Genomic DNA, 44102 nt, shown 5'->3' on the forward strand with positions numbered 1-44102 from the left:
CCCCCCCCCCGGGCGGGGGCCCCCCGCCCCCCCCCCCCCGCCCCCCCGGCGGCGGCGTGGCGGTTTTGCTTTTGGCCGTTGAAACCGGGCGCGGCGGGCACGCCGTGCCCGGTTTTTGCCACCACGGCAAAAGGCCCCGGCGCGGCCTGCGCCGGGGCCATGTTTCGCATGGCTACCTCATGCCGCCAGCGTTTCCGCTTCTACCACTTCCTCCGTTTCGGCGTCGGCCTCTGCGTCAGCTTCCTGCGCTTCTTCCTGCGCACCTGCCTGCACCGCCTCGTCCTCGGCCTTGAACACGGCGGGCATCCAGCCGGTGCCATCGGCCAGCCGTTCGGCCTCGCTGGCAATGTCGGCCTTCTTGAGCTTCGCCAGCCGGGTGACGTGCAACGGTGCGAACTGCTGCACGGCATCCAGAATCGCGGCCTTGGGGATGTGGTTGAAGTAGCCTTCGGCGCTCGGCTGCCACCATGCGGCCATGTCCAGCCCGACCGCTCGCGCCAGTTCCGCGCCGGGCTGGTGCGACGTGGCGCGGGGCGTTACCACGTCCACGCTGGCGGCCACGCACACGGCCAGCAATCGCACCAGCTCGCCTTGCTCCATCGCCAGCAGCGCGGCGAACAGTTCGGCGCTGTCCTGCGGCAGCCGTTCGCCCCATGCCTGTTGCAGTTCGCGCAGGGCGACGGCGGCGGACGACTCCGGCCAGTCGGGGGCCATGCCTTCCAGCCGGTCTTGCACTTTCAGGCTCACGCCCAGCGGCAGGTCGTGGCCGTAGTGGCTGTCCTGCAAGACGGTTTGCACCATGCCATGCACCAGCGCGGCCAGCGCCATCTGCGGATGCCGGGCGACTTCGATTTGCAGCGCGGCGGTACGGTGCGCGCTCAGGCGCTGCGCCAGCCGGTCGGACAGGTTGGCGGCCTTGGGTGGCTCGGCATCCTCGCCTTCGTCGTCGTGTTCGCCTTCCGCGCCGGTGAAGCCTTGGCGCAGCTTTTCCAGCGTGCGCAGCGCCTTGGCCTCGGCCTCGCGCAGCAGGCCGCGATGAATCACGGCCGCGCCGTCGCGGTCGATGGTGACGATGGCACCGGCTACCGCGAGCACGTCCGGGGCGTAGCGCAGCAAACCGGCCTGCACGGTGTCCAGTTCGTCCGCCAACCGTTCGCGCTGTTCGTGCAGGGCTTCGGCCTTGTCCTCGGCCTCGGCCTCGTAGGCGTCTTCCAGCGCGGCGTCGGCCTTGTCGATGCGCGCTTGCAGCGAGGCGATGCGCTTGGCCTCGCGGGCGTTCGGCTCGCGCCGCTGGCGCGGGGCGTTCTGGAATGCCTGCCGGTCGGCGTGGCTCAGGTGCGGCACGGCCTCCACCCATGCCCAACCCTCGGCGCGCACGTCCCCGGCCTGCGCGTCCAGCTTGTCGCGCACCAGCCGTTCCAGCAGCGCGGCGTCGTTCAGGTAGATGCCGCTGTCGTCCTCGGCAAACAGATCGCGGCGGGTGCTGCCGCCCGCCGCCGTGTAGGCGTCCAGCCCGACGAAGCGGGCCAGCGGGTGCTGTGCGTCGATTTCGCGTTCGGTCAAGTGCTCGCGCAGCGCGGACGGGCTGCGCTGCCACTGCGGCGCGCCGTAGAACGCGGCTTCCTGCGCGGCGTGGTCGTCGGTGATGGCAAGGGCCATCAACTGTTCCAGCGTGACGGCACCGGCGCGGTAGTCGGTCATCAGGCGCGGCGAGACGTTGGCGAGTTTCAGGCGGCGCTGCACCACCAGCGGGGTGACGCTGAAATCGGCGGCAATGTCCTCAATGGGGCGGCCTTCGGCGACCAGCGCTGCGAACGCCTCGAACTGGTCGGCGGGATGCATGGCCTCGCGCTGCACGTTCTCGGTGAGGCTCGCGGTGCGGGCGCTGCCGTCCGCCACCAGCAGGCACGGCACGTTCCAGTCCTTGGCGATGCGCTTCTTCTTCGCCAGCAGCTTCAAGGCGGCCAGCCTGCGACCTCCGGCGACGACTTCGTAATGCTCGCCATCGGCGGCGAGGATGACGACAAGGTTTTGCAGCAAGCCGACGCGCGCGACGCTGGCGGCCAGTTCGGGGATGGACATGCGCGGGGTCTTGCGCACGTTGCGCTTGGACTGGCGCGGCAGCAACTGCGACAGCGGGACAAGAATCAGATTCTTGGCCGGGTCGGCCACTTCCAGCGCGCTGGCGGTGTGGATGGCGAGGGTTTCGGTTTGGGTAATCGCGTTCATGGTGTTACTCCTGACATAAGGGTTTGCTGTTGAAACCGCACACCGGATTCCTAGATTCGGAGCCCGCCTTTCGGCTTTCCGGTGGGGTCGGCGCGGAGACCTGGGCCGGCCTCGTTGCCACCGTCTTTCCTGAGTTCATCGCCCGCGACGAAAGGGAGTCCGTGGCCGGGGGCAGTCAAGGAAGCGAGCGCCGGGTTGGTGCGGCCCGCAGCGCAGCGAGGACACGGCCCGGCGCGCCTTGACGGCACACGGGCGCGGGCTACAGTCGCGGATGAGGTGATGAGCGAGGGAAGACGGCGCTTGTGGCAACGGCCGCAGATGGCGCCGCCCCTACGCAAGCGAAGCGCGCAGCGCCGCAGGCGCGAAGGCCGATCAGGTGCAACCTGTTCGGCGGCTGTCAGGGGCGCCAAGCAACGCGCGGCGGGGATCGGCTGCAAGCCGTTCCCCTGGAGTGCAAGCGCAGCGCGCAGGCCCGCAGGGCCGAAGGATTCGACACCAGGCGCAGCAGAAAAAAAGGTGCGCCGCCCAGCAGCGCGACGCACCGGATGTTGGCCGTGCGATCAGCTCGCCGCCGGCGACACCATCGCCTGCAACTGTTCGATCACGCCGGGTTCGACGAATACGCACGGCTGCTCAGCCGTGATCGGCACGTTGAACAGCTCGGTGAACACCTTGCGCTTCAGGTGCGCCAGCCGGCCCGTCCGGTAAGCCTGCTCCGGCTTCACGCAACCGCCGCCCGCCGGCGAACCGCTGCGCTCGGGATCGCATTCGACCAGGGCGACAAAGCCGTCATCGGACAGCTTCTGGTGTTCGGCGCACAGGTCCCAGCCTGTCGTCGTGTAGCGCTCCATGCTCGCGCGCAAGCGCTTGTCGAGCAGGATGCTGCCGGTGTCGTAAGCGGTGCCGCAGACCAGGCAGACGCGGCGTTCCATGGAAACATGCGATTTGTCGTTCATGATGACGATCTCCGGTTACTCGGGCGGAATTGCCCGGAACCGTCGCCAGCACGGCGCAGCGCAAGCAGTCAGGGGTCGCAGACGGCCGCCAGGACGCCAGCGCGCAAGGCGCGCGCCGCCCTTGACGGCGAGAACGCCGTGATACGGTGAAGGGAACAGCAAGACCGCCTTCCCACCTCCAACGAAGGCACGGACAGGCAAGCGCAGCGCGCAGGCCCGCAAGGGCCGGAGGGTTCGTCACAAGGCGCAGCAAAAAGGGGCCGAAGCCCCTCGATCACAGCAGACCCTGTTCGGCGAAGGACACCGTGCCCTCGCTGCCGACGACGATGTGATCCAGCGTGCGAATCTCCACGATGGCCAGCGCCTCCCTGAGCCGCTGGGTCAGTACCTTGTCGGCATGGCTCGGCTCGGGGTTACCGCTGGGGTGGTTGTGCGAGAAGACCGCCGCCGCCGCATTGACCCGCAGCGCCGCCTTAACAACTTCGCGCGGGTACACCGACGCACTGTCGATGGTGCCGCGAAACAGCTCGATGTACTCGATCAGCCGATGCTTGGTGTCGAGGAACAGCGCCGCGAAGACTTCATGCTCGAAGCCGGCCAGCTTGGTGCGCAGGTAGTCCTTGACCAGCTCCGGCGACGTGAACAGCGCACCGCGCGGGATCTTCTGGTCGATGACCTGGCGGGCCGCCTCCAGAATCTGGTCAGCGGTGGCCTGCATGTAGCGCCCCTGGTCGTCACGCACCAGCAGCGAGGAATCGAAAGCGATAGAGAGTTGCGACATGATCGTGCTCCGGTTGCTCGGGCGGAATTGCCCGGAACCGGCGCCAGCACGGCGCAGCGCAAGCTGTCACAGGGTCGAAGACGGCCACGTCCGCCAGCGTGCAAAGCACGCGCAGCCCTTGACGGCGAGAACGCCGTGATACGGTGAAGGGAACAGCAAGACCGCCCACCCCCGCCCACTGCACACACCCGGCTTTCGGCAAGCGGAGCGCGCAGGCCCTCAAGGGCCGAAGGCGTCAGGGATCAAAGCCGGATGGCCGCGATTCGGCACGAAGCGCGGGGCGCAGCCCGCGAGCCCGACGGCGGTACGCCGGGACGCACGGATTCATCCCCTGAATATCCTTGTGGAGTGAACCCCATGCGGCATTTATAGTTGTCTGTCGGCCGACTGTCGTGTTGCTGTCGTGTTGTCCTTGTCCCTGGCTCCCCATACTTCGTCACGTCTGCTGAAAACGATGGAGCCACCCATGAACGCTACAGAACATGCCCAACAACCCCGCCTGCTGACGCCCGCTGAACTGGCCGCTTTCATCAAGCTGTTCCGCGAAATGCGCCAGTGGTCGCAGGAGCAGTTGTCCGCGATTTCCGGCCTCAACGTGCGAACGATCCAGCGAGTCGAACAAGGTTTGTCCGCGAGCCTCGATACCCGCCGTGCTCTTGCCCGAGCCTTCGATTTCGAAGACATAGACGCGCTCAACAAGCCGTTCGCCATTCCGTCCGAGGAAGAAGCCAAGGCGGCAAAGGAAAAGTTCGACCGGGAGCACGTCACCCTGACAGCAATTCCGCTGACCACGGGCAAGCAGTTGGCCAAGCTGGCGGAAACCTGCTCGATGGACTTGTCGGAACCGGCTTTCGAGCTGACCCGCGAGGCAGACGAAACATTCGCCATGCTGGTGGACTACCTCCGGGACTACCGGGATTGCGCCGATGCCTACAGCGAAACGCAGAAGTTCGATGTGTACGACGAAATGCAGTCCCACATCGACGCACTCAAAGCGCTTGGGGTCTCGCTGCGCTACGCCACGCGCAAGGTGCAGGTGACGTGGGGCTCAGATGCAGCGGGCACCAAGCCGATGCCCGTCACGGTGCTGTACGTAGTCGGCTTCCCGCTCGGCGAAGAACCTGAGCAATTCGCAACGCCGAAGTCCGGCGGTATCCGTCTGTAAGAACGCTCACGCTCAAGGACGAGTCGTGCCGCGAAGCTCCAGTATGAGCCGCGTGCGCTCAAGCTCTTGTTGCAGCAACTCGGCATTCGGCAGCACGGTTCGGTAGTTGGCCGCCATGACCTTGGTGGGCAACCCCTCCAGGGCGTACCGCGCCAGCGCGTGGCCCTTGTCGGCGCAGAGGATCAGGCCCACGGGCGGATTCTCGTCGGGGTACGCCCAGTGCTCCTTGGCATAGTTGCAGTACATGTGCATCTGGCCCACGTCCGCGTGGGTCAGGCTGCCCAGCTTCAAGTCGATGATGACCAGGCAGCGCAGCTTGCGATGGAAGAACAGCAGGTCCACCCGATACCAGGTCTGGTCGATGCGCAGCCGGCGCTGCCGCCCCACGAAGGTGAACCCTTCGCCCAGCTCCAGCAGAAAATCCTCCAGCCGCCGGATCAAGGCTTGTTCAAGATCGGATTCCGAATACTCGTCCTTGAGGTCCAGAAACTCCAGCACATAGGGGTCTTTGATCGCGTCGTCGGGCGTGACCGCATCCGCTGGCTTGGGCACCGCGCCCTTGGCCAGCATCGCCGCCTTGTCCTTGGACAGCGCGGTGCGCTCGTAGAACTGGCTGCCGATCTGCCGGTCGAGCTGGCGCACGCTCCACCCGCCGCGCAGGGCCTCGGCTTCGTAGAAGCGGCGGGCGTGATCGTCCTTGACCGACAGCAGCCGGACGTAGGCCGACCACGGCAGCGTGAACACCTGCGCCAGTTCGGAGAGGGCTAATTTCCGAGACACTGCCTCGGATTTCGCCGCAGCCAGCTCGTTGCCAGATTTCCGAGACAGTGTCTCGGAAATTGCAGACCAGGGGTACGCGAGGAAGAACCGGCGCATGTTCTCCAGATTGTCCGCGCTGAACCCACGCCCGAAGCGCGTGGTCAGGTCGGCGGACAGCCGGGCAATCAACCGCTCGCCGTAGCCCGCGCGCCGCTTGCCCTGTTGCTCGGCCTCCACGATGCGGCGGCCGATTTCCCAGTAGCTGGCCGTCATCAGCGCATTGACACTGCGGGCCGCCGCCTGGCGTGCAGCGTCGAGCAATTCGACGATACCGCCGTGGATGCCGGCATAGCCGGCCGGCAAGGCGGCGGGGCTTTTCCCCGCCGCCGGAAGCGTCTTCTTGCTCATGCCGCTGCCTCCTCGGCACGTCGCGCCCCGGTGATGGTCTTGCGCCGGTTCGCCACCAGTTCGGCCGCCTGGCGCACCGGGTCATCCTCGGTGTGGACGTAGCGCATGAACATCGCCACGGTCTTGTGCGCGGTGAGCGCCATGCCGACCTTGACCGGGATACCGGAGTTGGCGATGTCGGTGGCCGAGCGGTGGCGAATGCCATGCGTCCCCACATGCGTCGCACCCGCCGCCTTGAGGACGCGGCTCCAGCCGTTGTAATACTCGCCCGTGGTCAGGTGCTGCCCTGGATGGCTCGGTGACGGCAGGACGTGGGAGCAGCCTTCCTGTCGCGGTGCTGTCGAAAGCAGCCGGTGGGCTTCCTCGCTCAAGGGCTTCGACATGCCGCCGGTCTTACTGTCAGGCCAGACCACCCGCCGGTTCTCCAGATCGACCCAATCCCATTGCAGGCCGACGATTTCGGAGCGGCGGCCGGCGAACTCGAACTGCAAGCGGATCGCCAGGGGAATGACGTAGTTCTCCAGTCCCTCCGCCTCCAGCTTGTCGAGTTGGCGGAAGATTCGCCCCATGTCCTCGTCGCTGATGAGGTGAGTGGCTTTGCCGTTGGGATACATCGGGACATGGCGGCATGGGTTCGTGCCGTCGGAACGGTAGCCCCACACTTCGGCCAGGTTGAACATCCGGCGCATGACGCCGAACGTGCGGTTCGCGTCGGCTGGCTTGTGGGCCATCTTCTTCATCATCCCGGCGATGTCCGGGCGCTTCACGTCACGGACTTTCAGTCGGCCGATCATCGGGATGATGTTGCGGTCGATGACGCTCTGGTAGCCTTTCTGCGTGCTGGGCTTGTTGCGCTGTTTGGAGTAGTCCTCCATGAACTTCACGCACAGCTCCTTGACCGTCGGCGCCTTGCGCGCTTCGGCCTTGTCCGCTGCCGGATCGCCGCCCCGGCGTACCTGAGCCAGCCATTCCTGCGCCAGCGAGCGAGCCTGCTCGACGGTCAGTTCGCCGTACTGGCCCAGCGCGGGCTTGCGGCGCTCACCGGCGTTCGTCCGATACTGGAGCATGAAGACCTTGCGACCGGCTGGTGTAATCTTGCACAGGAAGCCGGGAACGAGGGTGTCGCGCAGCTCAATGGGCTGCGCCTGGGGTTGTGCCGCATCGACTGCGGACTTGGTGAGTTTGATCTTGGCCATAGCTGACTCCTTTGGAAGACCCGTTTCCAGGAGCCTCTTGGGAGCCAAGCGGACGGAAGCCGGGTCAAGTTTCGGAAAGCACCGGCATAGGATGAACTCACGTAAGTTCTTGATAAACCTGCCACAAGGGGCTGTGGCGTAGTCCAGCGAAGTTCGGTGCTGGAGTCATGCTGAAATAAAAAAAGCCGCCTGCATCGCTGCAGGCGGCCTCTGGAACCGAGCGCGGGATCATATCACCTGGTTGAGATCGACACCGAGCCCGGCCGCCACGCCTGCCCCGTAAGCGGGATCGGCCCGCAGGAAGTGCGCGATCTGGCGTAGCTGCACCTCGCGGCTGACCGAGCCCATGGCGCCTACGATGTTGCCGATCAACAGCGCTTTCTGCTCGGCATCCATCAGACGGAACAGATCGCCAGCCTGACTGAAGTAATCGTCATCAGTGCGGTGATCGTAACGGTCGGCCGCGCCGGAGAGCGCCAGCGCCGGCTCGCGATACTCGGGAGCCTGCTTGGGCGCCTGGCTGTAGCTGTTGGGCTCGTAGTTGGGCCGCGCGCCGCCATTGCCATCGAAACGCATGGCGCCATCGCGCTGGTAGTTGCTGTAGCCGCTCAAAGGCGCGTTCACTGGCAACTGCTGATAGTTGGTGCCCACCCGGTGACGCTGCGCATCGGCATAGGCGAACACGCGCCCTTGTAACATCCGATCGGGCGACAATCCGACGCCAGGCACCACATTGCTCGGAGCGAGGGCGACCTGCTCGACCTCGGCAAAGTAGTTCGCCGGGTTGCGGTTGAGCTCCAACTCGCCCACCTCGATCAGTGGAAACTCCTTTTGCGACCACACCTTGGTCACGTCGAACGGATTCACCGCCCGAGTAGCCGCCTGCTCCTCGCTCATGACCTGCATGCATACCCGCCATTTTGGGAATTCGCCACGCTCGATGGCCTCGAACAGATCGCGCTGGGCGTAATCGGGATCACTACCCGCCAGGCGCGTGGCCTCGCTCGGATGGAGGTTCTTGATGCCCTGCCGGGACTTGTAGTGCCACTTCACCCAGTGACGCTGCCCCTCGGCGTTGATCAGGCTGAAGGTATGGCTGCCGAAACCGTGCATGAAGCGATAGCCGTCCGGAATCCCCCGATCGGAGAACAGGATGGTGACCTGATGCAGCGACTCCGGCGACAGCGACCAGAAATCCCACATCGCCTGGGGGCTCTTAAGGTTGCTCTGCGCCAGACGTTTCTGGGTATGGATGAAGTCGGGAAATTTCAGTGGGTCGCGAATGAAGAACACCGGGGTATTGTTGCCGACCACGTCCCAGTTACCCTCTTCGGTATAGAAGCGCAGCGCGAAACCGCGCGGATCTCGCTCGGTGTCGGCAGAGCCGCGCTCACCACCGACGGTGGAGAAGCGAAGGAACACTGGAGTCTGCTTACCGACGGAATCGAACAGCCTGGCGCTGCTGTAGCGGCTGATATCCTGCGTCACCTTGAAGGTGCCGTAGGCCGCCGAGCCCTTGGCGTGAACGCGGCGCTCGGGGATCACCTCGCGATTGAAGTGGGCGAGCTTTTCGACCAGATGGAAGTCGTCCAGCAGCAGCGGGCCACGCGGACCTGCAGAGCGCGAATTCTGGTTGTCGGCGACCGGCACGCCACCGGCGGTGGTCAGAATGGTCTTCTGGGTCATGCTCATCTCCATGTCTAAAGCGTCTTAGAGGCCGCAACTCGGCTTGGAGAGAAGTATGAAACGAGGCGCTGCCGGGCTCAAATTCATTGACTGACTGAAGCCAATAGACTCAGACAATGATGACGGCAGCGGCCTAGAAGCGTTTCTGCGCACAAAAGAAAACGCCCCGACAAGTCGGGGCGTTTTCCTGAACTCCGCGAACCGCTACTGCGGCTCGCCGAGTCGATCCTGCTACTGCTTACTCGGCAGCTACGGCTTCACCGGCGGACTGACGATCCACCAGCTCGACATAGGCCATCGGAGCGTTGTCCCCGGCGCGGAAGCCGCACTTGAGGATGCGCAGGTAGCCACCTTGACGGTTGGCGTAGCGCTTGCCCAGATCGTTGAACAGTTTACCGACGATGGCTTTCGAACGAGTACGGTCGAAGGCCAGGCGGCGGTTTGCCACGCTGTCTTCCTTGGCCAGGGTGATCAGCGGCTCGGCAACGCGACGCAGCTCCTTGGCTTTCGGCAGGGTGGTTTTGATCAGTTCGTGCTCGAACAGCGACACCGCCATGTTCTGGAACATGGCCTTGCGGTGGGCGCTGGTGCGGCTCAGGTGACGGCCACTTTTACGATGACGCATGATTGAAATTCCTTACCAAACTTTCGGTTCGGTGATTACGGACGATCAGGCAGTAGCCTTGTCGTCCTTCTTCAGACTTGCCGGCGGCCAGTTATCGAGGCGCATACCGAGGGACAGACCGCGGGAAGCCAGAACGTCCTTGATCTCGGTCAGGGACTTCTTGCCAAGGTTCGGAGTTTTCAACAGCTCGACTTCGGTGCGCTGGATCAGATCACCGATGTAGTAGATGTTCTCCGCCTTGAGGCAGTTGGCCGAACGCACGGTCAGCTCCAGGTCGTCGACCGGGCGCAGCAGGATCGGATCGATCTCGTCTTCCTGCTCCACAACAACAGGCTCGCTGTCACCCTTGAGGTCCACGAACGCGGCCAGCTGCTGCTGCAGGATGGTCGCGGCACGACGGATGGCCTCTTCAGGGTCCAGGGTACCGTTGGTTTCCAGATCGATGACGAGCTTGTCCAGGTTGGTACGCTGCTCGACGCGAGCGTTTTCGACAACGTAGGCAACACGGCGAACCGGGCTGAACGAAGAGTCGAGCTGCAAGCGACCAATGCTGCGGCTTTCATCTTCATCGCTCTGGCGCGAGTCGGCGGGCTCATAGCCGCGACCACGAGCGATTTTCAGCTTCATGTTCAGTGCGCCATTGGACGCCAGGTTGGCGATCACATGGTCGCCATTGACGATCTCGACATCGTGATCCAGCTGAATATCGGAAGCAGTGACCGCGCCCGAACCCTTCTTGCTCAGGTTCAGCGTGACTTCGTCACGGCCGTGCAGCTTGATCGCGAGGCCTTTCAGGTTGAGCAGGATCTCAATTACGTCTTCCTGCACACCTTCGATGGCACTGTACTCATGGAGTACGCCATCGATCTCGGCCTCGACGACTGCACAGCCGGGCATGGAGGACAACAGGATGCGACGCAGCGCGTTGCCCAGGGTATGGCCGAAACCGCGCTCGAGAGGCTCGAGCGTGATCTTGGCGCGGGTCGAACTGACCACCTGCACATCGATATGGCGGGGGGTCAGGAACTCATTTACCGAACTCTGCATGGATACACCTATTTTCTAGCCCTTACTTGGAGTAGAGCTCGACAATCAGGTTTTCGTTGATGTCGGCGGACAGATCACTACGAGCCGGCACATTCTTGAATACGCCAGTCTTTTTCTCGGTGTCCACTTCGACCCACTCGACGCGACCGCGCTGAGCGCACAGATCGAGCGCTTGAACGATACGCAGCTGATTCTTCGACTTCTCGCGAACGGCTACCACGTCACCCGGGCGAACCTGGAAGGACGGGATGTTTACCGTTTTACCGTTGATGCTGATCGCTTTGTGCGAAACCAACTGGCGGGATTCGGAACGGGTGGAACCGAAGCCCATGCGATAGACGACGTTGTCCAGACGGCACTCGAGCAGTTGCAGGAGGTTCTCACCGGTAGCGCCTTTACGACCGGCAGCTTCCTTGTAGTAACCGCTGAACTGACGCTCAAGTACACCGTAGATACGACGAACTTTCTGCTTCTCGCGCAGCTGGGTACCGTAGTCGGACAGACGACCACGGCGCTGGCCGTGAACGCCCGGCGGTTGCTCGATATTGCATTTCGATTCAAGCGCGCGCGCACCACTCTTCAGGAAGAGATCAGTGCCTTCGCGACGGGACAGTTTGCATTTGGGACCAATGTAACGAGCCATTTCTCACTGTCTCCTATTACACGCGACGCTTCTTCGGCGGACGGCATCCGTTATGCGGGATGGGCGTCACGTCGGTGATGCTGGCGATTTTGTAACCGCAGCCATTGAGTGCGCGCACAGCGGACTCACGACCAGGGCCAGGGCCTTTGACGTTGACGTCAAGGTTTTTCAGACCGTATTCCAGAGCAGCTTGACCTGCGCGTTCTGCTGCCACCTGGGCGGCGAACGGAGTGCTCTTACGCGAGCCACGGAAACCCGAGCCCCCGGAAGTAGCCCAGGACAACGCGTTGCCCTGACGGTCAGTGATGGTAACGATGGTGTTGTTGAAAGACGCGTGGATGTGGGCGATCCCATCAACCACTGTCTTTTTGACTTTTTTACGAGGACGAGCAGCTGGCTTAGCCATGACTTAATTCCTGTCGATTCGCGGGCGCAATTACTTGCGGATCGGCTTACGCGGACCCTTGCGGGTACGGGCGTTGGTCTTGGTACGCTGACCACGAACCGGCAAGCCGCGACGGTGACGCAGGCCGCGATAGCAACCCAGGTCCATCAGACGCTTGATGTTCATGTTGATTTCGCGGCGCAGGTCACCTTCAGTGGTGAGCTTTGCAACTTCGCCACGCAGCTGTTCGATCTGCTCGTCGGACAGATCCTTGATCTTTGCCGCCGGGTTGACCCCGGTGGTGGCGCAAATGGTTTGCGCCGTGGTGCGACCAACACCGTAGATGTAGGTCAGCGAGATAACAGTATGCTTGTTATCTGGAATGTTGACGCCTGCAATACGGGCCATTCAGTGGAACTCCAATTGACAGCTACCTACGCCCCGGAAGCCAAGAAAAGGGCGCGAGATATTAGCGCTGTAATAACAAATAAGCAACCCGGCAGCGCACTAGCTGCCGGGTTATCGACGCTCAGGTCACTCAGCCTTGGCGCTGCTTGTGACGCGGCTCCGCGCTGCAGATCACGCGCACGACACCGTCGCGACGAATGATTTTGCAGTTGCGGCACAGCTTTTTCACCGATGCACGAACTTTCATCACCAACTCCTCGAACCTTACGGACGTATCAGCGGAGCATTCCGCCGCCATAGCCCTTCAGGTTGGCTTTCTTCATCAGGGATTCGTACTGGTGCGAAACGAGGTGGGATTGCACTTGGGCCATAAAGTCCATGACAACCACAACAACGATCAGCAACGAAGTCCCGCCAAGGTAGAACGGTACGTTGGCAGCCACCACCAGGAACTGGGGCAGCAGGCACACGGCCGTCATGTACAGAGCACCGAACATGGTCAAGCGGGTCAGAACGCCATCGATATAGCGCGCCGACTGCTCACCCGGACGGATACCCGGAATAAAGGCACCGGACTTCTTCAGGTTTTCCGCTACGTCTTTCGGGTTGAACATCAATGCCGTGTAGAAGAAGCAGAAGAAGATAATCCCTGCACTAAACAGCAGAATGTTCAACGGCTGACCAGGAGCGATCGCCTGCGAGATATCCTGCAACCAGCTCATGTTGCTGGACTGGCCGAACCACTGCCCCAGCGAGGCCGGGAACAGCAGGATACTGCTGGCGAAAATGGCCGGAATAACGCCCGCCATGTTTACTTTCAACGGTAAGTGGCTGGTCTGCGCAGCGAAGACCTTGCGGCCCTGCTGACGCTTCGCGTAGTGCACTGCAATACGACGCTGACCACGCTCGATGAACACCACGAAACCGATGATCGCCACCGCTAGCAAACCGACAGCCAGCAACGCGATGATATTGATATCGCCCTGCCTGGCCGACTCGAAGGACTGCCCGATCGCACGCGGCAGGCCGGCGACGATGCCAGAGAAAATCAGCATCGAGATACCGTTACCCACGCCGCGCTCGGTGATCTGCTCACCCAGCCACATCATGAACATCGCCCCCGCCACGAAGGTTGAGACAGCCACGAAGTAGAAGCCGAAATCGATCGAGAACGCCACGCCCTGACTGGCAAGACCAACGGACATGCCGATGGCCTGAACAATCGCCAGCACCAGAGCGCCATAACGGGTGTATTGGCTGATCTTGCGTCGACCAGCCTCACCTTCCTTCTTCAACTGCTCCAGCTGCGGGCTTACGGCGGTCATCAGCTGCATGATGATCGATGCCGAGATGTACGGCATGATCCCCAACGCAAAGATGCTCATCCGCTCCAGCGCGCCGCCGGAAAACATGTTGAACAAGCTAAGAATGGTCCCCTCATTCTGCCGAAACAGATCCGCCAGCCGGTCCGGATTGATACCCGGCACTGGGATGTGCGCCCCTATCCGATAGACGATGATCGCCAGGAACAGGAAGCGCAGCCGAGCCCAGAGTTCGGACAACCCGCCATTGCTGAGCGCAGAGAGAGCACCTTGCTTAGCCATTTAGTCCTCGAATTTGCCGCCAGCTGCTTCGATGGCCGCACGCGCACCTTTGGTGGCGGCGATGCCTTTCAGGGTGACAGCGCGAGTAACGTCACCGGACAGCATGATTTTCACACGCTGAACGCTTTGGTTGATCACGTTGGCATCCTTGAGCGACTGCAGAGTCACGATATCGCCTTCTACTTTGGCCAGCTCGGAGGTACGCACCTCTGCGCGATCCATGGCTTTCAGCGAAACGAAACCGAACTTCGGCAGACGGCGATGCAGCGGCTGTTGACCACCTTCAAAGCCAGGAGCGATGGTGCCACCGGAGCGGGAGGTCTGACCTTTGTGGCCACGGCCACCGGTCTTGCCCAAGCCACTACCGATACCACGGCCCGGACGATGCTTTTCGCGACGGGAACCCGGCGCCGGACTCAGATCATTGAGTTTCATCGATTAACCCTCGACGCGCAGCATGTAGTAAGCCTTGTTGATCATCCCGCGATTTTCGGGAGTATCCAGGACTTCTACAGTGTGACCGATGCGACGCAGACCCAGACCCTTAACGCACAGTTTGTGGTTGGGGATACGGCCGGTCATGCTTTTGATTAGCGTAACTTTTACGGTAGCCATGATCAGAAGATCTCCTCAACGCTCTTGCCGCGCTTGGCAGCAATGGACGAAGGGGACTGCATGGTCTTCAGACCCTTGAAAGTGGCATGAACCACGTTCACCGGGTTTGTCGAGCCATAGCACTTGGCCAAAACGTTCTGCACACCAGCCACTTCCAGCACGGCACGCATGGCGCCGCCGGCGATGATCCCGGTACCTTCAGAAGCCGGCTGCATGAACACCTTGGAGGCGCCATGTGCGGACTTGATCGCGTACTGCAGGGTGGTGCCGTTCAGATCGACTTGGATCATGTTACGACGCGCAGCTTCCATCGCTTTCTGGATAGCAGCAGGCACTTCACGGGACTTGCCACGACCGAAGCCGACACGACCCTTGCCATCACCAACGACGGTCAGAGCGGTGAAGGTGAAGATACGACCACCCTTCACGGTCTTGGCGACGCGGTTAACCTGCACCAGTTTTTCGACGTAGCCTTCGTCGCGACTGTCGTCGCGATTATCGCGATCGCGTCTTTGCTCGTTATTTGCCATAACTTAGAACTCCAGCCCGCCTTCACGAGCAGCATCAGCCAGCGCCTTGACGCGGCCGTGGTACTTGAAGCCAGAACGATCGAACGCTACCTGGGTGACGCCAGCTGCTTTCGCACGCTCGGCAACCAACAGACCGACCTTCTTGGCCGCGTCGACATTGCCGGTGGCAGCGTCACGCAGTTCTTTGTCCAAGGTCGAAGCGCTGGCCAGGACCTTGCCGCCGTCGGCCGAAAGGACCTGGGCGTAGATGTGCTGGGAAGAGCGGTACACACAAAGGCGTACGGTTTCCAGCTCGCGCATCTTCAGGCGTGCCTTGCGAGCGCGACGCAGACGAGTTTCTTTCTTTACGCTCATTTGCTATGCCCTACTTCTTCTTAGCTTCTTTACGACGGACGACTTCGTCCGAGTAACGCACGCCTTTGCCTTTGTAAGGCTCTGGCGGACGGAAGTCGCGGATCTCGGCAGCCACCTGACCGACCAGTTGCTTGTCGATACCCTTGATCAGGATATCGGTCTGGCTGGGGGTTTCTGCGGTGATGCCTTGCGGCAGCTCATAATCCACCGGGTGCGAGAAGCCGAGAGCCAGGGACAGCACTTGACCTTTGGCTTGCGCCTTGTAACCAACACCAACCAGCTGGAGCTTGCGCTCGAAGCCTTGGCTAACGCCAATTACCATGTTGTTGACCAACGCACGGGTGGTACCGGCCATGGCTTTGTTCTGCAGGTCGCCATTGCGAGCAGCGAAGCGCAGCTCACCGGATTCCTGTAGCACTTCCACGGACGGATGCACATTCAGTTCGAGAGCGCCCTTGGCACCCTTCACCGAAAGCTGCTGACCGGCGAGATTGATCTCAACTCCAGCGGGCAGCTTGACGGGGTTCTTAGCAACGCGAGACATGCTTATCCCCCCCTTAAAACACAGTGCAAAGCACTTCGCCGCCAACGCCAGCGGCGCGAGCAGCGCGATCAGTCATCACACCTTTGTTGGTGGAGACGATCGAAACGCCCAGGCCGCCACGAACTTTCGGCAGCTGGTCGACGGATTTGTACTGGCGCAGGCCAGGACGGCTGACGCGCTTCAGCTCCTCGATGACCGGACGGCCTTCGAAGTACTTCAGCTCGATAGACAGCTGCGGCTTGATATCGCTGCTGATCTGGAAACCCGTGATGTAACCCTCGCTCTTCAGAACGTTGGCTACCGCCACCTTCAGCGTGGAAGACGGCATGCTTACGACGGTCTTCTCAGCCATCTGGGCATTACGGATACGAGTTAGCATGTCCGCTAACGGGTCCTGCATACTCATGGGCTAGTTGCTCCTAATACAAGAAAAACGGCCTTACGGCTCACTAGTCACCAAGAACCGAGGGGCAATTCAAAAGCCCTGGCTCTGGCGAGCCGGCAATTCTAGAGACTGTTCATAAACGAATCAAGCCCCAAAGGGGCTTGATTCAATAAGCGATCAAATAAGCGCGGATCTGGTTAACTCCGCCTGCTCATCCGGCGCTCGATTACCAGCTGGCCTTGACCAGACCTGGTACGTCACCGCGCATGGCGGCCTGGCGCAGCATGTTACGACCGAGGCCGAACTTGCGATACACGCCATGCGGACGACCGGTCAGGCGGCAGCGGTTACGCAGGCGCGAGGCGCTGGCGTCACGGGGCTGCTTCTGCAAGGCGACCTGGGCTTCCCAGCGCGCTTCCGGACTGGTGTTCGGATTGGCGATGGTAGCTTTCAGCTCGGCACGCTTCTTGGCGTACTTGGCTACCGTTTGCTGACGCTTCAGCTCACGGTTTTTCATGCTCTGTTTGGCCATTTCCTACTCCAATCAGTTGCGGAACGGGAAGTTGAAGGCGCGCAGCAGCGCACGACCTTCATCATCGGTACGGGCAGTGGTAGTCAGGGTGATGTCCAGACCGCGCAGTGCATCGATTTTGTCGTAATCGATTTCCGGGAAGATGATCTGCTCTTTCACGCCCATGCTGTAGTTGCCACGACCATCGAAGGACTTGGCATTCAGGCCGCGGAAGTCACGCACGCGCGGCAGGGAGATGGCGAGCAGACGATCGAGGAATTCGTACATCCGATCGCGACGCAGGGTAACCTTGATACCGATCGGCCAGCCTTCGCGCACCTTGAAACCGGCGATCGACTTGCGAGCGTAGGTAACAATGGCTTTCTGGCCAGTGATCTTCTCCAGGTCGGCAACAGCGTGCTCGATGACTTTCTTGTCGCCGATCGCTTCGCCAAGACCCATGTTCAGGGTGATTTTAGTAACGCGCGGAACTTCCATCACGTTCGCCAGCTGAAGCTGTTCTTTCAGCTTGGGCGCGATTTCCTTCCGATAAATCTCTTTCAGTCGTGCCATGGTGATTTACCTAGCGATGCTCAAGCATCGACCGCTTTTTGGGTCGACTTGAAGACACGAATTTTCTTGCCTTCTTCTACCTTGAAACCAACGCGGTCAGCCTTGTTGGTTTCGGCATTGAAGATGGCGACGTTGGAGACGTGCAGAGGCGCCTCCTTCTCGACGATACCGCCTTGTACGCCCGACATCGGGTTCGGCTTGGTATGGCGCTTCACCAGGTTGATCCCACCAACGACCAGACGGTCGTCAGCGAGAACCTTGAGCACCTTGCCACGCTTGCCCTTGTCTTTGCCGGCGATGACGATGATCTCGTCGTCACGACGAATCTTTTGCATGACGGCTTCTCCTTACAGCACTTCGGGGGCGAGCGAGACGATCTTCATGAACTTCTCAGAGCGAAGTTCACGAGTCACCGGCCCGAAGATACGGGTGCCGATCGGCTCCTGCTTGTTGTTCAGCAGAACAGCCGCGTTGCCGTCGAAGCGGATGATGGAACCATCCGGACGACGAACGCCGTGACGAGTGCGGACCACGACAGCGGTCATCACTTGGCCTTTCTTCACCTTGCCGCGAGGAATTGCTTCCTTCACGGTTACTTTGATGATGTCACCGATGCCGGCATAGCGACGATGCGAGCCGCCGAGCACCTTGATGCACATTACGCGACGTGCGCCGCTGTTATCGGCGACATCGAGCATGGATTGAGTCTGAATCATACCTTTCTCCGACCCTTAGTCTCTTAGACTTCCACCGCGCGCTCGACGACTTCCACCAGCATCCAAGACTTAGTCTTGGCCAGCGGACGGGTCTCGCGAATGGTGACCTTGTCGCCGATACGGCACTGGTTGGTTTCATCGTGAGCGTGCAACTTGGTCGAACGCTTGACGTACTTACCGTAGATCGGGTGCTTTACGCGGCGCTCGATCAGGACGGTGATGGTTTTGTCCATCTTGTCGCTGACGACACGGCCGGTCAGCGTACGGACGGTTTTCTGAGCTTCAGCCATGATCACTTACCTGCTTGCTGGTTGAGCACAGTTTTCACGCGAGCGATGTCGCGCTTCACTTGCGAGAGCAGGTGAGACTGCCCCAACTGGCCAGTTGCCTTCTGCATGCGCAGATTGAACTGGTCGCGCAGCAGGCCGAGCAGTTGCTCGTTCAGCTGCTGAACCGATTGTTCACGAAGTTCATTCGCTTTCATCACATCACCGTCCGCTTAACAAAGGAGGTGGCGAGCGGCAGCTTTGCAGCAGCCAGGGCGAATGCTTCGCGCGCCAGCTCTTCGGAAACACCCTCGATCTCGTAAAGCACCTTGCCCGGCTGAATCTGGGCTACCCAGTACTCGACGTTGCCCTTCCCTTTACCCATACGAACTTCGAGGGGCTTCTTGGTGACAGGCTTATCGGGGAAAACGCGGATCCAGATCTTGCCGCCACGTTTCACGTGACGGGTCAGGGCCCGGCGTGCGGATTCGATCTGACGAGCGGTGAGACGACCACGGGCTACGGACTTCAGAGCAAACTCGCCGAAGCTGACTTTGCTACCGCGCTGAGCCAGACCACGGTTGTGGCCGGTCATCTGCTTGCGGAACTTCGTACGCTTTGGTTGCAACATTTGGCGTACTCCTTACTTAGCGGCTTTTTTACGAGGCGCGGGCGCTTGAGGTTTCAGTTCTTCCTGGCGACCACCAATCACTTCGCCTTTGAAGATCCAAACCTTCACACCGATCACACCGTAAGTGGTGTGCGCTTCGTACGTGGCATAGTCGATGTCGGCACGCAGGGTGTGCAGAGGCACACGACCTTCGCGATACCACTCGGTACGGGCAATCTCTGCACCGCCCAAACGACCGCTCACTTGGATTTTGATGCCCTTGGCACCAATACGCATGGCGTTCTGTACAGCGCGCTTCATGGCGCGACGGAACATCACACGACGCTCCAGCTGCTGAGCAACGCTCTGTGCAACCAACATACCGTCGAGCTCCGGCTTGCGGATCTCTTCGATGTTGATGTGCACGGGCACACCCATTTGCTTGGTCAGGTCCTGACGCAGCTTCTCAACATCTTCACCTTTCTTGCCGATCACAATGCCGGGACGAGCGGTGTGGATGGTGATGCGTGCGGTTTGTGCCGGACGATGAATGTCGATACGGCTTACGGACGCGCTTTTTAGTTTGTCTTGGAGGTACTCACGAACCTTCAGGTCGGCGAGCAGATAATCGGCATAAGTGCGCTTATCGGCATACCAAACGGAGGTGTGCTCCTTGACGATTCCCAGGCGAATGCCAGTGGGATGTACTTTCTGACCCATCTGAACGACTCCGTTACTTGTCCGCAACCTTGACAGTGATATGGCAAGACCGCTTGACGATGCGATCAGCGCGGCCTTTGGCACGCGGCATGATGCGCTTCAGCGAACGCCCCTCGTTGACGAAGACCGTGGAAACCTTGAGGTCGTCCACGTCAGCGCCTTCGTTGTGCTCGGCGTTGGCTACGGCCGACTCCAGCACTTTCTTCATGATCTCGGCAGCTTTCTTACTACTGAAAGCCAGGAGGTTGAGCGCTTCGCCCACCTTCTTCCCGCGGATCTGGTCGGCGACCAAGCGGGCTTTCTGGGCGGAGATTCGAGCGCCCGACAGCTTAGCGGCTACTTCCATCGTTCCTTACCCCTTAACGCTTGGCTTTCTTGTCAGCCGCGTGCCCACGATAAGTGCGGGTACCGGCGAACTCGCCCAGTTTGTGGCCGACCATGTCTTCGTTCACGAGAACGGGGACATGCTGACGACCGTTATGCACAGCAATGGTCAGACCGACCATTTGCGGCAGGATGATAGAGCGACGCGACCAGGTTTTAACCGGCTTGCGATCGTTCTTTTCCGCCGCCACTTCGACTTTCTTCAACAGGTGAAGGTCGATGAAAGGACCTTTTTTCAGAGAACGTGGCACAGTCGTATACCTCTATTTACTTGCGGCGGCGGACGATCATTTTGTCGGTGCGCTTGTTCGCACGAGTCTTCGCGCCCTTGGTCGGGAAGCCCCATGGAGACACCGGATGACGGCCACCAGAGGTACGACCTTCACCACCACCGTGCGGGTGGTCTACCGGGTTCATTGCCACACCGCGAACGGTCGGGCGAACACCACGCCAGCGCTTGGCACCGGCTTTACCCAGCGAACGCAGGCTGTGCTCGGAGTTCGAGACTTCGCCCAGGGTCGCACGGCATTCGGACAGCACTTTGCGCATCTCGCCGGAGCGAAGACGCAGGGTTACGTAGACACCCTCACGAGCGACCAGCTGAGCCGAAGCACCAGCGGAACGCGCGATCTGTGCACCCTTACCTGGTTTCAGCTCAATACCGTGAACGGTGGAACCGACCGGAATGTTGCGCAGCTGCAGAGTGTTACCGGCCTTGATCGGCGCGTGAGCACCAGAGATCAGCTGGTCGCCAGCGCTCACGCCCTTCGGCGCGATGATGTAACGACGCTCGCCGTCTGCGTAAAGCAGCAGAGCGATGTGCGCGGTACGATTAGGGTCATATTCGATACGCTCAACGGTGGCAGGAATGCCATCCTTGTTGCGACGAAAATCGACGAGACGGTAATGCTGCTTGTGACCACCACCGATATGACGGGTAGTGATGCGACCGTTGTTGTTACGGCCGCCGGACTTCGACTTCTTCTCCAACAGGGGAGCGTAAGGCGCGCCTTTGTGCAGGTCCTGGTTGACAACCTTGACCACGAAACGGCGGCCAGCGGAAGTCGGTTTGCATTTAACGATTGCCATGATGCACCCCTTTACTCAGCGCTGTTGGCGAAATCGAGATCCTGGCCCGGCTGAAGAGCGATGTACGCCTTCTTCCAGTCGTTACGCTTGCCCAGGCCGCGAGCAGTACGCTTGGTCTTGCCCTGAACATTCAGGGTACTGACCTTGGCGACTTTCACGCTGAACAGGCTTTCGACGGCCTTCTTGATTTCCAGCTTGGTTGCATCAGTGGCAACCTTGAAAACGAATTGGCTCTTGCTGTCCGCCAGCCCGGTGGCTTTCTCGGAGACGTGCGGACCAAGCAGCACTTTGAATACGCGTTCCTGGTTCATCCCAGCAGCTCCTCGAATTTCTTCACGGCCGACACGGTGATCAGCACCTTGTCGTAGGCGATGAGGCTGACCGGATCGGAACCCTGGACATCACGCACATCAACGTGCGGCAGGTTGCGGGCAGCCAGGTACAGGTTCTGGTCGAGCGCATCGGTAACGATCAGCACGTCGTTCAGACCCAGGCCATCCAGCTTGCTCAGCAGGCCTTTGGTTTTCGGAGCATCGACGGCGAAGTCTTCAACCACGACCAGACGCTCGGAGCGCACCAGCTCGGAGAGGATGGAGCGCAGAGCTGCGCGATACATCTTCTTGTTGAGCTTCTGCGAGTGATCCTGCGGCTTGGCAGCGAAGGTGGTACCACCGGAGCGCCAGATGGGGCTGCGGATTGTGCCAGCACGAGCACGACCGGTGCCCTTCTGACGCCACGGCTTCTTGCCACCGCCGCGAACCTCGGAGCGGGTCTTCTGTGCGCGAGTGCCTTGACGGCCACCAGCCATATAGGCAACGACAGCCTGGTGAACCAGAGTCTCGTTGAACTCGCCACCGAAAGTGCTTTCGGAAACTTCGATCGCCTGAGCGCCATTTACATTCAATTGCATCTCAGCATTCCCCCTTAACCGCGAGCCTTGGCAGCCGGACGCACGACGACATCACCGCCGGTAGCGCCAGGAACGGCACCCTTGACCAGCAGCAGATTACGTTCAGCATCGACACGCACAACTTCCAGGGACTGTACGGTCACGCGCTCAGCGCCCATGTGACCGGACATTTTCTTGCCCTTGAATACACGACCAGGAGTCTGGCACTGGCCAATGGAGCCCGGGACGCGGTGGGATACGGAGTTACCGTGAGTGTTGTCCTGACCACGGAAATTCCAGCGCTTGATGGTACCGGCAAAGCCTTTACCCTTGGACTGACCAGTGACATCCACCAGTTGGCCCGCCTGGAAAATTTCAGCATTGATCTGATCACCAGCCTGGTAGTCGCCTTCTTCAAGACGGAACTCCCAGACGCCACGACCAGCAGCGACGTTCGCCTTGGCGAAGTGACCGGCTTGCGCCTTGGTCACGCGAGAGGCACGACGCTCACCGACAGTTACCTGCACGGCGCGATAGCCATCGCTCTCTTCATTCTTGAACTGGGTGACGCGATTCGGCTCGATCTCAATGACCGTGACCGGAATGGAGACACCATCTTCGGTGAAAATGCGGGTCATGCCGCACTTACGACCGATTACACCAATAGTCATGTTGTAACCTCATGAGTGTACGGGGCTTTCACCCGCTATGGCCGCCCATTTCAGAGCGTTACACGACTAGCTCCGAGGGGAGTTAGCCGAGGCTGATCTGCACTTCAACGCCAGCCGCAAGATCGAGCTTCATCAGCGCGTCGACGGTTTTGTCCGTCGGCTGAACGATGTCCAGCACACGCTTATGGGTACGAATTTCATACTGGTCGCGCGCGTCTTTGTTGACGTGCGGAGAAACCAGAACGGTGTACCGCTCCTTACGGGTAGGCAGAGGAATCGGACCACGCACCTGAGCACCAGTACGTTTCGCGGTTTCCACGATTTCCTGGGTAGATTGATCAATCAGGCGATGGTCAAAAGCCTTCAACCGAATACGGATTTGTTGGTTTTGCATTTGACAGACTCCAAGTTGCCTTCCCCACCGAGCGCAATACGCCCGATAAAAGGAGGCGTGATTGTACGGATGCACTCTTGGGGTGTCAATAAATGATCAACAAATAGAAAAGGCCCCCGAAGGGGCCTTTTCACAGCGACCGTCGATTACTCGATGATCTTGGCAACCACGCCGGCGCCAACGGTACGACCACCTTCGCGAATCGCGAAGCGCAGGCCGTCTTCCATGGCGATCGGAGCGATCAGGGTGACAACCATCTTGATGTTGTCGCCCGGCATTACCATCTCTACGCCTTCCGGCAGTTCGCAGTTACCGGTTACGTCGGTAGTGCGGAAGTAGAACTGCGGACGGTAGCCTTTGAAGAACGGGGTGTGACGACCGCCTTCTTCCTTGCTCAGCACGTACACTTCAGCTTCGAACTTGGTGTGCGGCTTGATGGTGCCCGGCTTGGCCAGTACTTGGCCGCGCTCGACGTCTTCACGCTTGGTACCGCGCAGCAGCACGCCAACGTTCTCGCCAGCACGACCTTCGTCGAGCAGCTTGCGGAACATTTCAACGCCGGTACAGGTGGTCTTGGTCGTGGCACGAATACCGACGATCTCGACTTCTTCCTGGATCTTGACGATACCGCGCTCGACACGACCGGTTACCACAGTGCCGCGACCGGAGATCGAGAACACGTCTTCGATCGGCATCAGGAACGGACGATCGATGGCACGCTCGGGCTCCGGAATGTAGGAGTCCAGGGTCTCGACCAGCTTACGAACGGCGCTAACGCCCATTTCGTTGTCGTCCTGACCGTTCAGCGCCATCAGCGCCGAGCCGATCACGATCGGAGTGTCGTCGCCCGGGAAGTCGTAGGTCGACAACAGGTCACGCACTTCCATTTCGACCAGCTCGAGCAGCTCGGCGTCATCGACCATGTCAGCCTTGTTCAGGAACACGACGATGTAAGGAACGCCAACCTGACGCGACAGCAGAATGTGCTCGCGGGTTTGCGGCATCGGGCCGTCGGCAGCCGAGCAGACCAGGATGGCGCCGTCCATCTGCGCAGCACCGGTGATCATGTTCTTCACATAGTCAGCGTGACCGGGGCAGTCGACGTGAGCGTAGTGACGAATGGCCGAGTCGTACTCAACGTGGGAGGTGTTGATGGTGATACCGCGTGCCTTTTCTTCCGGCGCGTTATCGATCTGGTCGAAGTTACGCGCGGAACCGCCCCAAGTCTCAGCACAGACTTTGGTCAGAGCAGCTGTCAGCGTGGTCTTGCCATGGTCGACGTGACCGATGGTGCCGACGTTGACGTGCGGTTTGTTACGTTCGAATTTTTCCTTAGCCACGACAGTAAACCTCTTACTTAAAGGGCTGAATCAACCTTGTTTTTTGACAATGGCTTCGACGATGTTCGACGGAGCCTCGGAGTATTTCGAAAATTCCATGGAGTAGCTAGCGCGACCCTGGGACATGGAGCGGACATCGGTCGCATAACCGAACATCTCACCCAACGGAACTTCGGCGCGGATCACTTTACCGGAAACCGTATCTTCCATGCCCTGAATCAGGCCGCGACGACGGTTCAGGTCACCCATCACGTCACCCATGTAGTCTTCAGGCGTAACAACTTCAACCTTCATGATCGGCTCAAGCACAACGGCGCCGCCTTTCGCGGACAGTTGCTTGGTCGCCATGGAGGCAGCCACCTTGAACGCCATCTCGTTGGAGTCGACGTCGTGGTAGGAACCATCGAATACAGTCGCCTTCAGGCCGATGAGCGGATAACCGGCAACAACGCCGTTCTTCATCTGCTCTTCGATACCCTTCTGGATGGCCGGGATGTATTCCTTCGGAATCACACCACCCACCACTTCGTTGACGAACTGCAGGCCTTCTTGACCCTCGTCGGCCGGCGCGAAGCGAACCCAGCAGTGACCGAACTGGCCACGACCGCCGGACTGGCGAACAAACTTGCCTTCGATTTCACAGGACTTCGTGATTTTCTCACGATAGGAAACCTGCGGCTTGCCGATGTTGGCTTCGACGTTGAACTCGCGGCGCATACGGTCGACCAGGATATCCAGGTGCAACTCGCCCATGCCGGAGATGATCGTCTGGCCGGTTTCTTCATCGGTCTTGACGCGGAACGACGGATCTTCCTGGGCGAGCTTGCCCAGAGCGATACCCATCTTTTCCTGGTCGTCCTTGGTCTTCGGCTCAACAGCTACCGAGATGACCGGCTCCGGGAAGTCCATACGAACAAGGATAATCGGCTTGTCGGCCGAGCACAGGGTGTCACCAGTGGTGACGTCCTTCATGCCGATCAGGGCCGCGATGTCGCCAGCGCGCACTTCCTTGATCTCTTCGCGGGTGTTGGCATGCATCTGCACCATACGACCCACGCGCTCTTTTTTGCCCTTGACCGAGTTGATCACGCCGTCACCGGAGCTCAACACGCCCGAGTAGACGCGCGCGAAGGTCAGGGTACCCACGAACGGGTCGGTAGCGATCTTGAACGCCAGAGCCGAGAAAGGCTCGCTGTCGTCTGCATGACGCTCCATTTCGACGGACTCGTCATCCGGGTCGGAACCCTTGATGGCAGGAATGTCGACGGGAGCCGGCAGGTAATCGACAACGGCGTCGAGAACCAAGGGAACGCCCTTGTTCTTGAACGAGGAACCGCAAACGGCAAGGACGATTTCACCAGCGATGGTGCGCTGACGCAGGGCGGCCTTGATTTCCTCGTTGGAGAGCTCTTCGCCTTCGAGGTACTTGTTCATCAGCTCTTCGTTGGCTTCGGCCGCAGCCTCAACCATGTTGCTGCGCCACTCTTCAGCCAGCTCCTGCAGCTCGGCCGGGATCGCTTCGCGACGCGGGGCCATACCCTTGTCGGCGTCGTCCCAGTAAACCGCTTCCATGGTCATCAGATCGATCTGACCCTGGAAGTTGTCCTCGGCACCGATGGCCAACTGGATCGGCACCGGAGTGTGACCCAGACGCTGCTTGATCTGACCGACGACACGAAGGAAGTTCGCGCCGGCACGGTCCATCTTGTTCACGTAGACAAGACGCGGAACGCCGTACTTGTTGGCCTGACGCCATACGGTTTCCGACTGCGGCTCGACACCGGAGGTACCGCAGAACACCACGACCGCGCCGTCGAGTACGCGCAGCGAGCGCTCTACTTCGATGGTGAAGTCAACGTGCCCGGGGGTATCGATGATGTTGAAGCGATAGCTGTCTTTGTGCTGCTTAACGGAACCCGACCAGAAGGCGGTAGTAGCGGCGGAGGTGATGGTGATACCACGCTCCTGCTCCTGCACCATCCAGTCCATGGTCGCGGCGCCATCATGCACCTCGCCCATTTTGTGGTTTACGCCGGTGTAAAAAAGGACGCGCTCGGTGGTGGTGGTTTTGCCAGCATCCACGTGGGCGACGATACCGATGTTACGGTAGCGGTTAATCGGTGTAGTACGAGCCATAAAGCCCTCGCAAAGTTAGTGGGTGCAGGACTTAGAAACGGTAGTGCGAGAACGCTTTGTTAGCTTCAGCCATCCGATGCACGTCTTCACGCTTCTTCACAGCAGCGCCTTTGCCTTCCGAGGCGTCCAGCAGCTCGCCAGCGAGACGCAGAGCCATGGACTTCTCGCCGCGCTTGCGCGCCGAGTCAACCAGCCAGCGCATGGCCAGCGCATTACGACGGGACGGACGAACTTCGACCGGAACCTGGTAAGTCGCACCGCCTACACGGCGGGACTTCACTTCGACCAGCGGAGCGATGGCGTCGAGAGCTTTCTCGAAGAGTTCCAGGGGGTCAGCGTTCTTGCGCTCTTTGACCTTGTCCAGAGCACCGTAAACGATGCGCTCGGCCACGGCCTTCTTGCCGCTTTCCATCACGTGGTTCATGAATTTGGCGAGAATCAGACTTCCGTATTTCGGATCGTCAAGGATCTCGCGCTTGGCTGCTACACGACGTCTTGGCATTGATAAGCCCTCAAACGGTCTTCAGGTAGCTCGGAACAATAACGCTCTGGTTACGCCCGACCTTACTCTTATCGACTCAAATAAATAGGATGAAACGGATTACTTCGGACGCTTGGTGCCGTACTTCGAACGACCCTGGTTACGACCCTTGACACCGGTGGTGTCGAGCGAGCCGCGAACAGTGTGGTAACGCACACCGGGAAGGTCTTTTACACGACCGCCGCGGATCAGCACCACGCTGTGCTCTTGCAGGTTGTGGCCTTCACCGCCGATGTAGGAGGTGACTTCGAAGCCGTTGGTCAAACGTACGCGGCAGACTTTACGCAGTGCCGAGTTCGGTTTCTTCGGCGTGGTGGTGTACACGCGGGTGCACACGCCACGGCGTTGCGGGCAGTTCTGCAGCGCGGGCACGTCGGATTTCTCGACGATGCGCTTGCGCGGCTGACGTACCAGCTGGTTGATCGTTGCCATCTATAAGCTCCACTGTTGTCTTTCGACGCTATTACCCTAAGAAAAGCAAAATGGCAGAGCACGTGCCCTGCCAAATTTAGGGGTGCATGAGTCTAAAGAGACGCACGCTCCCCGTCAAGGCAAAGCCCGGGCCAACCTGCGCCCGGGCATCGCTCTCAATTACCGCTGGAGTTCAGCGCTTCGGTCAGCGCTGCTTCCACTTCGCTGGCGCTGACGCGAACCGGCTTGTCGGCTTCACGACGACGCTTGCGCTCGCTGTGGTAGGCCAGACCGGTACCGGCCGGGATCAGACGACCGACCACCACGTTCTCCTTCAGGCCACGCAGGTAGTCGCGCTTGCCGGTGACCGCCGCTTCGGTAAGAACGCGGGTGGTCTCTTGGAAAGATGCCGCCGAGATGAACGACTCGGTGGACAGCGACGCCTTGGTGATACCCAGCAGCACGCGGGTGAACTTGGCGGCGAACTTGTCTTCCGCGGCCAGACGCTCGTTCTCGCCCAGTACGCCGGTCAGTTCCATCTGGTCGCCCTTGATGAAGCTGGAGTCGCCGGACTCGGCAATCTCCACCTTGCGCAGCATCTGCCGCAGGATGGTCTCGATGTGCTTGTCGTTGATCTTCACGCCCTGCAGGCGGTACACGTCCTGGATCTCGTTGACGATGTACTTGGCCAGCGCGCTGACACCCAGCAGACGCAGGATGTCGTGCGGATCGCTCGGACCGTCGGAGATGACTTCGCCCTTGTTCACCTGCTCGCCTTCGAAGACGTTCAGGTGGCGCCACTTCGGAATCAGCTCCTCGTAAGGATCGCTGCCGTCGGTAGGCGTGATGACCAGGCGACGCTTGCCCTTGGTTTCCTTGCCGAAGGAGATGGTCCCGCTGATTTCAGCCAGGATCGAAGCCTCTTTCGGACGACGCGCCTCGAACAGGTCGGCGACGCGCGGCAGACCACCGGTGATGTCACGGGTCTTGGAGGTTTCCTGCGGGATACGTGCGATGACGTCACCCACACCCACTTCCACGCCGTCGGCCACGCCGACCAGGGCGTTCGCCGGCAGGAAGTACTGAGCCGGTACGTCGGTACCCGGCAGCAGCAGTTCCTTGCCATTGGCGTCGACCATCTTCACGGCAGGACGGATGTCCTTGCCCGAGGCCGGACGATCTTTCGGATCCAGCACTTCGATGTTGGTCAGGCCGGTCAGTTCGTCGGTCTGACGCTTGATAGTGATGCCTTCCTCCATGCCGACGAAGGTCACGATACCCTTCATCTCGGTCACGATCGGGTGGGTGTGCGGATCCCACTTGGCAACGATGGCGCCCGCTTCGACCTTGTCACCTTCCTTGACGGAAATGACCGCGCCGTACGGCAGCTTGTAGCGCTCGCGCTCGCGACCGAAGTCGTCCGCGATCGCCAGTTCGCCGGAGCGCGACACCGCAACCAGGTTGCCGTCCACGCGCTCGACGTGCTTCAGGTTGTGCAGGCGGATGATCCCGCCGTTCTTGACCTGGACGCTGTCGGCCGCCGAAGTCCGGCTCGCCGCACCACCGATGTGGAACGTACGCATGGTCAGCTGGGTACCCGGCTCACCGATGGACTGGGCGGCGATGACGCCGACCGCTTCACCGATGTTGACCTGATGCCCGCGGGCCAGATCGCGGCCGTAGCACTTGGCGCAGATGCCGTGCCGGGTTTCGCAGGTGATCGGCGAACGCACGATCACTTCGTCGATGCTGTTCAGTTCGATGAACTCGACCCACTTCTCGTCCACCAGCGTACCGCCGGGAACGATGACTTCATCGCTGCCCGGACGGAATACGTCACGCGCGATCACACGACCCAGCACGCGCTCGCCGAGCGGTTCGACGACGTCGCCGCCTTCGATGTGGGGGGTCATCAGCAGACCGTGTTCGGTACCGCAATCGACCTCGGTAACCACCAGGTCCTGCGCCACGTCGACCAGGCGACGGGTCAGGTAACCGGAGTTCGCGGTTTTCAGCGCGGTATCCGCCAGACCTTTACGAGCACCGTGAGTGGAGATGAAGTACTGGAGTACGTTCAGGCCTTCACGGAAGTTCGCGGTGATCGGCGTCTCGATGATCGAGCCGTCCGGCTTGGCCATCAGACCACGCATACCGGCCAGCTGACGGATCTGAGCTGCCGAACCCCGGGCACCGGAGTCAGCCATCATGTACATGGAGTTGAAGGACTCCTGCTCGACTTCGTCGCCCTTGCGGTCGATGACCTTCTCTTTCGAGAGGTTGGCCATCATCGCCTTGGAGACTTCGTCGTTCGCCTTGGACCAAAGGTCGATCACCTTGTTGTACTTCTCGCCCTGGGTTACCAGGCCGGAGGCGTACTGCGATTCGATTTCCTTCACTTCCTCGGTGGCGGCGTCGATGATGCGGGCCTTCTCGTCGGGAATGACGAAGTCGTTCACGCCGATCGACACACCGGAGATGGTCGAGTAGGCGAAGCCGGTATACATCAGCTGGTCGGCGAAGATGACGGTGTCTTTCAGGCCGACCGTGCGGTAGCACAGGTTGATCAGCTTGGAGATCGCCTTCTTCTTCATCGGCTGGTTGACCACGTCATACGACAGGCCGGCCGGGACCACCTGGAACAGCAGCGCGCGGCCGACGGTGGTGTCGACGATGCGGGTGTTCTTGACCAGGCTGCCGTCCTTCTGCTTGACGGTCTCGTTGATGCGCACTTTCACGCGGGCGTGCAGGGACGCTTCGCCGGCGCGGAATACGCGGTCGACTTCCTGCAGGTCGGCGAACACACGACCTTCGCCCTTGGCGTTCACCGCTTCACGGGTCATGTAGTACAGACCCAGAACCACGTCCTGCGACGGCACGATGATCGGCTCACCGTTGGCGGGCGAGAGGATGTTGTTGGTCGACATCATCAGCGCACGCGCTTCGAGCTGGGCTTCCAGCGTCAGCGGTACGTGGACGGCCATCTGGTCACCGTCGAAGTCGGCGTTGTACGCGGCGCAGACCAGCGGGTGCAGCTGGATGGCTTTACCTTCGATCAGAACCGGTTCGAACGCCTGGATACCCAGACGGTGAAGCGTCGGCGCACGGTTGAGCAGCACGGGGTGTTCGCGAATCACTTCGGCGAGAACGTCCCACACCTCTGGCAGTTCGCGCTCGACCATCTTCTTGGCGGCTTTGATGGTCGTGGCCAGGCCACGCATTTCCAGCTTGCCGAAGATGAACGGCTTGAACAGCTCCAGGGCCATCTTCTTCGGAAGACCGCACTGGTGCAGGCGCAGGGTCGGGCCCACGGTGATAACCGAACGACCCGAGTAGTCGACGCGCTTGCCGAGCAGGTTCTGACGGAAACGACCTTGCTTACCCTTGATCATGTCGGCCAGGGATTTCAACGGACGCTTGTTCGAGCCGGTGATGGCGCGACCGCGACGACCGTTGTCGAGCAGGGCGTCGACCGCCTCCTGCAGCATGCGCTTTTCGTTGCGCACGATGATGTCCGGAGCGGACAGGTCGAGCAGGCGCTTCAGGCGGTTGTTCCGGTTGATCACCCGACGATACAGGTCGTTGAGGTCGGAGGTCGCGAAGCGACCGCCGTCCAGCGGAACCAGCGGACGCAGGTCCGGCGGCAGCACCGGCAGAACGGTTAGCACCATCCACTCAGGCAGGTTGCCCGAGCCATGGAAGGCTTCCATCAGCTTGAGGCGCTTGGACAGCTTCTTGATCTTGGTTTCCGAGTTGGTCTGCGGAATCTCTTCGCGCAGGCGGCCGATCTCGTGCTCCAGGTCGATCGCGTTGAGCAGCTCGCGAACAGCTTCGGCGCCCATGCGCGCGTCGAACTCGTCACCGTGCTCTTCGAGGGCTTCGAAGTACTGTTCGTCGTTCAGCAGCTGACCCTTCTCGAGGGTAGTCATGCCCGGATCGATCACCACGTAGCTCTCGAAATAGAGCACACGCTCGATGTCACGCAGAGTCATGTCCAGCAGCAGGCCGATACGGCTCGGAAGCGACTTCAGGAACCAGATGTGGGCGACCGGCGACGCGAGTTCGATGTGCGCCATGCGCTCACGACGAACCTTGGCCAGCGCGACTTCGACGCCGCACTTCTCGCAGATCACGCCGCGGTGCTTGAGGCGCTTGTACTTACCGCACAGGCACTCGTAGTCCTTGACCGGGCCAAAGATCTTGGCGCAGAACAGACCGTCACGTTCGGGCTTGAAGGTACGGTAGTTGATGGTCTCCGGCTTCTTAACTTCACCGAAGGACCACGAACGGATCATCTCGGGCGAAGCCAGACCGATACGGATCGCATCGAACTCTTCGACCTGACCCTGGTTTTTCAACAGATTCAGCAAGTCTTTCAAGGCCTTTCCTCCTCACGGAGCAGGGAGCGGGCTATGCCGCCCCACTCCCGATGCGCGTCGCGTGTTATTCGGTTTCCAGTTCGATGTCGATACCCAGCGAACGGATCTCTTTGATCAGCACGTTGAAGGACTCCGGCATGCCGGGCTCCATGCGGTGATCGCCGTCCACGATGTTCTTGTACATCTTGGTCCGGCCGTTCACGTCGTCCGACTTGACGGTGAGCATTTCCTGCAGGGTGTAGGCGGCGCCATAGGCTTCCAGTGCCCAGACCTCCATCTCCCCGAAACGCTGACCGCCGAACTGCGCCTTGCCGCCCAGCGGTTGCTGGGTGACGAGGCTGTAGGAACCGGTGGAACGCGCGTGCATCTTGTCGTCCACCAGGTGGTTCAGCTTGAGCATGTACATGTAGCCGACGGTGGTCGGGCGCTCGAACTGGTTGCCGGTACGGCCGTCGATCAGGCGCATCTGGCCGCTTTCCGGCAGATCGGCCAGCTTCAGCATGGCCTTGATCTCACGCTCCTTGGCACCGTCGAATACCGGCGTTGCCATCGGCACGCCGCCGCGCAGGTTCTTCGCCAGCTCAAGGATCTCGTTGTCGCCGAGTTCGTCGAGATTCTCCTGACGCCCGCCGATCTCGTTGTAGATCTCGTGCAGGAACTTGCGCAGCTCGGCGACCTTGCGCTGCTCTTCAAGCATGCGGTTGATCTTCTCGCCCAGCCCCTTGGCCGCGAGCCCCAGGTGGGTTTCGAGGATCTGGCCGACGTTCATACGCGACGGCACGCCCAACGGGTTGAGGACGATGTCGACCGGAGTGCCATTGGCATCGTGCGGCATGTCTTCGACCGGCATGATCACCGAGACCACACCCTTGTTACCATGACGGCCGGCCATCTTGTCGCCCGGCTGGATGCGGCGCTTGATGGCGAGGTAGACCTTGACGATCTTCAGCACGCCCGGAGCGAGGTCGTCGCCCTGCTGCAGCTTGCGCTTCTTGTCTTCGAACTTGTCGTCGAGCAGCAGACGGCGGTCGGAGATGTAGGCCTGAGCCTTCTCCAACTGCTCGTTGAGCGCGTCTTCGGCCATGCGCAGTTTGAACCACTGACCACGCTCGAGACCGTCGAGGAACTCGTCGGTGATCTCGGCGCCTTTCTTCAGGCCCGCGCCGCCTTCGGCTTTAGCACCGACCAGAGCGGAACGCAGGCGCTCGAAGGTGGCGCCTTCGACGATGCGGAACTCCTCGTTGAGGTCCTTGCGGATCTCGTCGAGCTGCATTTTCTCGATGGACAGCGCACGGCTGTCGCGCTCGACGCCATCACGGGTGAAGACCTGAACGTCGATGACGGTGCCCTTGGTGCCTGTCGGCACGCGCAGCGAGGTGTCTTTGACGTCGGAGGCCTTCTCACCAAAGATCGCGCGCAGCAGCTTTTCTTCCGGAGTCAGCTGGGTCTCGCCTTTCGGAGTGACCTTGCCGACCAGGATGTCGCCGGCGCCGACCTCGGCACCCACGTAAACGATGCCCGCTTCGTCCAGCTTGTTCAGCGCTGCTTCACCCACGTTCGGGATGTCAGCGGTGATTTCCTCTGGGCCGAGCTTCGTGTCACGCGCCACACAGGTCAGTTCCTGGATGTGGATGGTGGTGAAGCGATCTTCCTGGACCACACGCTCGGAGAGGCAGATGGAGTCCTCGAAGTTGAAGCCGTTCCACGGCATGAACGCGACGCGCATGTTCTGTCCGAGCGCCAGTTCACCCATGTCGGTGGACGGACCGTCGGCGAGGATGTCGCTGCGCGAAACCTTGTCACCCTTGCTCACCAGCGGACGCTGGTTGATGCAGGTGTTCTGGTTGGAACGGGTGTACTTGGTCAGGTTGTAGATGTCGACGCCAGCCTCGCCGGTCTCGACTTCGTCGTCATGCACACGCACCACGATACGGCTGGCGTCGACGGAGTCGATCACGCCGCCACGACGGGCCACGACGCAGACGCCGGAATCGCGCGCCACGTTGCGCTCCATCCCGGTACCCACCAGAGGCTTGTCGGCACGCAGGGTCGGCACGGCCTGACGCTGCATGTTCGAGCCCATGAGTGCGCGGTTGGCGTCATCGTGCTCGAGGAACGGAATCAACGATGCGGCGACGGAAACCACCTGCTTCGGCGATACGTCCATCAGCGTCACGTCTTCCGGCGCCTTGACGGTGAACTCGTTCAGGTGGCGCACGGTAACCAGTTCGTCGACCAGACGACGGCCTTCCAGCTTGGCGCTGGCCTGGGCGATCACGTGATCGGCTTCTTCGATGGCCGAGAGGAACACGATCTCGTCGCTGACTTCGCCGTCCTTCACAACGCGGTACGGGCTTTCCAGGAAGCCGTATTGGTTGGTGCGGGCATAGGCCGCCAGGGAGTTGATCAGACCGATGTTCGGACCTTCCGGCGTCTCGATCGGGCACACGCGGCCATAATGGGTCGGGTGTACGTCGCGGACTTCGAAGCCGGCGCGCTCACGGGTCAGACCGCCCGGGCCGAGTGCGGAGACGCGGCGCTTGTGGGTGATCTCGGAGAGCGGGTTGTTCTGGTCCATGAACTGCGAGAGCTGGCTGGAACCGAAGAACTCCTTCACCGCCGCCGCAACCGGCTTGGCGTTGATCAGGTCCTGCGGCATCAGGCCTTCGCTTTCGGCCATCGACAGACGTTCCTTGACCGCACGCTCTACGCGCACAAGGCCAACGCGGAACTGGTTCTCGGCCATCTCGCCGACGCAACGGACGCGACGGTTACCGAGGTGGTCGATGTCATCGACGATGCCCTTGCCGTTGCGGATGTCGACCAGGGTCTTGAGCACGGCGACGATATCTTCCTTGCTCAGTACGCCAGAACCTTCGATCTCGGTACGACCGATACGACGGTTGAACTTCATCCGGCCCACAGCGGACAGGTCGTAACGCTCGGCGCTGAAGAACAGGTTGTTGAACAGCGTCTCGGCAGCATCCTTGGTCGGCGGCTCGCCGGGACGCATCATGCGGTAGATCTCGACCAGGGCTTCCAGCTGGTTGCCGGTGGAGTCGATCTTCAGCGTGTCGGAGATGAACGGACCGCAATCGATGTCGTTGGTGTACAGCGTCTCGATGCGCACGACCTGGGCCTTGGCGATCTTCGCCAGCAGGTCGGTGGTCAGCTCGGTGTTGCACTCGGCGATGATTTCGCCGGTGGCCGGGTGCACGATGGCCTTCGCAGTGGTGCGACCGAGGACGTATTCCAGCGGCACTTCCAGCTCTTTCAGGCCGGCCTTGTCGATCTGGTTGATGTGGCGCGCGGTGATCCGGCGGCCCTGCTCGACGATGACCTTGCCCTTGTCATCCTTGATGTCGAAGGCGGCGATTTCGCCACGCAGACGCTGCGGCACCAGTTCCAGGCTGAGGTTCTCGCCCTTCACGTGGAACAGGTTGGTGTCGTAGAACGCGTCCAGAACTTCTTCGGTCGAGTAACCCAGCGCGCGAAGCAGCACGGACGCCGGCAGTTTGCGGCGACGGTCGATACGAACAAAGACGGCGTCTTTCGGGTCGAACTCGAAGTCCAGCCAGGAACCACGGTAAGGAATGATTCGAGCCGAATAGAGCAGTTTGCCCGAGCTGTGCGTCTTGCCGCGGTCGTGGTCGAAGAACACGCCTGGCGAGCGGTGCAGCTGGGAGACGATGACGCGCTCGGTACCATTGATGATGAAGGTACCGTTCTCGGTCATCAGGGGGATTTCCCCCATGTAGACTTCCTGCTCCTTGATGTCCTTGATCGCTTTGTTCGACGATTCTTTATCGAAAATGATCAGGCGCACTTTCACGCGCAGCGGCACGGCGAACGTTACGCCGCGCAGGACGCATTCCTTGACGTCGAAAGCCGGCTCGCCCAGGCGATAACCGACGTATTCCAGCGCGGCGTTGCCGGAATAGCTGATGATCGGGAAAACGGACTTGAAGGCCGCATGCAGGCCGATGTCGCGGAACTGATCCTTGGTCGCTCCCGCCTGCAGGAACTCGCGATATGAATCCAGTTGGATTGCCAGGAGGTAAGGCACATCCATGACGTCCGGCAACTTGCTAAAGTCCTTGCGGATACGTTTTTTCTCAGTGTATGAGTAAGCCATCAGCGTTCCCCAGCTTGGTCACCTGCTTGTTTGGCTTCTCCCGGCGGGAGTAGCCAGAAACTCTTGCAAACCCCAGGTTTGCTCCACCCCGAAGGTGGGTCGTCATAGGCAGCAACCGCGAGACGCTGCCTATAACGGAAAAAGGCCGGTGGCATTTGCCACCAGCCATCAGCCTTACGCGAGTCGCTCGGGCTGTAGACGCAAGGTCGTCGCTTACTTGAGCTCGACTTTGGCGCCAGCTTCTTCCAGAGCCTTCTTGGCGGCTTCGGCTTCTTCTTTCGAAGCGCCTTCCTTGACAACGCCCGGGGCGCCGTCAACCACTGCCTTGGCTTCTTTCAGACCCAGACCGGTCAGTTCGCGAACGACTTTGATGACGTTCACTTTCTTGTCGCCGGTTTCGGTCAGCATGATGGTGAATTCGGTTTGCTCTTCGACAACGGCAGCAGCAGCAGCCGGCCCGGCAGCAGCAGCTGCAGCGGCGGTAACACCGAACTTCTCTTCCATCGCCTTGATCAGCTCGACGACTTCCAGAACGGTTTTCTGGCCGATTGCTTCGATGATGTCTTCGTTAGACAGAGCCATGACTCTAATTCCTGTATTGGGTGACAGCCTTCGAGGCCATCTAATTTGATTGAGCTAGAAAGAGACCTGCGCAGCCTTAGGCGGCGGCGGATTCTTTCTGGTCGCGAACAGCCGCCAGCGTACGAGCCAGTTTGCTGGTAGCGCCTTGGATCACGCTCATCAGCTGGGAAATGGCTTCGTTGTAGGTCGGCAGGGTTGCCAGTACGTCGATCTGAGCGGCCGAAAGGAACTGGCCCTCGAACGCAGCTGCCTTGATCTCGAACTTGTCCTGACCCTTGGCGAATTCCTTGAACAGGCGAGCAGCAGCGCCCGGATGTTCGTTGGAAAAAGCGATCAGGGTCGGGCCTTTGAACACGTCGTTGAGCACGTCGTACTGAGTGCCTTCAACGGCGCGGCGCAGCAGGGTGTTACGTACGACTTTCACGTACACACCAGCTTCGCGGGCCTCTTTACGGAGTCCGGTCATTGCGCCGACGGTCACGCCACGGGCATCAGCCACGACAGCGGACAGAGCAGCTTTGGCAGCTTCGTTGACTTCAGCGACTATGGCCTTCTTGTCTTCGAGCTTAATTGCCACGGGTTTACTCCTGGATATTACCGTTGGTCCGACCGAGGCCGGACGACGTTTGGTGTCTGATTCGGTATGAATCGGGAGCACCATCTGCGTAGGCTTGGAAATCCTTTTTTAAGGCTTGCGCCACCTACGGTCTTGGATAGCCCCCGCCAGGCAGGGACCCCAATAGTTGCGAGCGACGGCGAACCACCGCCCGACTTGAATGCTTATGCGTCCAGCGAAGCCTGATCGATCTGCAGACCAGGACCCATGGTGCTGCTCAGGGTCACGCGCTGCACATAGATGCCTTTCGAGGTCGACGGCTTCAGACGCTTGAGATCGGAGAGCAGGGCTTCCACGTTCTGCTTCAGCTTGACCGGTTCGAAATCGATCTTGCCGACGGAGGCGTGGATGATGCCGTTCTTGTCGGTACGGAAACGCACCTGACCAGCCTTGGCATTACGCACGGCAGTGGCCACGTCCGGAGTCACGGTACCGACTTTCGGGTTGGGCATCAGGCCGCGCGGGCCGAGGATCTGACCCAGCTGACCGACGACGCGCATGGCGTCCGGGGAGGCGATGACCACGTCGTAGTTCAGATCGCCGCCTTTCATTTCGGCAGCCAGTTCGTCCATGCCAACGCGGTCGGCACCAGCGGCCAGAGCAGCTTCAGCGCCCGGACCCTGGGTGAACACGGCAACGCGAACGCTTTTGCCGGTGCCGTTCGGCAGCACGGTTGCGCCACGCACGACCTGGTCGGATTTACGCGGGTCTACACCGAGGTTGATCGAGATATCGACCGACTCTTTGAACTTGATGGTCGACAGTTCGGCCAGCAGCTTGGCGGCGTCTTCGAAACCATATTGCTTGCCGGCTTCAATCTTCTCGGCAATCGTCTTCTGGCGCTTGGTCAGCTTAGCCATTTACACACCCTCCACGTTCAGGCCCATGCTGCGAGCGGAACCAGCGATGGTACGCACGGCCGCATCCATGTCAGCAGCAGTCAGGTCGGCATTCTTGGTCTTGGCGATCTCTTCCAGCTGAGCGCGGGTCACGGTGCCAACCTTCTGACTGTTCGGACGCGGCGAGCCACTGGCGATGCCGGCTGCTTTTTTCAGCAGAACCGAAGCCGGGGTGCTTTTGGTTTCAAAGGTGAAGCTGCGATCGCTGTACACGGTGATGATCACCGGAGTAGGCAGACCTGGCTCCATACCCTGGGTGCGGGCGTTGAACGCCTTGCAGAACTCCATGATATTGACACCATGCTGACCCAGGGCCGGGCCGACCGGCGGCGACGGGTTAGCTTGTGCAGCCTTCACTTGCAGCTTGATGTAAGCCGTAATTTTCTTAGCCATTTGTAACTCCAGTTACGGGTTCCAGCGCCCGAAGGCTCCCCGGTTGCTTTCGCGTTTATCCCAGTGACGAAAAAACCCCGCAACCTGTGGCTGCGGGGTACGGGATTCAGTTGCCAGTTATGCTTTCTCGACCTGGCTGAATTCCAGCTCCACCGGAGTGGAGCGACCGAAAATGAGCACGGCAACTTGTATCCGGCTCTTCTCGTAGTTGACCTCTTCCACCACGCCATTGAAATCGGCGAAGGGACCATCAGTGACGCGGACGGTTTCGCCCGGCTCGAAGAGCGTCTTCGGCTTGGGCTTGTCGCCGCTATCGGCAACGCGACGCAAGATAGCGTCAGCTTCTTTATCGGTGATAGGCGCAGGCTTGTCGGCGGTACCGCCAATGAAGCCCATGACACGCGGAGTATCCTTGACCAAGTGCCAAGTGCCCTCGTTCATGTCCATTTGCACCAGAACATAGCCGGGGAAGAACTTCCGTTCGCTTTTGCGCTTCTGGCCGTTACGCATTTCCACGACTTCTTCCGTGGGAACCAGAATCTCGCCGAACTCGTCTTCCATGCCGGCCAGCTTGACGCGCTCTACCAGCGAGCGCATGACATGCTTTTCGTAACCCGAATAAGCATGCACAACGTACCAACGCTTAGCCACGGCGCACCTTTAACCAACAATCAGAGAAACCAGCCAACCCAGCAGGGAGTCGAGCCCCCAAAGCAGCAACGCCATGACCAGGACAACAGCCACTACGATCAGCGTGGTCTGCGTCGTTTCTTGACGGGTGGGCCAGACGACTTTACGAATCTCGGCACGCGCTTCTTTGGCGAGACCGAAAAACGAACGCCCCTTGGCGGTCTGCAACGCAACGAATGCGGCAGCAGCAGCCAGGACAAGGAGCGCTAAAACGCGATACAGGATCGGTTCGGCCGAGAAGTACTGATTGCCGACCACACCCACAACCACCAGAGCGACTACTACGAGCCACTTAAGCAGGTCAAAGCGGGAGTCTTTGGCTTCAGCCTTGGCGTTCATCTATTAGAATCCTGTAAAAAAGAAGTGCCAGATTCTCATCATGGAATCTGGCAGGCCAGGAGGGAATCGAACCCCCAACCTGCGGTTTTGGAGACCGCCGCTCTGCCAATTGAGCTACTGGCCTGTAACCGAAATCAGGCCGACCATTATGCCGGCCTGACAGGCCAAGATCAACCGATTACTCGATGATCTTGGCAACCACGCCGGCGCCAACGGTACGACCACCTTCGCGAATCGCGAAGCGCAGGCCGTCTTCCATGGCGATCGGAGCGATCAGGGTGACAACCATCTTGATGTTGTCGCCCGGCATTACCATCTCTACGCCTTCCGGCAGTTCGCAGTTACCGGTTACGTCGGTAGTGCGGAAGTAGAACTGCGGACGGTAGCCTTTGAAGAACGGGGTGTGACGACCGCCTTCTTCCTTGCTCAGCACGTACACTTCAGCTTCGAACTTGGTGTGCGGCTTGATGGTGCCCGGCTTGGCCAGTACTTGGCCGCGCTCGACGTCTTCACGCTTGGTACCGCGCAGCAGCACGCCAACGTTCTCGCCAGCACGACCTTCGTCGAGCAGCTTGCGGAACATTTCAACGCCGGTACAGGTGGTCTTGGTCGTGGCACGAATACCGACGATCTCGACTTCTTCCTGGATCTTGACGATACCGCGCTCGACACGACCGGTTACCACAGTGCCGCGACCGGAGATCGAGAACACGTCTTCGATCGGCATCAGGAACGGACGATCGATGGCACGCTCGGGCTCCGGAATGTAGGAGTCCAGGGTCTCGACCAGCTTACGAACGGCGCTAACGCCCATTTCGTTGTCGTCCTGACCGTTCAGCGCCATCAGCGCCGAGCCGATCACGATCGGAGTGTCGTCGCCCGGGAAGTCGTAGGTCGACAACAGGTCACGCACTTCCATTTCGACCAGCTCGAGCAGCTCGGCGTCATCGACCATGTCAGCCTTGTTCAGGAACACGACGATGTAAGGAACGCCAACCTGACGCGACAGCAGAATGTGCTCGCGGGTTTGCGGCATCGGGCCGTCGGCAGCCGAGCAGACCAGGATGGCGCCGTCCATCTGCGCAGCACCGGTGATCATGTTCTTCACATAGTCAGCGTGACCGGGGCAGTCGACGTGAGCGTAGTGACGAATGGCCGAGTCGTACTCAACGTGGGAGGTGTTGATGGTGATACCGCGTGCCTTTTCTTCCGGCGCGTTATCGATCTGGTCGAAGTTACGCGCGGAACCGCCCCAAGTCTCAGCACAGACTTTGGTCAGAGCAGCTGTCAGCGTGGTCTTGCCATGGTCGACATGACCGATGGTGCCGACGTTGACGTGCGGTTTGTTACGTTCGAATTTTTCTTTAGCCATCGAGACCGTCTCCCATCAAAGTATTGAGCAAGTCACGCCACGCCCATTAGAACAAAGGCAGATATTTGCATATCTGCCTTTGAAGTATTGGAGCTCATGAGCGGAATCGAACCGCTGACCTCACCCTTACCAAGGGTGTGCTCTACCAGCTGAGCTACATGAGCGAAACGTTTCGCATAAACCAACAAACCTGGAGCGGGTAGCGGGAATCGAACCCGCATCATCAGCTTGGAAGGCTGAGGTTCTACCACTGAACTATACCCGCGGAGCCCGCAGCTCACGCTTTAATCTGGTGGAGGGAGAAGGATTCGAACCTTCGAAGTCGTAGACGTCAGATTTACAGTCTGATCCCTTTGGCCGCTCGGGAATCCCTCCAAATTTGGAGGCGGCATTTTCATCATATGCCACCCCACTGTCAAGCATTTCTCATTAAAAAACTTGAGCTTAGCTTCATCGACAGCCGCACCGCAGAAGACTTTCGTAAACCCTGCCTGCGAAGCGGGCGCCATTCTATGCAAACTAGCGCGGTGATGCAACGTCTTTGCAGGGCATTAGCTGATGACGCATCCCGGGGAAATCGGTAGACAGCCGCGCCAGCAAGGCATCATCCAGAAGGCGCCGGCTCGAGTCATCCACCCGAAGCCAGAAGCTCCGATAGGCACGTGGCAGCTCACGCACCTGCGGCTCGTAACCCGCCTCGTTCAGGCGCCGCACCAGGGCGTCGGCCAGCTCCTGGCGCGGAAACATCCCCAGGGAAATACCATCGGCCAGATCACCTTCGCCAATCAGGTAGCTGTCGATATGCCTCGATTGCAATTCCTTCAACTGTCGGAAGGACGCCTGGCGCGATGCCAGTGGAGGCAGATACACCCAGTAGTCGACGGCCCCTTCGGCATCGCGCGCCTGCACCTGGGCCGAGACATCCAACCCTTTCAACCGCTGCTCGAGCGGCCGGATATCAGCCTCTCCCGCATAACCGCCCAGGAAGAGACACACATCATCCACCTGGCTGACCGGTGCGACAGGAGCGGGACGCCCCTGGATCGCTGGAACATTTCCCGACTCGCTCAACAGGCGAATGTTGTCCTCAGCACTGCGGTATAACGAAAGAGGAGCCACCTCCTTTACACGCAGGGGCGCCTGCTGCTGGTGCCACACGTAGTAAAAAAGGTTGAGCATGAGCAACAACAGAAATAGCCAGCGCATCGGAGTCTCTCAGGGCAAAGGGCACGCGATAGCAAGGCCGATGAAGATAAGATCCGGATCGATCCTTACGTGAGGATGTACACCCTTCATCAAACCAGCATCCCCTCCCGTCAAAAAGACCTCGAATTCAGGGCCACAGTATTCGTCAGCGATTGCCACCTGGCCCCTGACGAAGCCCTGCAGCATCATCAGGCAACCGCGCTCCACCGCTTCCACGGTGGAGCGGCCGGGAGACAGGTCACGAAGGGCCTCCTCGGCCTGCTGGTCGTCATAGCGAATGCGTCGGGTGTGGGTCCTCAACTGGTTGCGCATCAACGGCATGCCAGGGCAGATAAAACCACCAAGGTGCTGGCCATCGGCGGCGACAAAGTCGGAGGTGATGGCCGTACCGAGATCGATGACCAGGCAGGCCTTGCCAGCCAGATGAAAGGCCCCCACTACTGCAAGCCAGCGATCCAGCCCAAGGCGTGAATAGTCTTCATAGCCATTGCGCACACCAGCCAACTCCTGTGCTGGCTTCACGGACGCGGTATCGATGGAAAATTCGTCTTTGAGACGCGCCATCAACGCCCGGGTTTCCTCATCGCTACGAACGCTCACCAACCTGCAGGCGCGCAACGACAGACGAGACATGCCCCGGAGTTCGCCAATCAGACTTTCATCGGAGCTAGCGACGCCGCCTCCGACACGTACACCCTCCGCACCAATCACACGCCATTTGATCAGACTGTTGCCGCAATCCAACTCAAGAATCATCGCTCAGCCTCAAACTCAGTTCGCCGCCGCTGCACTGGCGCTCGCTACCGTCAACCAGAAGACGCAAGGCGCCGGTCTCACTAATGCCCAGTACATCTCCACGCACCACCTGTACACCGGAAGCCAACTCAACCACTCGCCCCTGCCATAGGTGAGCCTCTTCCCACTCAGCCCTAAAGGCTGCGAAACCGCCCTTCTCGTGACGAGCAAGATCATCGCGAAGGCGCTCGCTTAGCGATCTGGCCAGACAGTTCCGATCGATGGCATGCCCAAGCTCTAGGCGAACCGAAGTCCAAGGCTGATCGATTCCTTCAGCCATTTCCCGCATGTTCACATTGATGCCGATGCCTATGACAACGTGGCACACGTCTGCGGGATCTCCGACCAGCTCAAGGAGTATTCCGGCAACTTTCTTGCGGCCGACGAGAACGTCGTTGGGCCATTTCATGCCGGCCTCACGCAGCCCCATGGCACGCAAAGCACTTAGCACCGATAACCCTACCACGAGGCTCAGCCCCTCAAGCTGACGCGCACCACCGCCGATTCTTACAACGAGGCTCATGTAGAGATTCTGGGCCAGCGGACTTACCCACTGGCGCCCACGCCGACCACGCCCGGCGGTTTGCTGCTCAGCGAGAACGAGAAAAGGAGCCGGCTTGTCGGCCTGTAGTAGACGCAGCGCCTCAGCATTCGTGGAGTCGATAACTTCACGGATCTGGACGCCCCAAGGGACACTCCCCTGAGGAGCGATTTCTTCGGCATCCAGAAGGTTCAACGAATCGGCCAGGCGATAACCCTTGCCGCGCACCTTGTGGATATCCAGCCCCAACTGTCGCTCAAGGGCCTGCAGCTGCTTCCAGATCGCACTGCGCGAGACGCCCAGCCGCACACCGAGCGCTTGCCCCGAATGGAATTGGCCGTCCTTCAGAAGTTGCAGCAAAGAAAACATGATCTGTGCCTCAGAATGAGGCCGGCATCATATCCACGCACTACAAGATTGCCTAGGCAAAGCAGCCACTGGATAAATGTTTTCTGGGCCCCAAAAGCCAAACCCCCAACCCGATTGCTCGGATTGGGGGTTTGGGGATAGGAGCTTGACGATGACCTACTCTCACATGGGGAAACCCCACACTACCATCGGCGATGCGTCGTTTCACTACTGAGTTC

Annotated in this window: 51 protein-coding genes and 4 tRNA genes; 1 reads left to right on the forward strand and 54 read right to left on the reverse strand. The window is 60.2% G+C overall.

Going from position 1 to position 44102, the window contains the following annotated elements; genetic code table 11:
• Positions 1-177: 177 nt before the first annotated feature.
• From QMX85_RS16535 to radC, 3 genes are all read right to left on the reverse strand, one after another.
• Complete coding sequence (locus tag QMX85_RS16535; RefSeq protein ID WP_031643461.1) at positions 178-2229, reverse strand: ParB/RepB/Spo0J family partition protein; 2052 nt, start codon at positions 2227-2229, stop codon at positions 178-180.
• A gap of 560 nt (positions 2230-2789) precedes the next feature.
• The gene (locus tag QMX85_RS16540) at positions 2790-3185 is read right to left on the reverse strand and encodes a hypothetical protein (protein ID WP_031643463.1); all 396 of its coding nucleotides are present in this window, start codon (positions 3183-3185) and stop codon (positions 2790-2792) included.
• Between the two features lie 274 nt (positions 3186-3459).
• Positions 3460-3966, reverse strand: coding sequence for a DNA repair protein RadC (gene radC, locus QMX85_RS16545; protein WP_031643464.1), 507 nt, complete (start codon positions 3964-3966; stop codon positions 3460-3462).
• Positions 3967-4432: 466 nt separating this feature from the next.
• Here radC and QMX85_RS16550 point away from each other — a divergent pair, with 466 nt between their 5' ends.
• Complete coding sequence (locus QMX85_RS16550) at positions 4433-5131, forward strand: helix-turn-helix transcriptional regulator (protein WP_031643465.1); 699 nt, start codon at positions 4433-4435, stop codon at positions 5129-5131.
• A 12-nt stretch (positions 5132-5143) separates the two neighbouring features.
• Here the strand turns inward: QMX85_RS16550 and QMX85_RS16555 are convergent, their stop codons facing one another.
• The 51 genes from QMX85_RS16555 to birA all read right to left on the reverse strand — a co-directional run bounded on the left by QMX85_RS16555 (position 5144) and on the right by birA (position 43884).
• Positions 5144-6298, reverse strand: coding sequence for a PDDEXK nuclease domain-containing protein (locus QMX85_RS16555; protein ID WP_031643467.1), 1155 nt, complete (start codon positions 6296-6298; stop codon positions 5144-5146).
• Positions 6295-7494, reverse strand: a complete 1200-nt coding sequence (locus tag QMX85_RS16560; RefSeq protein WP_031643469.1) for a site-specific integrase — start codon at positions 7492-7494, stop codon at positions 6295-6297. Before QMX85_RS16560 ends, QMX85_RS16555 begins: the two co-directional genes overlap by 4 nt.
• Positions 7495-7722: 228 nt before the next feature.
• A complete protein-coding gene (locus QMX85_RS16565; protein ID WP_282342635.1) occupies positions 7723-9180 on the reverse strand; it encodes a catalase in 1458 nt (485 codons plus the stop codon).
• A 238-nt stretch (positions 9181-9418) separates the two neighbouring features.
• Positions 9419-9805 carry a 50S ribosomal protein L17 gene (rplQ, locus tag QMX85_RS16570; RefSeq protein WP_090225270.1) on the reverse strand — a complete coding sequence of 129 codons (387 nt, stop codon included), beginning with the start codon at positions 9803-9805 and terminating at the stop codon, positions 9419-9421.
• A gap of 45 nt (positions 9806-9850) precedes the next feature.
• A complete protein-coding gene (rpoA, locus tag QMX85_RS16575) occupies positions 9851-10852 on the reverse strand; it encodes a DNA-directed RNA polymerase subunit alpha (RefSeq protein ID WP_282342639.1) in 1002 nt (333 codons plus the stop codon).
• A 22-nt stretch (positions 10853-10874) separates the two neighbouring features.
• Positions 10875-11495 carry a 30S ribosomal protein S4 gene (gene rpsD, locus QMX85_RS16580; RefSeq protein WP_090225267.1) on the reverse strand — a complete coding sequence of 207 codons (621 nt, stop codon included), beginning with the start codon at positions 11493-11495 and terminating at the stop codon, positions 10875-10877.
• Positions 11496-11511: 16 nt separating this feature from the next.
• Positions 11512-11901, reverse strand: a complete 390-nt coding sequence (rpsK, locus tag QMX85_RS16585; protein WP_002555466.1) for a 30S ribosomal protein S11 — start codon at positions 11899-11901, stop codon at positions 11512-11514.
• Positions 11902-11931: 30 nt separating this feature from the next.
• On the reverse strand, positions 11932-12288 hold the full coding sequence (gene rpsM, locus QMX85_RS16590; RefSeq protein WP_090225265.1) for a 30S ribosomal protein S13: 357 nt from the start codon (positions 12286-12288) through the stop codon (positions 11932-11934).
• A 130-nt stretch (positions 12289-12418) separates the two neighbouring features.
• On the reverse strand, positions 12419-12535 hold the full coding sequence (rpmJ, locus tag QMX85_RS16595; protein ID WP_003281814.1) for a 50S ribosomal protein L36: 117 nt from the start codon (positions 12533-12535) through the stop codon (positions 12419-12421).
• A gap of 28 nt (positions 12536-12563) precedes the next feature.
• Positions 12564-13892 (reverse strand): preprotein translocase subunit SecY, encoded by a 1329-nt coding sequence (secY, locus tag QMX85_RS16600; protein WP_090225263.1) that lies wholly within the window; start codon positions 13890-13892, stop codon positions 12564-12566.
• On the reverse strand, positions 13893-14327 hold the full coding sequence (gene rplO, locus QMX85_RS16605; RefSeq protein ID WP_273230250.1) for a 50S ribosomal protein L15: 435 nt from the start codon (positions 14325-14327) through the stop codon (positions 13893-13895).
• Positions 14328-14330: 3 nt separating this feature from the next.
• Positions 14331-14507, reverse strand: coding sequence for a 50S ribosomal protein L30 (gene rpmD / locus QMX85_RS16610; RefSeq protein ID WP_003186033.1), 177 nt, complete (start codon positions 14505-14507; stop codon positions 14331-14333).
• Positions 14508-14509: 2 nt separating this feature from the next.
• Complete coding sequence (rpsE, locus tag QMX85_RS16615) at positions 14510-15037, reverse strand: 30S ribosomal protein S5 (protein WP_090225260.1); 528 nt, start codon at positions 15035-15037, stop codon at positions 14510-14512.
• 3 nt (positions 15038-15040) lie between these two features.
• A complete protein-coding gene (gene rplR / locus QMX85_RS16620; RefSeq protein ID WP_090225259.1) occupies positions 15041-15391 on the reverse strand; it encodes a 50S ribosomal protein L18 in 351 nt (116 codons plus the stop codon).
• 10 nt (positions 15392-15401) lie between these two features.
• Positions 15402-15935: a 50S ribosomal protein L6 gene (gene rplF, locus QMX85_RS16625; RefSeq protein WP_090225257.1), complete on the reverse strand. Its 534-nt coding sequence runs from the start codon at positions 15933-15935 to the stop codon at positions 15402-15404.
• Positions 15936-15948: 13 nt separating this feature from the next.
• Entirely contained in the window at positions 15949-16341 is a 393-nt protein-coding gene (gene rpsH / locus QMX85_RS16630) for a 30S ribosomal protein S8 (protein WP_090225255.1), read from the reverse strand.
• Between the two features lie 205 nt (positions 16342-16546).
• A complete protein-coding gene (rpsN, locus tag QMX85_RS16635) occupies positions 16547-16852 on the reverse strand; it encodes a 30S ribosomal protein S14 (protein ID WP_090225251.1) in 306 nt (101 codons plus the stop codon).
• A gap of 12 nt (positions 16853-16864) precedes the next feature.
• Positions 16865-17404 carry a 50S ribosomal protein L5 gene (rplE, locus tag QMX85_RS16640; RefSeq protein ID WP_090225246.1) on the reverse strand — a complete coding sequence of 180 codons (540 nt, stop codon included), beginning with the start codon at positions 17402-17404 and terminating at the stop codon, positions 16865-16867.
• A 20-nt stretch (positions 17405-17424) separates the two neighbouring features.
• Entirely contained in the window at positions 17425-17739 is a 315-nt protein-coding gene (rplX, locus tag QMX85_RS16645; RefSeq protein ID WP_090225244.1) for a 50S ribosomal protein L24, read from the reverse strand.
• 12 nt (positions 17740-17751) lie between these two features.
• Positions 17752-18120 carry a 50S ribosomal protein L14 gene (rplN, locus tag QMX85_RS16650; RefSeq protein WP_003289207.1) on the reverse strand — a complete coding sequence of 123 codons (369 nt, stop codon included), beginning with the start codon at positions 18118-18120 and terminating at the stop codon, positions 17752-17754.
• 23 nt (positions 18121-18143) lie between these two features.
• The gene (gene rpsQ, locus QMX85_RS16655) at positions 18144-18410 is read right to left on the reverse strand and encodes a 30S ribosomal protein S17 (protein ID WP_084339554.1); all 267 of its coding nucleotides are present in this window, start codon (positions 18408-18410) and stop codon (positions 18144-18146) included.
• Positions 18411-18412: 2 nt separating this feature from the next.
• Positions 18413-18604, reverse strand: a complete 192-nt coding sequence (gene rpmC, locus QMX85_RS16660) for a 50S ribosomal protein L29 (RefSeq protein WP_090225242.1) — start codon at positions 18602-18604, stop codon at positions 18413-18415.
• Positions 18604-19017, reverse strand: a complete 414-nt coding sequence (rplP, locus tag QMX85_RS16665; RefSeq protein WP_021209374.1) for a 50S ribosomal protein L16 — start codon at positions 19015-19017, stop codon at positions 18604-18606. The genes rpmC and rplP overlap by 1 nt, the downstream gene beginning before the upstream one ends.
• Positions 19018-19029: 12 nt before the next feature.
• On the reverse strand, positions 19030-19716 hold the full coding sequence (rpsC, locus tag QMX85_RS16670) for a 30S ribosomal protein S3 (protein WP_090225240.1): 687 nt from the start codon (positions 19714-19716) through the stop codon (positions 19030-19032).
• Positions 19717-19729: 13 nt separating this feature from the next.
• Entirely contained in the window at positions 19730-20062 is a 333-nt protein-coding gene (gene rplV, locus QMX85_RS16675) for a 50S ribosomal protein L22 (protein ID WP_003103908.1), read from the reverse strand.
• 13 nt (positions 20063-20075) lie between these two features.
• Positions 20076-20351 (reverse strand): 30S ribosomal protein S19, encoded by a 276-nt coding sequence (gene rpsS, locus QMX85_RS16680; RefSeq protein ID WP_090225239.1) that lies wholly within the window; start codon positions 20349-20351, stop codon positions 20076-20078.
• Positions 20352-20367: 16 nt separating this feature from the next.
• Complete coding sequence (gene rplB, locus QMX85_RS16685; RefSeq protein ID WP_090225237.1) at positions 20368-21189, reverse strand: 50S ribosomal protein L2; 822 nt, start codon at positions 21187-21189, stop codon at positions 20368-20370.
• Positions 21190-21200: 11 nt separating this feature from the next.
• Positions 21201-21500, reverse strand: coding sequence for a 50S ribosomal protein L23 (gene rplW, locus QMX85_RS16690; protein ID WP_090225235.1), 300 nt, complete (start codon positions 21498-21500; stop codon positions 21201-21203).
• The gene (gene rplD / locus QMX85_RS16695) at positions 21497-22099 is read right to left on the reverse strand and encodes a 50S ribosomal protein L4 (RefSeq protein ID WP_090225234.1); all 603 of its coding nucleotides are present in this window, start codon (positions 22097-22099) and stop codon (positions 21497-21499) included. Before rplD ends, rplW begins: the two co-directional genes overlap by 4 nt.
• Positions 22100-22113: 14 nt before the next feature.
• Positions 22114-22749: a 50S ribosomal protein L3 gene (gene rplC, locus QMX85_RS16700; RefSeq protein ID WP_090225233.1), complete on the reverse strand. Its 636-nt coding sequence runs from the start codon at positions 22747-22749 to the stop codon at positions 22114-22116.
• 82 nt (positions 22750-22831) lie between these two features.
• On the reverse strand, positions 22832-23143 hold the full coding sequence (gene rpsJ / locus QMX85_RS16705; RefSeq protein WP_003463313.1) for a 30S ribosomal protein S10: 312 nt from the start codon (positions 23141-23143) through the stop codon (positions 22832-22834).
• Positions 23144-23289: 146 nt separating this feature from the next.
• Positions 23290-24483: an elongation factor Tu gene (tuf, locus tag QMX85_RS16710; protein ID WP_282342670.1), complete on the reverse strand. Its 1194-nt coding sequence runs from the start codon at positions 24481-24483 to the stop codon at positions 23290-23292.
• A 30-nt stretch (positions 24484-24513) separates the two neighbouring features.
• Entirely contained in the window at positions 24514-26619 is a 2106-nt protein-coding gene (gene fusA / locus QMX85_RS16715; RefSeq protein ID WP_090231809.1) for an elongation factor G, read from the reverse strand.
• Positions 26620-26650: 31 nt separating this feature from the next.
• Positions 26651-27121 carry a 30S ribosomal protein S7 gene (gene rpsG / locus QMX85_RS16720; RefSeq protein ID WP_090231808.1) on the reverse strand — a complete coding sequence of 157 codons (471 nt, stop codon included), beginning with the start codon at positions 27119-27121 and terminating at the stop codon, positions 26651-26653.
• 99 nt (positions 27122-27220) lie between these two features.
• Complete coding sequence (gene rpsL, locus QMX85_RS16725) at positions 27221-27592, reverse strand: 30S ribosomal protein S12 (protein ID WP_090231807.1); 372 nt, start codon at positions 27590-27592, stop codon at positions 27221-27223.
• Between the two features lie 155 nt (positions 27593-27747).
• Positions 27748-31947 carry a DNA-directed RNA polymerase subunit beta' gene (gene rpoC, locus QMX85_RS16730; protein WP_090231806.1) on the reverse strand — a complete coding sequence of 1400 codons (4200 nt, stop codon included), beginning with the start codon at positions 31945-31947 and terminating at the stop codon, positions 27748-27750.
• 64 nt (positions 31948-32011) lie between these two features.
• A complete protein-coding gene (gene rpoB, locus QMX85_RS16735; RefSeq protein WP_282342676.1) occupies positions 32012-36082 on the reverse strand; it encodes a DNA-directed RNA polymerase subunit beta in 4071 nt (1356 codons plus the stop codon).
• A gap of 213 nt (positions 36083-36295) precedes the next feature.
• Entirely contained in the window at positions 36296-36664 is a 369-nt protein-coding gene (rplL, locus tag QMX85_RS16740; RefSeq protein WP_090231804.1) for a 50S ribosomal protein L7/L12, read from the reverse strand.
• Positions 36665-36740: 76 nt separating this feature from the next.
• On the reverse strand, positions 36741-37241 hold the full coding sequence (gene rplJ / locus QMX85_RS16745) for a 50S ribosomal protein L10 (RefSeq protein WP_090231803.1): 501 nt from the start codon (positions 37239-37241) through the stop codon (positions 36741-36743).
• Positions 37242-37444: 203 nt separating this feature from the next.
• Entirely contained in the window at positions 37445-38140 is a 696-nt protein-coding gene (gene rplA / locus QMX85_RS16750; RefSeq protein ID WP_273235085.1) for a 50S ribosomal protein L1, read from the reverse strand.
• On the reverse strand, positions 38141-38572 hold the full coding sequence (rplK, locus tag QMX85_RS16755) for a 50S ribosomal protein L11 (protein ID WP_090231801.1): 432 nt from the start codon (positions 38570-38572) through the stop codon (positions 38141-38143).
• A gap of 117 nt (positions 38573-38689) precedes the next feature.
• A complete protein-coding gene (gene nusG, locus QMX85_RS16760; protein ID WP_282342680.1) occupies positions 38690-39223 on the reverse strand; it encodes a transcription termination/antitermination protein NusG in 534 nt (177 codons plus the stop codon).
• A gap of 9 nt (positions 39224-39232) precedes the next feature.
• Positions 39233-39601, reverse strand: a complete 369-nt coding sequence (gene secE / locus QMX85_RS16765) for a preprotein translocase subunit SecE (RefSeq protein ID WP_282342681.1) — start codon at positions 39599-39601, stop codon at positions 39233-39235.
• Between the two features lie 48 nt (positions 39602-39649).
• Positions 39650-39725 (reverse strand) — tRNA-Trp (locus tag QMX85_RS16770).
• 54 nt (positions 39726-39779) lie between these two features.
• A complete protein-coding gene (gene tuf / locus QMX85_RS16775; protein ID WP_282342670.1) occupies positions 39780-40973 on the reverse strand; it encodes an elongation factor Tu in 1194 nt (397 codons plus the stop codon).
• A gap of 88 nt (positions 40974-41061) precedes the next feature.
• A tRNA-Thr gene (locus QMX85_RS16780) sits at positions 41062-41137 on the reverse strand.
• A gap of 27 nt (positions 41138-41164) precedes the next feature.
• Positions 41165-41238 (reverse strand) — tRNA-Gly (locus tag QMX85_RS16785).
• 25 nt (positions 41239-41263) lie between these two features.
• Positions 41264-41348: transfer RNA gene (locus QMX85_RS16790), tRNA-Tyr, on the reverse strand.
• A gap of 144 nt (positions 41349-41492) precedes the next feature.
• Positions 41493-42179, reverse strand: coding sequence for an SPOR domain-containing protein (locus QMX85_RS16795; RefSeq protein ID WP_282342683.1), 687 nt, complete (start codon positions 42177-42179; stop codon positions 41493-41495).
• 9 nt (positions 42180-42188) lie between these two features.
• Positions 42189-42935, reverse strand: coding sequence for a pantothenate kinase (locus tag QMX85_RS16800; RefSeq protein ID WP_282342686.1), 747 nt, complete (start codon positions 42933-42935; stop codon positions 42189-42191).
• The gene (birA, locus tag QMX85_RS16805; protein WP_282342687.1) at positions 42925-43884 is read right to left on the reverse strand and encodes a bifunctional biotin--[acetyl-CoA-carboxylase] ligase/biotin operon repressor BirA; all 960 of its coding nucleotides are present in this window, start codon (positions 43882-43884) and stop codon (positions 42925-42927) included. Before birA ends, QMX85_RS16800 begins: the two co-directional genes overlap by 11 nt.
• Positions 43885-44102: the final 218 nt, after the last annotated feature.

Source organism: Pseudomonas sp. PS02288, assembly GCF_029959715.1.
GTDB lineage: Bacteria > Pseudomonadota > Gammaproteobacteria > Pseudomonadales > Pseudomonadaceae > Pseudomonas_O > Pseudomonas_O kuykendallii.

Bases quoted from the DNA above. Each gene is read 5' to 3' on its own strand.
- QMX85_RS16535 (WP_031643461.1), bottom strand. From the start codon at position 2,229: ATGAACGCGATTACCCAAACCGAAACCCTCGCCATCCACACCGCCAGC.
- QMX85_RS16540 (WP_031643463.1), bottom strand. From the start codon at position 3,185: ATGAACGACAAATCGCATGTTTCCATGGAACGCCGCGTCTGCCTGGTC.
- radC (WP_031643464.1), bottom strand. From the start codon at position 3,966: ATGTCGCAACTCTCTATCGCTTTCGATTCCTCGCTGCTGGTGCGTGAC.
- QMX85_RS16550 (WP_031643465.1), top strand. From the start codon at position 4,433: ATGAACGCTACAGAACATGCCCAACAACCCCGCCTGCTGACGCCCGCT.
- QMX85_RS16555 (WP_031643467.1), bottom strand. From the start codon at position 6,298: ATGAGCAAGAAGACGCTTCCGGCGGCGGGGAAAAGCCCCGCCGCCTTG.
- QMX85_RS16560 (WP_031643469.1), bottom strand. From the start codon at position 7,494: ATGGCCAAGATCAAACTCACCAAGTCCGCAGTCGATGCGGCACAACCC.
- QMX85_RS16565 (WP_282342635.1), bottom strand. From the start codon at position 9,180: ATGACCCAGAAGACCATTCTGACCACCGCCGGTGGCGTGCCGGTCGCC.
- rplQ (WP_090225270.1), bottom strand. From the start codon at position 9,805: ATGCGTCATCGTAAAAGTGGCCGTCACCTGAGCCGCACCAGCGCCCAC.
- rpoA (WP_282342639.1), bottom strand. From the start codon at position 10,852: ATGCAGAGTTCGGTAAATGAGTTCCTGACCCCCCGCCATATCGATGTG.
- rpsD (WP_090225267.1), bottom strand. From the start codon at position 11,495: ATGGCTCGTTACATTGGTCCCAAATGCAAACTGTCCCGTCGCGAAGGC.
- rpsK (WP_002555466.1), bottom strand. From the start codon at position 11,901: ATGGCTAAGCCAGCTGCTCGTCCTCGTAAAAAAGTCAAAAAGACAGTG.
- rpsM (WP_090225265.1), bottom strand. From the start codon at position 12,288: ATGGCCCGTATTGCAGGCGTCAACATTCCAGATAACAAGCATACTGTT.
- rpmJ (WP_003281814.1), bottom strand. From the start codon at position 12,535: ATGAAAGTTCGTGCATCGGTGAAAAAGCTGTGCCGCAACTGCAAAATC.
- secY (WP_090225263.1), bottom strand. From the start codon at position 13,892: ATGGCTAAGCAAGGTGCTCTCTCTGCGCTCAGCAATGGCGGGTTGTCC.
- rplO (WP_273230250.1), bottom strand. From the start codon at position 14,327: ATGAAACTCAATGATCTGAGTCCGGCGCCGGGTTCCCGTCGCGAAAAG.
- rpmD (WP_003186033.1), bottom strand. From the start codon at position 14,507: ATGGCTACCGTAAAAGTTACGCTAATCAAAAGCATGACCGGCCGTATC.
- rpsE (WP_090225260.1), bottom strand. From the start codon at position 15,037: ATGGCAAATAACGAGCAAAGACGCGATCGCGATAATCGCGACGACAGT.
- rplR (WP_090225259.1), bottom strand. From the start codon at position 15,391: ATGAGCGTAAAGAAAGAAACTCGTCTGCGTCGCGCTCGCAAGGCACGC.
- rplF (WP_090225257.1), bottom strand. From the start codon at position 15,935: ATGTCTCGCGTTGCTAAGAACCCCGTCAAGCTGCCCGCTGGAGTTGAG.
- rpsH (WP_090225255.1), bottom strand. From the start codon at position 16,341: ATGAGTATGCAGGACCCGTTAGCGGACATGCTAACTCGTATCCGTAAT.
- rpsN (WP_090225251.1), bottom strand. From the start codon at position 16,852: ATGGCCAAACAGAGCATGAAAAACCGTGAGCTGAAGCGTCAGCAAACG.
- rplE (WP_090225246.1), bottom strand. From the start codon at position 17,404: ATGGCACGACTGAAAGAGATTTATCGGAAGGAAATCGCGCCCAAGCTG.
- rplX (WP_090225244.1), bottom strand. From the start codon at position 17,739: ATGCAAAAGATTCGTCGTGACGACGAGATCATCGTCATCGCCGGCAAA.
- rplN (WP_003289207.1), bottom strand. From the start codon at position 18,120: ATGATTCAGACTCAATCCATGCTCGATGTCGCCGATAACAGCGGCGCA.
- rpsQ (WP_084339554.1), bottom strand. From the start codon at position 18,410: ATGGCTGAAGCTCAGAAAACCGTCCGTACGCTGACCGGCCGTGTCGTC.
- rpmC (WP_090225242.1), bottom strand. From the start codon at position 18,604: ATGAAAGCGAATGAACTTCGTGAACAATCGGTTCAGCAGCTGAACGAG.
- rplP (WP_021209374.1), bottom strand. From the start codon at position 19,017: ATGTTGCAACCAAAGCGTACGAAGTTCCGCAAGCAGATGACCGGCCAC.
- rpsC (WP_090225240.1), bottom strand. From the start codon at position 19,716: ATGGGTCAGAAAGTACATCCCACTGGCATTCGCCTGGGAATCGTCAAG.
- rplV (WP_003103908.1), bottom strand. From the start codon at position 20,062: ATGGAAGTAGCCGCTAAGCTGTCGGGCGCTCGAATCTCCGCCCAGAAA.
- rplB (WP_090225237.1), bottom strand. From the start codon at position 21,189: ATGGCAATCGTTAAATGCAAACCGACTTCCGCTGGCCGCCGTTTCGTG.
- rplW (WP_090225235.1), bottom strand. From the start codon at position 21,500: ATGAACCAGGAACGCGTATTCAAAGTGCTGCTTGGTCCGCACGTCTCC.
- rplD (WP_090225234.1), bottom strand. From the start codon at position 22,099: ATGCAATTGAATGTAAATGGCGCTCAGGCGATCGAAGTTTCCGAAAGC.
- rplC (WP_090225233.1), bottom strand. From the start codon at position 22,749: ATGACTATTGGTGTAATCGGTCGTAAGTGCGGCATGACCCGCATTTTC.
- rpsJ (WP_003463313.1), bottom strand. From the start codon at position 23,143: ATGCAAAACCAACAAATCCGTATTCGGTTGAAGGCTTTTGACCATCGC.
- fusA (WP_090231809.1), bottom strand. From the start codon at position 26,619: ATGGCTCGTACTACACCGATTAACCGCTACCGTAACATCGGTATCGTC.
- rpsG (WP_090231808.1), bottom strand. From the start codon at position 27,121: ATGCCAAGACGTCGTGTAGCAGCCAAGCGCGAGATCCTTGACGATCCG.
- rpsL (WP_090231807.1), bottom strand. From the start codon at position 27,592: ATGGCAACGATCAACCAGCTGGTACGTCAGCCGCGCAAGCGCATCGTC.
- rpoB (WP_282342676.1), bottom strand. From the start codon at position 36,082: ATGGCTTACTCATACACTGAGAAAAAACGTATCCGCAAGGACTTTAGC.
- rplL (WP_090231804.1), bottom strand. From the start codon at position 36,664: ATGGCTCTGTCTAACGAAGACATCATCGAAGCAATCGGCCAGAAAACC.
- rplA (WP_273235085.1), bottom strand. From the start codon at position 38,140: ATGGCTAAGCTGACCAAGCGCCAGAAGACGATTGCCGAGAAGATTGAA.
- rplK (WP_090231801.1), bottom strand. From the start codon at position 38,572: ATGGCTAAGAAAATTACGGCTTACATCAAGCTGCAAGTGAAGGCTGCA.
- secE (WP_282342681.1), bottom strand. From the start codon at position 39,601: ATGAACGCCAAGGCTGAAGCCAAAGACTCCCGCTTTGACCTGCTTAAG.
- tuf (WP_282342670.1), bottom strand. From the start codon at position 40,973: ATGGCTAAAGAAAAATTCGAACGTAACAAACCGCACGTCAACGTCGGC.
- QMX85_RS16795 (WP_282342683.1), bottom strand. From the start codon at position 42,179: ATGCGCTGGCTATTTCTGTTGTTGCTCATGCTCAACCTTTTTTACTAC.
- QMX85_RS16800 (WP_282342686.1), bottom strand. From the start codon at position 42,935: ATGATTCTTGAGTTGGATTGCGGCAACAGTCTGATCAAATGGCGTGTG.
- birA (WP_282342687.1), bottom strand. From the start codon at position 43,884: ATGTTTTCTTTGCTGCAACTTCTGAAGGACGGCCAATTCCATTCGGGG.